Source organism: Nonomuraea sp. NPDC050202 (assembly GCF_040656115.1).
In the GTDB taxonomy this organism is placed as follows: Bacteria; Actinomycetota; Actinomycetes; order Streptosporangiales; family Streptosporangiaceae; genus Nonomuraea.
Genome location: NZ_JBFALF010000016.1, coordinates 54,780 through 109,418, shown reverse-complemented (window position 1 = coordinate 109,418; position 54,639 = coordinate 54,780). Strand labels below are relative to the sequence as shown.

General features: G+C 72.7%; 55 protein-coding genes (2 of these 55 running past the window's edge). 25 read left to right on the top strand and 30 right to left on the bottom strand.

The genetic code is table 11. The features are described from left to right. The 3 genes in view from AB0I79_RS34565 to AB0I79_RS34555 are tightly spaced (each overlapping or abutting the next) and all read right to left on the bottom strand, a layout consistent with a single transcriptional unit that may run on beyond the window. On the bottom strand, positions 1–483 hold the 5' end (the start) of the coding sequence (locus AB0I79_RS34565; RefSeq protein WP_357882241.1) for a bifunctional 3-(3-hydroxy-phenyl)propionate/3-hydroxycinnamic acid hydroxylase. It extends 1,368 nt beyond the left edge of the window; 483 of the gene's 1,851 nt are visible here — the first part of the coding sequence; the start codon lies at positions 481–483; its stop codon lies beyond the left edge, outside the window. Then, positions 480–1,409 carry a fumarylacetoacetate hydrolase family protein gene (locus AB0I79_RS34560; protein ID WP_357882238.1) on the bottom strand — a complete coding sequence of 310 codons (930 nt, stop codon included), beginning with the start codon at positions 1,407–1,409 and terminating at the stop codon, positions 480–482. The genes AB0I79_RS34565 and AB0I79_RS34560 overlap by 4 nt, the downstream gene beginning before the upstream one ends. Continuing rightward, a complete protein-coding gene (locus tag AB0I79_RS34555; protein ID WP_357882235.1) occupies positions 1,406–2,521 on the bottom strand; it encodes a VOC family protein in 1,116 nt (371 codons plus the stop codon). The genes AB0I79_RS34560 and AB0I79_RS34555 overlap by 4 nt, the downstream gene beginning before the upstream one ends. An 87-nt stretch (positions 2,522–2,608) precedes the next feature. Between AB0I79_RS34555 and AB0I79_RS34550 the strand changes: the two genes are divergently transcribed. Both AB0I79_RS34550 and AB0I79_RS34545 read left to right on the top strand, forming a co-directional pair. Further along, entirely contained in the window at positions 2,609–3,256 is a 648-nt protein-coding gene (locus AB0I79_RS34550) for a TetR/AcrR family transcriptional regulator (protein ID WP_357882232.1), read from the top strand. A gap of 67 nt (positions 3,257–3,323) precedes the next feature. Beyond that, on the top strand, positions 3,324–4,001 hold the full coding sequence (locus AB0I79_RS34545; RefSeq protein ID WP_357882229.1) for a hypothetical protein: 678 nt from the start codon (positions 3,324–3,326) through the stop codon (positions 3,999–4,001). Here AB0I79_RS34545 and AB0I79_RS34540 read toward each other — a convergent pair. Together AB0I79_RS34540 and AB0I79_RS34535 are read right to left on the bottom strand one after the other, a co-directional pair. After that, positions 3,981–4,730, bottom strand: a complete 750-nt coding sequence (locus tag AB0I79_RS34540; protein WP_357882226.1) for a hypothetical protein — start codon at positions 4,728–4,730, stop codon at positions 3,981–3,983. The genes AB0I79_RS34545 and AB0I79_RS34540 overlap by 21 nt on opposite strands. A 54-nt stretch (positions 4,731–4,784) precedes the next feature. Next, positions 4,785–5,534 (bottom strand): sulfite exporter TauE/SafE family protein, encoded by a 750-nt coding sequence (locus AB0I79_RS34535; protein WP_357882223.1) that lies wholly within the window; start codon positions 5,532–5,534, stop codon positions 4,785–4,787. A gap of 227 nt (positions 5,535–5,761) precedes the next feature. On the opposite strand from AB0I79_RS34535, the gene AB0I79_RS34530 reads away from it, so the two are divergent. The 3 genes from AB0I79_RS34530 (at position 5,762) to AB0I79_RS34520 (ending at position 10,766) form a co-directional block, all read left to right on the top strand. After that, entirely contained in the window at positions 5,762–8,104 is a 2,343-nt protein-coding gene (locus tag AB0I79_RS34530; RefSeq protein ID WP_357882220.1) for a glycoside hydrolase family 2 TIM barrel-domain containing protein, read from the top strand. A gap of 37 nt (positions 8,105–8,141) precedes the next feature. Further along, on the top strand, positions 8,142–8,270 hold the full coding sequence (locus AB0I79_RS34525; RefSeq protein WP_357882217.1) for a hypothetical protein: 129 nt from the start codon (positions 8,142–8,144) through the stop codon (positions 8,268–8,270). 72 nt (positions 8,271–8,342) lie between these two features. Beyond that, positions 8,343–10,766, top strand: a complete 2,424-nt coding sequence (locus AB0I79_RS34520) for a M20/M25/M40 family metallo-hydrolase (protein ID WP_357882214.1) — start codon at positions 8,343–8,345, stop codon at positions 10,764–10,766. Here the strand turns inward: AB0I79_RS34520 and AB0I79_RS34515 are convergent. Further along, entirely contained in the window at positions 10,744–12,225 is a 1,482-nt protein-coding gene (locus AB0I79_RS34515) for a long-chain fatty acid--CoA ligase (protein ID WP_357882211.1), read from the bottom strand. The two genes, AB0I79_RS34520 and AB0I79_RS34515, sit on opposite strands and share 23 nt — an antisense overlap. Next, positions 12,212–13,555 (bottom strand): helix-turn-helix domain-containing protein, encoded by a 1,344-nt coding sequence (locus tag AB0I79_RS34510; RefSeq protein ID WP_357882208.1) that lies wholly within the window; start codon positions 13,553–13,555, stop codon positions 12,212–12,214. Before AB0I79_RS34510 ends, AB0I79_RS34515 begins: the two co-directional genes overlap by 14 nt. A gap of 178 nt (positions 13,556–13,733) precedes the next feature. On the opposite strand from AB0I79_RS34510, the gene AB0I79_RS34505 reads away from it, so the two are divergent. Genes AB0I79_RS34505 through AB0I79_RS34485 form a run of 5 tightly spaced genes read left to right on the top strand, consistent with a single transcriptional unit; the run spans position 13,734 to position 18,369 of the window. Continuing rightward, complete coding sequence (locus AB0I79_RS34505; protein ID WP_357882205.1) at positions 13,734–14,492, top strand: ABC transporter ATP-binding protein; 759 nt, start codon at positions 13,734–13,736, stop codon at positions 14,490–14,492. Beyond that, positions 14,489–15,205 (top strand): ABC transporter ATP-binding protein, encoded by a 717-nt coding sequence (locus tag AB0I79_RS34500; RefSeq protein ID WP_357882202.1) that lies wholly within the window; start codon positions 14,489–14,491, stop codon positions 15,203–15,205. Before AB0I79_RS34505 ends, AB0I79_RS34500 begins: the two co-directional genes overlap by 4 nt. A gap of 4 nt (positions 15,206–15,209) precedes the next feature. Further along, complete coding sequence (locus tag AB0I79_RS34495; RefSeq protein WP_357882199.1) at positions 15,210–16,091, top strand: branched-chain amino acid ABC transporter permease; 882 nt, start codon at positions 15,210–15,212, stop codon at positions 16,089–16,091. Continuing rightward, positions 16,088–17,083, top strand: a complete 996-nt coding sequence (locus tag AB0I79_RS34490; RefSeq protein WP_357882196.1) for a branched-chain amino acid ABC transporter permease — start codon at positions 16,088–16,090, stop codon at positions 17,081–17,083. The genes AB0I79_RS34495 and AB0I79_RS34490 overlap by 4 nt, the downstream gene beginning before the upstream one ends. 5 nt (positions 17,084–17,088) lie before the next feature. Then, complete coding sequence (locus AB0I79_RS34485; RefSeq protein WP_357882193.1) at positions 17,089–18,369, top strand: ABC transporter substrate-binding protein; 1,281 nt, start codon at positions 17,089–17,091, stop codon at positions 18,367–18,369. 24 nt (positions 18,370–18,393) lie between these two features. Here AB0I79_RS34485 and AB0I79_RS34480 read toward each other — a convergent pair whose 3' ends face one another. From AB0I79_RS34480 to AB0I79_RS34470, 3 genes are all read right to left on the bottom strand, one after another. Beyond that, on the bottom strand, positions 18,394–19,347 hold the full coding sequence (locus AB0I79_RS34480; protein ID WP_357882190.1) for an NAD-dependent epimerase/dehydratase family protein: 954 nt from the start codon (positions 19,345–19,347) through the stop codon (positions 18,394–18,396). Between the two features lie 70 nt (positions 19,348–19,417). Further along, positions 19,418–20,077, bottom strand: a complete 660-nt coding sequence (locus tag AB0I79_RS34475; protein ID WP_357882187.1) for a maleylpyruvate isomerase family mycothiol-dependent enzyme — start codon at positions 20,075–20,077, stop codon at positions 19,418–19,420. Between the two features lie 168 nt (positions 20,078–20,245). Then, positions 20,246–21,760: an FAD-dependent monooxygenase gene (locus AB0I79_RS34470; protein WP_357882184.1), complete on the bottom strand. Its 1,515-nt coding sequence runs from the start codon at positions 21,758–21,760 to the stop codon at positions 20,246–20,248. Between the two features lie 188 nt (positions 21,761–21,948). Here AB0I79_RS34470 and AB0I79_RS34465 point away from each other — a divergent pair, with 188 nt between their 5' ends. From AB0I79_RS34465 to AB0I79_RS34450, 4 genes are all read left to right on the top strand, one after another. After that, positions 21,949–23,145 (top strand): cytochrome P450, encoded by a 1,197-nt coding sequence (locus tag AB0I79_RS34465; protein WP_357882180.1) that lies wholly within the window; start codon positions 21,949–21,951, stop codon positions 23,143–23,145. A gap of 80 nt (positions 23,146–23,225) precedes the next feature. Beyond that, positions 23,226–23,924: a hypothetical protein gene (locus tag AB0I79_RS34460; RefSeq protein ID WP_357882176.1), complete on the top strand. Its 699-nt coding sequence runs from the start codon at positions 23,226–23,228 to the stop codon at positions 23,922–23,924. A gap of 45 nt (positions 23,925–23,969) precedes the next feature. Beyond that, entirely contained in the window at positions 23,970–27,377 is a 3,408-nt protein-coding gene (locus AB0I79_RS34455) for an AAA family ATPase (RefSeq protein WP_357882173.1), read from the top strand. Positions 27,378–27,554: 177 nt separating this feature from the next. Continuing rightward, positions 27,555–27,806, top strand: coding sequence for a hypothetical protein (locus AB0I79_RS34450; RefSeq protein WP_357882170.1), 252 nt, complete (start codon positions 27,555–27,557; stop codon positions 27,804–27,806). Here AB0I79_RS34450 and AB0I79_RS34445 read toward each other — a convergent pair. From AB0I79_RS34445 to AB0I79_RS34425, 5 genes are all read right to left on the bottom strand, one after another. After that, the gene (locus tag AB0I79_RS34445; protein ID WP_357882167.1) at positions 27,779–29,359 is read right to left on the bottom strand and encodes an RICIN domain-containing protein; all 1,581 of its coding nucleotides are present in this window, start codon (positions 29,357–29,359) and stop codon (positions 27,779–27,781) included. The genes AB0I79_RS34450 and AB0I79_RS34445 overlap by 28 nt on opposite strands. 84 nt (positions 29,360–29,443) lie before the next feature. Beyond that, the gene (locus AB0I79_RS34440) at positions 29,444–30,289 is read right to left on the bottom strand and encodes an ABC transporter permease (RefSeq protein WP_357882163.1); all 846 of its coding nucleotides are present in this window, start codon (positions 30,287–30,289) and stop codon (positions 29,444–29,446) included. Positions 30,290–30,332: 43 nt separating this feature from the next. After that, the gene (locus tag AB0I79_RS34435) at positions 30,333–31,310 is read right to left on the bottom strand and encodes an ATP-binding cassette domain-containing protein (protein WP_357882160.1); all 978 of its coding nucleotides are present in this window, start codon (positions 31,308–31,310) and stop codon (positions 30,333–30,335) included. A gap of 11 nt (positions 31,311–31,321) precedes the next feature. Further along, positions 31,322–31,894, bottom strand: a complete 573-nt coding sequence (locus AB0I79_RS34430; RefSeq protein WP_357882157.1) for an NAD(P)H-dependent oxidoreductase — start codon at positions 31,892–31,894, stop codon at positions 31,322–31,324. Between the two features lie 51 nt (positions 31,895–31,945). Further along, complete coding sequence (locus AB0I79_RS34425; RefSeq protein WP_357882154.1) at positions 31,946–32,308, bottom strand: hypothetical protein; 363 nt, start codon at positions 32,306–32,308, stop codon at positions 31,946–31,948. 202 nt (positions 32,309–32,510) lie between these two features. On the opposite strand from AB0I79_RS34425, the gene AB0I79_RS34420 reads away from it, so the two are divergent. After that, positions 32,511–32,834, top strand: coding sequence for a hypothetical protein (locus tag AB0I79_RS34420; protein ID WP_357882151.1), 324 nt, complete (start codon positions 32,511–32,513; stop codon positions 32,832–32,834). Here AB0I79_RS34420 and AB0I79_RS34415 read toward each other — a convergent pair. The 3 genes from AB0I79_RS34415 to AB0I79_RS34405 all read right to left on the bottom strand — a co-directional run bounded on the left by AB0I79_RS34415 (position 32,736) and on the right by AB0I79_RS34405 (position 36,245). Continuing rightward, entirely contained in the window at positions 32,736–34,244 is a 1,509-nt protein-coding gene (locus tag AB0I79_RS34415) for a HAMP domain-containing sensor histidine kinase (RefSeq protein WP_357882148.1), read from the bottom strand. The two genes, AB0I79_RS34420 and AB0I79_RS34415, sit on opposite strands and share 99 nt — an antisense overlap. Further along, entirely contained in the window at positions 34,241–34,981 is a 741-nt protein-coding gene (locus AB0I79_RS34410; protein ID WP_357882145.1) for a response regulator transcription factor, read from the bottom strand. The genes AB0I79_RS34415 and AB0I79_RS34410 overlap by 4 nt, the downstream gene beginning before the upstream one ends. A gap of 148 nt (positions 34,982–35,129) precedes the next feature. Further along, positions 35,130–36,245: a trypsin-like serine protease gene (locus AB0I79_RS34405; RefSeq protein WP_357882142.1), complete on the bottom strand. Its 1,116-nt coding sequence runs from the start codon at positions 36,243–36,245 to the stop codon at positions 35,130–35,132. A gap of 408 nt (positions 36,246–36,653) precedes the next feature. Between AB0I79_RS34405 and AB0I79_RS34400 the strand changes: the two genes are divergently transcribed. Both AB0I79_RS34400 and AB0I79_RS34395 read left to right on the top strand, forming a co-directional pair. Beyond that, entirely contained in the window at positions 36,654–37,151 is a 498-nt protein-coding gene (locus tag AB0I79_RS34400; RefSeq protein ID WP_357882139.1) for a hypothetical protein, read from the top strand. 58 nt (positions 37,152–37,209) lie between these two features. Beyond that, the gene (locus AB0I79_RS34395) at positions 37,210–37,653 is read left to right on the top strand and encodes a GNAT family N-acetyltransferase (protein ID WP_357882136.1); all 444 of its coding nucleotides are present in this window, start codon (positions 37,210–37,212) and stop codon (positions 37,651–37,653) included. A 23-nt stretch (positions 37,654–37,676) separates the two neighbouring features. Here AB0I79_RS34395 and AB0I79_RS34390 read toward each other — a convergent pair whose 3' ends face one another. Together AB0I79_RS34390 and AB0I79_RS34385 are read right to left on the bottom strand one after the other, a co-directional pair. Beyond that, positions 37,677–38,465, bottom strand: coding sequence for an SAM-dependent methyltransferase (locus AB0I79_RS34390; protein WP_357882133.1), 789 nt, complete (start codon positions 38,463–38,465; stop codon positions 37,677–37,679). Positions 38,466–38,670: 205 nt separating this feature from the next. Then, complete coding sequence (locus tag AB0I79_RS34385) at positions 38,671–39,678, bottom strand: LacI family DNA-binding transcriptional regulator (protein ID WP_357882130.1); 1,008 nt, start codon at positions 39,676–39,678, stop codon at positions 38,671–38,673. 253 nt (positions 39,679–39,931) lie between these two features. Between AB0I79_RS34385 and AB0I79_RS34380 the strand changes: the two genes are divergently transcribed. The 3 genes from AB0I79_RS34380 to AB0I79_RS34370 all read left to right on the top strand — a co-directional run bounded on the left by AB0I79_RS34380 (position 39,932) and on the right by AB0I79_RS34370 (position 43,053). After that, complete coding sequence (locus tag AB0I79_RS34380; protein WP_357882127.1) at positions 39,932–40,075, top strand: hypothetical protein; 144 nt, start codon at positions 39,932–39,934, stop codon at positions 40,073–40,075. After that, a complete protein-coding gene (locus AB0I79_RS34375; RefSeq protein WP_357882124.1) occupies positions 40,072–41,490 on the top strand; it encodes a glycoside hydrolase 43 family protein in 1,419 nt (472 codons plus the stop codon). The genes AB0I79_RS34380 and AB0I79_RS34375 overlap by 4 nt, the downstream gene beginning before the upstream one ends. 177 nt (positions 41,491–41,667) lie before the next feature. Beyond that, positions 41,668–43,053, top strand: a complete 1,386-nt coding sequence (locus AB0I79_RS34370; protein ID WP_357882121.1) for a hypothetical protein — start codon at positions 41,668–41,670, stop codon at positions 43,051–43,053. Positions 43,054–43,104: 51 nt separating this feature from the next. Here AB0I79_RS34370 and AB0I79_RS34365 read toward each other — a convergent pair whose 3' ends face one another. Beyond that, positions 43,105–44,439, bottom strand: coding sequence for a hypothetical protein (locus tag AB0I79_RS34365; protein ID WP_357882115.1), 1,335 nt, complete (start codon positions 44,437–44,439; stop codon positions 43,105–43,107). A gap of 198 nt (positions 44,440–44,637) precedes the next feature. Here AB0I79_RS34365 and AB0I79_RS34360 point away from each other — a divergent pair, with 198 nt between their 5' ends. The 3 genes from AB0I79_RS34360 (at position 44,638) to AB0I79_RS34350 (ending at position 45,862) form a co-directional block, all read left to right on the top strand. After that, positions 44,638–45,207: a hypothetical protein gene (locus AB0I79_RS34360; RefSeq protein ID WP_357882112.1), complete on the top strand. Its 570-nt coding sequence runs from the start codon at positions 44,638–44,640 to the stop codon at positions 45,205–45,207. Further along, a complete protein-coding gene (locus AB0I79_RS34355; RefSeq protein WP_357882109.1) occupies positions 45,204–45,542 on the top strand; it encodes a hypothetical protein in 339 nt (112 codons plus the stop codon). Before AB0I79_RS34360 ends, AB0I79_RS34355 begins: the two co-directional genes overlap by 4 nt. Positions 45,543–45,613: 71 nt before the next feature. Continuing rightward, a complete protein-coding gene (locus tag AB0I79_RS34350) occupies positions 45,614–45,862 on the top strand; it encodes a hypothetical protein (RefSeq protein WP_357882106.1) in 249 nt (82 codons plus the stop codon). Between the two features lie 4 nt (positions 45,863–45,866). Here AB0I79_RS34350 and AB0I79_RS34345 read toward each other — a convergent pair whose 3' ends face one another. From AB0I79_RS34345 to AB0I79_RS34335, 3 genes are all read right to left on the bottom strand, one after another. Beyond that, positions 45,867–46,514 carry a response regulator transcription factor gene (locus AB0I79_RS34345; protein ID WP_357882103.1) on the bottom strand — a complete coding sequence of 216 codons (648 nt, stop codon included), beginning with the start codon at positions 46,512–46,514 and terminating at the stop codon, positions 45,867–45,869. Next, on the bottom strand, positions 46,502–47,758 hold the full coding sequence (locus AB0I79_RS34340; RefSeq protein ID WP_357882100.1) for a sensor domain-containing protein: 1,257 nt from the start codon (positions 47,756–47,758) through the stop codon (positions 46,502–46,504). The genes AB0I79_RS34345 and AB0I79_RS34340 overlap by 13 nt, the downstream gene beginning before the upstream one ends. Before the next feature lie 97 nt (positions 47,759–47,855). Next, the gene (locus AB0I79_RS34335; RefSeq protein ID WP_357882097.1) at positions 47,856–48,263 is read right to left on the bottom strand and encodes a hypothetical protein; all 408 of its coding nucleotides are present in this window, start codon (positions 48,261–48,263) and stop codon (positions 47,856–47,858) included. 122 nt (positions 48,264–48,385) lie between these two features. Between AB0I79_RS34335 and AB0I79_RS34330 the strand changes: the two genes are divergently transcribed. Further along, positions 48,386–49,561, top strand: coding sequence for a 4-hydroxybenzoate 3-monooxygenase (locus tag AB0I79_RS34330; protein ID WP_357882094.1), 1,176 nt, complete (start codon positions 48,386–48,388; stop codon positions 49,559–49,561). Positions 49,562–49,640: 79 nt separating this feature from the next. After that, the gene (locus tag AB0I79_RS34325; protein ID WP_357882091.1) at positions 49,641–49,982 is read left to right on the top strand and encodes a chorismate mutase; all 342 of its coding nucleotides are present in this window, start codon (positions 49,641–49,643) and stop codon (positions 49,980–49,982) included. Positions 49,983–49,998: 16 nt separating this feature from the next. On the opposite strand, the gene AB0I79_RS34320 is transcribed toward AB0I79_RS34325, so the two are convergent. From AB0I79_RS34320 to AB0I79_RS34295, 6 genes are all read right to left on the bottom strand, one after another. Next, the gene (locus tag AB0I79_RS34320) at positions 49,999–50,748 is read right to left on the bottom strand and encodes a MauE/DoxX family redox-associated membrane protein (RefSeq protein WP_357882088.1); all 750 of its coding nucleotides are present in this window, start codon (positions 50,746–50,748) and stop codon (positions 49,999–50,001) included. Between the two features lie 14 nt (positions 50,749–50,762). After that, on the bottom strand, positions 50,763–51,353 hold the full coding sequence (locus tag AB0I79_RS34315; protein ID WP_357882085.1) for a cell wall protein: 591 nt from the start codon (positions 51,351–51,353) through the stop codon (positions 50,763–50,765). An 11-nt stretch (positions 51,354–51,364) separates the two neighbouring features. Further along, a complete protein-coding gene (locus AB0I79_RS34310; protein WP_357882082.1) occupies positions 51,365–51,814 on the bottom strand; it encodes a hypothetical protein in 450 nt (149 codons plus the stop codon). 123 nt (positions 51,815–51,937) lie between these two features. After that, entirely contained in the window at positions 51,938–52,825 is an 888-nt protein-coding gene (locus tag AB0I79_RS34305; RefSeq protein WP_357882079.1) for a methyltransferase domain-containing protein, read from the bottom strand. A 41-nt stretch (positions 52,826–52,866) separates the two neighbouring features. After that, complete coding sequence (locus AB0I79_RS34300) at positions 52,867–54,006, bottom strand: ArgE/DapE family deacylase (protein ID WP_357882076.1); 1,140 nt, start codon at positions 54,004–54,006, stop codon at positions 52,867–52,869. A gap of 53 nt (positions 54,007–54,059) precedes the next feature. Next, positions 54,060–54,639, bottom strand: partial view of a peptidase gene (locus AB0I79_RS34295; protein ID WP_357882073.1) — the 3' portion only. It continues 479 nt past the right edge of the window; only the last 580 of its 1,059 coding nucleotides appear in the window; its start codon lies beyond the right edge, outside the window; the stop codon is at positions 54,060–54,062.

Sequence of the window (54,639 nt, the reverse complement as noted above, 5' to 3'; positions counted from 1 at the left end):
ACGCACCCGAGCGGGCCCCGGCACCTCCTGCTCGACCCGTACGACCTCGGTCGACGGCAGCAACTCCACCTCCGGGCGGCGGGAGAGGTTCGCCCGCAGCAGGGACTCCAGGTCCGGCTGGTCGAACATGTTCGCCTGCGGCCACCCGTGCCGGCCGGCCCCGCGATCCCGCCGGAACTCGGCGATCGTGCGCAGCCCGGCGTCGACCAGCCGCATGCCCGCCGCGGGCGTGCTGACCGCCGTGAACTCCTCGGCCACGCCCATCCGCTGCAGGATGCGGTGCACCTCGTCGTCGAGATGCACCGCCCGCGGCAGCGGGTACACGCCGGGATGCGGATCGACGACGAGGCTGCGCACCCCGTACCCGGCCAGCAGCGTGGCGGCCGCCACCCCGGTCGGCCCGGCCCCGGCGACGAGAACAGGCACGGTCTCGACGCCCGCCTCCGGCACGGTTCCGATGCGTGCCTGCGGCACGACGTTCACGCGTACTCCACGGGTGTGCGCTGGCAGCCGAGGTCGATGGCGCCGTCGCCGGTGGAGATGCGCGCGCTGACCACGTCGCCCGCCCGGAGGTAGGCGGGCACCCGGGCCTGCCGGTCGAAGAAGATCTTCCACTTCAGCTCGGGCGGCAGCAGCGCCCCGATGCGTTCGACCACCGCGGGCGGAGCCTTGAGCGCCGTGCCGCCGGGCGTGCCGGTCAGCAGCACGTCGCCGGGGCTGAGCGCCTGGAACCTGGCCAGCTCGGTCAGCGCCGCCGCCGGCCGGGCGATCATGTCCGCCACGGTACGGTCCTGCCGCGGCACCTGGTTGACCGACAGCCGCAGCCGCAGGTCCACCAGCCGGCCGAACTCCTCCCGGTCCAGCAGCACCAGCCGCGGCCCCAGCGGCGTGAACGTCGGGTACGACTTGCTCTCGTAGAACTGCCCCTTGGCGAGCTGCACGTCCCTGGCCGACACGTCGTTGGCGACCACCAGCCCGGCCACGTAGCCGGGCAGCGAGGCCTCCGTCACGCTCGTCCCCACCGGCAGCTCGGCCCCCATGACCAGGCCCAGCTCGATCTCGTAGTCGAGCAGCCGCACGTGCCGCGGCTTGACGATCGGGTCGTACGGGCCCGCCACCGACCCGGACGCCTTGCGGAAGAACGTGATCGGCACCCGCCCCGGATCGAACCCGGAGTCCTGGGCGTGCGAGCGGTAGTTCACCATCTGGGCCACCACCCGGCAGGGCGTCGTCACCGGGGAGCGCAGCTCCAGCTCCTCGACCGGCACGCCCTCCTCGGCGGGGGTCAGGACGGCGGCCCGGTCGGCGAGCAGCTCGGCCGTGGTCCGCGCGGCCGTGTCCACCGCGTGGGCCAGCCCGTCGCGCTCGACCCACCAGCCCTGCTCGGTACGCAGTACGTTGACGCTCACGCTCTCATCGCTTTCATCAGGCCCAGCAGGCGGGCGGCGTCGATCTCGTTGTCCTCGCGCAGCGCCGTGAAGACCGTGCGCAGCAGCTCGGGAGAGGGGTTCGTGCCGAGGAAGTCGCGGGTGACCGGCGGCCCCCACTGGGCCAGGCCGCCGGCGGACATCGGCGCCCACCCCGGCTCCACCGTGCAGTCGAACAGGTCCCCGTCGGCGAAGTGCTCCACCATCAGCCGGTCGGGGTCGCGCCAGTAGTCGAAGATCTGGCTCCCCTGGATGTGCCGCCCGATGCCCCACACCCGCCGGTAGCCGCGCCCGGCCAGGTACTCGCCGCCCGCGGCCACCGCGTCCAGGTCCGCCACCTGGTACGCCGAGTGCACGTACCCGACGCCGGGCCCGAGGTGCATCGCGAGGGTGTGGTGGTCGGCCGGCACGCCGCCCCGGTCGCAGCGCACGAACGCCATGGTGGGGCCCCGGTCGCGCTGCCCGTCCAGGAAGAGGAAGTCGCTGACGATCATGCCGAGCGTGTCCAGGTACCAGCCGAGCGCCCGCTCGAACCACCTGGTCTCCAGCACGACGTGACCCAGCCGCTGCACCCGCGCCGGCTCGCGTGCCGGGCGCTGCGTGGCGTTGATCCGGGGCCGGGCGTCGCCGACGTTCATCGGCAGCGGCCGCTGGCCGGACATCGGCGGCAGCTCGGCCACGCCGTGCACGACGCGTACCGGGAAGCCGCTGGGATCGCGCAGCTCCACCACCCGCCCGCCGCCGGGGTCGCTCAGCTCCCGCACGTCGGAGCCGGTGGCGCGGGCGAGCCTGGACAGGTCGCCGGGCGTCGCGGCCAGGAACGCGGGGCCCACGAAGCGCGATCTCGGCCCCTTCCTGATCACCAGGCAGTGGGTGCCCGGCAGGGTGCCGCGCAGGTACAGCGCGTCCCGCGTCCGGCGGGCCACCGCGAAGCCGAAGTCGAGGGCGAACGTCTCGGCCCGGTCGAGGTCGGTCTTCTCGAACTCCAGCCAGGCCAGGTCCACCACCTTGATCACCGGATCCCGTGACCGGCCGGGATGCTCGCCCCGCAGCGGCCCGCGCTCGCTGTGCAGGTTCTCGTGTGCGCTTCCCATCGCCACCCCCATGTTGATTGGACGCTCATTAGTGATGAAATAATCAGAAATGAGGGAAGCCTCTGTCAAGCCGGTATGCTGAAGAACGTGAAACCGGATCAGCGGCCCGCGTCACGGCTGGAGCGGCGCAAGACGCGCACCAGGCAGGCGCTCATCGACGCGGCCAGGGAGTTCCTCGCGCGGCAGGGTGTGGCGGAGGTGAGCATCCAGGAGCTCACCGAGGCGGCCGACGTCGGGTTCGGCTCCTTCTACAACCATTTCGGCAGCAAGGACGAGCTGTTCCAGGCCGCCATCACCGACGTGCTGGAGGAGCACGGGCAGTTCCTCGACCGGCTCACCGCCGGCCTCGACGACCCGGCCGAGGTCTTCGCCGCCTCCGTACGGCTGACCGGCCGCATGGTCAACACCCACCCGCAGATGGCCCGCATCCTGAGCCGTACCGGGCTGCAGTACCTCGACTCCGACGTGGGCCTGGCCCCGCGCGCGCTGCGCGACATCCGCAAGGGCATCGAGGCGGGCCGCTTCCACGTCGCCAACCCGATCGTCGCCCTGGCCGGCGCCGGCGGCTCGCTGCTCGGCTTCCTGCAGCTCCGGCTGTCGCAGCCCGGCCTGGTGGACGAGGACGCCTGCGACGAGCTGGCCGAGCAGGTGCTGCGCATGTTCGGCATGGACCGCGAGGCCGCCCGCGCCGTGGCGCACCGGCCGCTGCCCGGTGGTGGTGCGGGCACTACCTGAGGCTCTCGCCGTAGCGCCCGTGTGCGGGCGTCCGGCCGTCGATTGGATGATCGGTATGAACCAAGAGATGCCAGGACGCTGGGTCGAGGGCGCCGGTGCGGTGCTGGGGCCCCTGCTGCTCGCCGCCGGGGTGCTCGCCCGCGTGGGCGACGACGACTTCTTCCCGGGCCAGCTCGCCGCGTTCGCCGCCGACCCGGGGCGGCTGGCCTGGTCCTACGGCCTGTACGCGGCCGGGGTCGTGCTGCTGTGGCCCGCCGTGACCGCGCTGGGCCGGCGCATCGGGCCGTCCGCGTGGGCGCGGTGGGGCGTCACGCTGGTCGTGATCGGGCTGTTCGGGCGGGTGTTCCACGCCGGGGTCAGCCACCTGGCGTTCCAGCTCGTGGACGTGCTCGGGCTGGAGGCCGCGCAGCGGGCGGTCGAGGGCACGTACGGTGCCTTCCACGTGTTCAAGGCGACCAACGTCTGCATCATGGGCGGCTGGATCGTGCTGGCCGTCGGCGCCTACCGGGCCAAGGCGCTGGGCCTGGTCAGGAGCGTGGCGCTGGCGCTGGCGGCGGCGCTGCCGCTGGGCGTGCTCAAGGGCAGCACAGACCCGGTCGCGCTGGTGGCGCTGGCCGGGCTCGTCGTCGCGCTGGTGCCGCTCGGCGTCACGGTGCTCAGGGACGGGCCCGCGCCGCGGTGGTGGGCGGCGGGGCTGGCGGTCGCGTTCGTGCCGGTCGCGTTCCTACTGGGTCTGGCGGGTTAGGCGAACGTGGGAGAGCAGCGCCAGCACTCCCGCGACGAGGTACGGCCAGTCGAACAGCTCCAGGGCGCTGGAGCAGTTGTGCGGCGCGTCCGACAGCAGCCAGGCGGCGGGCTGGAACAGCGCGGGCACCAGCAGCGCCAGGCCGCACAGCGAGGCGGCTCGGTGCTGGGAGAGCACGGCGCCGATCGCGGCCAGCGAGACCCAGTAGTAGAGGCCGTGGGCGGTGTCGAGGTGGTAGAAGGCGAGCGCCCACGTTCCCTTCATGTCCGCCCAGCAGCCCGGGTCGCTGGAGGGGGTGTTCCTGGCGAGCGTCCGCACGAGCGCGAGCAGCACGACCGCGCTCCAGATGACCGCCCGCGGCCACGGCACCCGCCGCTCCGGGCGGGCCCGCAGGAGGGCGGCGACGGCGATCGCCTCACAGGCCAGGGCGATGCCCATCTGCGGGCCGAAGGAGCCGGTGCCGACGACCACGACGTTCACCACGGTGGCGAGCAGCGTTCCCGCCGCCGCGATCGTGCCGGCCGTCGCGAACCAGCGCGGCGCCCAGAGCGCGAGGAACGCCAGCACGACCGGCAGGTATGCGGTGGCGTAGGCGTGGGCCATCGCCACCGCGGACTCCAGCGCGTCCGGCTGGGGCGGCTCGTAGGCGAACCAGCCGAAGCTCTGGAGCATGAAGATGGATAAGAAGTTCGGCGCGGTGGCCGCCAGGATGGCCACAAGACGGAACATCGGCAGCCTCTCGCCAGGGAACGTGATCTCGTCGCAGAATCATGGCGCAATCCCTCAGTCGGTGAGGAGCTTCACCATCGCTACCACGCCGATGCACACGATCACGCCGCGCAGGATCGGGGCCGGCAGCCTGCGGCCCAGCCGCGCGCCGAGGAACCCGCCCGCCATCGAGCCCGTCGCCACCAGCAGCACCGCCGTCCAGTCCACGTCGGCGACGAGCGCGTACAGGATGGCGGCCGTGCCGTTGACCAGCACGACGAGCACGTTCTTGGCCGCGTTGACGCGCTGCAGCTCCTCGTCGATGAGGATGCCCATCAGGCCGATGAGCAGGATGCCCTGCCCGGCGCCGAAGTAGCCGCCGTACGCGCCGGCCGCCAGCGCGCCCAGCCAGAGCCAGGGGCCGCCGTGCGCGCGCCGGGGCCGGTCGACCAGCGCGCGGCTGAGCCGGGGCTGGATCACGACCAGCGCGCTGGAGATCGCGATGAGCACGACCACGACCGCGGTGAACGTGCTCTCCGGCAGGTTGAGCAGCAGCAACCCGCCCGTCAGCGCGCCGGCCACGGACGCGGGCGCCAGCCGGAGCAGCCGGTCGCGCTGGCCCTTCAGCTCCTCGCGGTAACCCGCGACACCGGTCAGCCCGCCGGGGACCAGCCCGATGTTGTTGGAGACGTTGGCCGTGATCGGCGGCAGGCCCACCGCGAGCAGCGTGGGGAACGTGATCAGCGATCCGGACCCGACGACGGTGTTGATGGCCCCGCCCGCGACGCCGGCCGCGAGCACCGCGACCATCTCCCAAGGTGTCATGCTGTGCGACTCTAGGGCATGTCTTATCTCGTAAGACGAATCGTATCGCTATGTGAGAACAGGGCCGGTGCTCTCCCCGGCCGCGAGCCGGGCCGTCGCGTCCTGGAACGAGGCGTAGGGTGGCTTTCCCTCTTAACCGTTACATAAGGACAGGAAGGGATGTTGACCTGCTGTGTGACCCAGCCTTACAGTCTGGCTGGCTTACCCGGTTTAGTTGGGAGTATTACGTGTACCGTGCGTTGCACGACGGCTGGACCCTGCGAGCAGACGGTGAGACCCCGCACGGGCCCGCCGCGATCCCGGCCGCCGTGCCGGGCAGCGTGCACACCGACCTGCTCGCCGCGGGTCTGATCGAGGACCCCTACCGCGACGACAACGAGACCCGGCTCGGCTGGATCGGCCGCACGGACTGGATCTACGAGACCGCCTTCGACTGGCACGACGACGGCCACGAGCGCACCGACCTCGTCTGCGAGGGCCTCGACACCGTCGCGACCGTCCGGCTGAACGGGCACGAGCTGGGCGGCACCGCCAACATGCACCGCACCTACCGGTTCCCGGTGCGCGAGCTGCTGCGCGAGGGCGGCAACCGGCTGGAGGTGCGCTTCCGCGCGCCCTACGGCTACGCCGAGGAGCAGCAGGCCCTGCACGGGGAGCGGCCGGGGCCGTACGACGAGCCGTACGCGTTCATCCGCAAGATGGCCTGCAACTTCGGCTGGGACTGGGGGCCGACGCTGGTGACCAGCGGCATCTGGCGGCCCATCGGCCTGAGCTCCTGGTCCGGCGCCCGCCTGGCCGAGGTGCGCCCGCTGGTGCGCGGCGACGGCGTGGACGTGCACGTACGCGTCGAGCGCACCGGGGACGCGCCGGTCACCGTCACCGCCGACGTGGCGGGCGTCAGCGTCGAGACCAAGCTGGAGCAGGGCCGGAGCGAGGCTGTGCTGCGCCTGGACGTGCCGCACGCCGAGCGGTGGTGGCCGCGCGGGCACGGCGCGCAGCCGCTCTACGCGCTCACCGTGCGCGCCGGCTCGGACGAGTGGCGGCGCGAGATCGGCTTCCGCACGGTCGAGCTGGACACCGACGCCTTCCGCCTGATCGTCAACGGCAAGCCGGTGTTCGTGCGCGGCTTCAACTGGATCCCCGACGACTGCTTCCCCGCCAGGGTCACCCCCGCCCGCCTGGCCGAGCGCTTCGAGCAGGCCGTCGGCACCGGCGCCAACGCGCTGCGCGTGTGGGGCGGCGGCGTGTACGAGTCGGAGGAGTTCTACGGCCTGGCCGACCGCCTGGGCCTGATGGTCTGGCAGGACTTCCCGTTCGCCTGCTCGGCCTACCCCGAGGAGGAGCCGTTCCGCTCGGAGGTGGCGGCCGAGGCACGCGACAACGTGGCCCGCCTGTCCGCCCACCCCAGCCTGGTGCTGTGGTGCGGCAACAACGAGAACATCGAGGGGCACCAGCACTGGGACTGGCGCGAGCCGCTGGGCGGCAGGAGCTGGGGCGCCGGGTTCTACTACGACCTGCTGCCGTCGGTCGTCGCCGAGCTGGACCCCACGCGGCCGTACTGGCCCGGGAGCCCGTACTCGGGCGCGCCCGACCGCGACGTGCGCGACCCCTCGACCGGGACCGTGCACATCTGGACCGTGTGGGGCGGCGACCTCGGCTACCAGCACTACGCCGACTACACGCCGCGTTTCGTGGCCGAGTTCGGCTACCAGGGGCCGCCGGCGTACGCCACGCTGCGCGCCGCCTCCTCCGACGAGCCGCTCACGCCGGACTCCTCGCACCAGAAGGCCCCCAGGGGGCAGGCCAAGCTGCTGAAGGGGCTGCGCGGGCACCTGCCGGAGCCGGGGACGTTCGACGACTGGCACTACTGGACGCAGCTCAACCAGGCCCGCGCGATGGCGTTCGGGGTGCAGCGGTTCAGGGCGCTGATGCCGTACTGCATGGGCACGGTCGTCTGGCAGCTCAACGACTGCTGGCCGGTCACGTCCTGGGCCGCCGTGGACGGCGCGGGCCGCAGGAAGCCCCTCTGGTACGCGCTGCGCCGCTCGTTCGCCGACCGGCTGATCACCCGGCTCGGCACCGAGGTCGTGCTGGTCAACGACACGGACGAGGAGTGGGCCGGCACGCTGGAGCTGGCCGCGCTCGACCTGTCGGGCCAGGCCCTGGCCGGGCGCGAGGAGCCGGTCACCGTGCCCGCCCGCGCGACCGTGCGCGTCAGCCCGCCCGAGGACCCGGGCGCCCGGCTGCTGACGGCCGGGCTGGGAGGCGAGCGGGTGGTGTTCGCGCTCGCTGAGGACCCGGACATGGGGTATCCGCGGGCCCGGGCCGCCGCCTTCACGGAACGGGAGCCGGGCGGGTACGCCGTCACCGTCACCGCCGGGACCGTCCTGCGCGACCTGGCGATCTTCCCCGACCGGCTCGACCCGGACGCCGGCGTGGACGACCAGCTCGTCACGCTGCTGCCGGGGGAGAGCGTGACCTTCCACGTCACGACGGACAAGGAGCTGGACCTGGCGGCGCTCACCTCGTACCCGGTGCTGCGCTGCGTCAACGACCGCCTGTTCCTGTAGCGGTCTCGCCGTCTCGGCGGCCTCGGCCAGGGCGTCCTTGGCCGAGGCCTGGCCGACCAGCACCGCCTGCACCACCGGCGTGGTCCTGCCTGTGGACGGAGGGCTGTCGATCGCCTCCCCGGTCGCCTGGCTCCGCCCCGATCTGCGCGCCCGCTTCCTGACCTGAGGAAAACCGCAGCCCGATCCGGGCACGCTCATCATTCCGGCGGCCTGGCCAGGAAACCTAGCGTTCCCTGTCATGAAGGGAAAGTTGTTCGACGTCCCCCGCCGCACGCTGGCAGGGGTTTCGGCCTTGCTGGCGCTGGCCGCCGTGATCGTGCTGACCGCCATGTCCAACAGCACCATGCAGCCGCTGCCCGTCTCGGCTCCGGCCACGGAGTTCAGCGCCGAGCGGGCCTTGCGACACCTGGAGGCGTTCGCCACCCGGCCCCGCCCCATCGGCAGCCAGGCCGGCGCGCAGGCCAGGGACTACCTGGTCGGGCAGTTGCGCGCGGCGGGGCTGGACGTGCGGGTGCAGCGGGCCGTGGGGGCGAACTCCTCGACGGGGCTGGCGGCGTTCGGGCAGGTGCACAACGTCGTGGCCACCCGCCGCGGCACCGATCCGACCGGGACGGTGGTGATCGCCGCGCACTACGACTCCGCCGCGATGGGCCCCGGCGCGTCGGACGACGCCGCGGCTGTGGCGGCGATGCTGGAGAGCGTACGGGCGCTGGGCGACACGAAGCTCCGCAACGATCTGGTGTTCCTGATGACGGACGGCGAGGAGGACGGCGTGCTCGGCGCCGAGGCGTTCGTCAGGGAGCATCCGCTCGGCGGCAAGGGCGGCGTGCTGCTGAACTGGGAGGCGCGCGGGGTCAGCGGGCCGTCGCTGATGTTCGAGACGTCGCGGGACAACGCCGGGCTGGTCGGGACGTTCGCCGGCGCCGTGCCGTACCCGCGGGGCGACTCCATGATGGTCGAGCTCTACCGGCTGCTGCCGAACAACACCGACTTCACGCCGATGACCGCGGCCGGGTTCATCGGCATGAACTTCGCCTACATCCAGGAGTCCTCGCGCTACCACACGGCCGACGACTCGCTCGCCCACCTGAACAGGGGCAGCCTCCAGCACCACGGGACGAACATGCTGGCCCTGGCCCGCACGCTCGGCGGCGCCGACCTGCCCGCGCTGGCAGCCGACCACGACGTCACCTACTTCCGGCTCTTCGGAGTCATGATCACCTACCCGAACGCGCTGGTGTGGCCGCTGGCCGGGCTCGCCGTGGCCGCGGTGGCCGGGCTGGGGCTGGTGGCGTGGCGGCGGCGGGTGGCCGGGCCGGTGCGGATGGTGGCCGGCGCGCTCTCGGCGGCCGTGCCGGTCGCGCTGGCGGTGGTGCTGGCGCAGGGGTTGTGGGAGGTGCTGGTGGCCATGCGGCCCGACTACTACGGGATGGGCGGGCTGCTGCACCGGCCCGACGCCTTCCGCGCGGCCGTCGCGGTGCTGGCCGGGCTGGCGGTGCTGGGCTGGTACCTGGTGCTGCGGCGCTGGGCCGGGCCCGCCGCGCCGGCCATCGGGGCGCTGGCCTGGCCGGCGCTGCTGGGCGTGGTGTGCGCGCAGGTCGCGCCGGGCGCCTCGTTCATGTTCGCGCTGCCCGCGCTGTGCGCCGCGCTCGGCGGCCTGGCCGCGCTGCTCCTTCGTCGTACGGTCTGGCGCGTGGTGGCGCTGACGGCCGGGCTCTTGGTGGGGGCGGCGTTGCTGCCCGGGCTGGCGCTGACGGCCTTTGACGGGATGGGGCTGGCGCTCGGCGGGGTGAGCGCGGCGGCGCTGGCGCTGTTCGCGCTGACCGCGCTGCCGGCCGTCGAGCTGTGGCTGCCGGAGCCGCGGCGGCCGGTCGGGCGGCCGGTGGCGTTCGGCGTGCCGCTGGCCGCCGCCGCCCTCGCGGTGGCGCTGGTGCCCGCCGGGCTGGCGCTGGACGGCTTCGACGCGGCCAACCCGAGGCGCACGCACCTGGCGTACGTGATGGACGCCGACACCAGGACGGCCGGTTGGGTCAGCGCCGACCTCGACCCGTCCGACTGGACGAAGAGGTACGTCTCGGGCCGCGACACCGCGTTCCTGCCGCCCGGCTACGCCCGCGGCGACCTGTGGACCGGCCGCGCGCCGGCGGTGGACGTGGACGGGCCGCGGGTCCGCGTGCTGCGCAAGGACGGCGACACCTACCGGCTGCGGGTCACCGCGGGCCGGGGCGCGCGCTCGCTCACGCTCCGCGTCGAGCGGCCGATCGCCGAGGCGACCGCGAAGGCCGAGGGCATGCGGGCCGTGACCGTGCCCGTCACCGGTACCCGCGCGAACACCTGGCCGGGCGAGGTGCGCTTCCGCGGGATCCCGGCGGGCGGCGCGGAGATCACCATACGGGTGGCGGGCGAGGCGAGGACGGCGGGCGAAGCAAGGACGGCGGGCGAAGCAAGGACGGCGGGCGAGGCCGGTGCGACGGGTACCGGCGAGGCCGGTGCGACTGGCGAGGCCGGCGCGACGGGCGCGGGCGAGCTCAGGGTGACGGCGATCGGCGAGCGGGACGGGTTCGCGGCCGTACCGGGGTTCACGCCGATGCCGCCGGGGCTGGTGGCCGCCACCCGCGAGGACGGCGGCCTGGTCGCGATCACCCGTACGTACCGGCTCTGAGCCGGGGCAGGGCCCGCTTGAGGATCTTGCCGGTGGGGCTCATCGGCAGCTCGTCCACGAACGACAGGTGACGGGGATACTTGTACGCCGCCACCCGCTCCCGTACGAAGTCGCGCAGCTCCTCGCCGGTCACCGGCGCGCGCAGGGCCACCACGGCCTCGATCTCCTCGCCCAGCCCGGGGTGCGGCACGCCGAACACGGCCGCCTGCCGCACCGCCGGGTGCTCGTAGAGCACCTCCTCGACCTCGCGCGGGTAGACGGTGTAGCCGCCGCGGATGATCACGTCGCGGCGGCGGTCCACCAGGAAGAAGTAGCCGTCGCCGTCCACCCGCCCGAGGTCGCCGGTGTGGAACCAGCCGTCGCGGATCACCTCGGCCGTGGCCGCGGGGTCGTTCCAGTACCCCTTCATCACGTTGGGGCCGCGCACCACGATCTCGCCGATCTCGCCGGTGGGCAGCTCGCGGCCGTCGTCGTCGACGACCTTCATCTCGACGCCCCTGATGGGCCAGCCGATCGAGCCCGGCCTGCGGTGCGAGCCGCCCCGGTTGGTCGCGGCGACGGGGGAGGTCTCGCTGAGCCCGTACCCCTCGACGATCTCGCAGCCGAACCTGGCCTCGTACGCCCGCAGCACGTCCAGCGGCAGCGCGGCCCCGCCGGAGGCGCAGACCCGCAGCATCGACATGTCGGAGGCGCCGGGATGGTCGAGCAGCGCGATGAACATGGTCGGCACGCCCTGGAAGACCGTCACCCCGTCCCGCCGGATGACCTCCAGGGCCCGTCCCGCGTCGAAGCGGCCCAGCAGGGTCAGCCGGGCGCCCGCGTGCACGGTCGCGTTGAGCGAGCAGGTCTGGCCGAAGGTGTGGTAGAGCGGCAGCGCGCCGAGCACCACGTCGTCCACGCCGAGCGCGTGCATGCGGGCCACGGTGGCGGCGTTGCCGCCCAGGTTGGCGTGGGTGAGCTCGATGCCCTTGGGGCGGCCGGTGGTGCCGGAGGTGTAGTGGACGACCGCGGTGTCGTCGGCCTCCATGTCGGCGATCTCGCGCTCGGCCGCGATGCCCCTCAGCAGGCGCCTGAACTCCCCCGGCACGACGAAGAAGCAGTCGGTGCCCGCCGAGCCCGCCTCCGCCGTCTCGGCGAAGGCGTGCCAGGCGATCAGCAGCCGCGCCCCGCAGTCCCCCAGGTAGGCGGCGATCTCGCGCCGCTTCAGCAGCGGGTCCAGCGGGACCACCACGGCCCCGACCCGCAGTACCCCGTAGTAGACGACGCCGAACTCCGGCACGTTCGGCAACATGATCGCGACCCGGTCGCCCGGGCCGATCCCGCGGCACCGCAGCAGGCCCGCCAGGCGGGCGCTCAGCTCGTCGAGGGTGCCGTAGGTGAGCTGCGCCTCGTCCAGCGTGAGAACCGCTCTGCCGCCGAGCCGGGCAGCGGCGGTGTGGAGCCGGTCAGCGAGGTTCATGGAATGACCGTACGTCCGAGATCCCACGGCTCTCATTGGTCGCGGCGGCCAGTCTTTCCCGCCCGGCATTGGTGGGCAGGGCATCATGCAGCGCGATGGCGACGAGCAACTCCACCAGATCGTTGATGGAGCGCAGGCTGCGTCCGGTGCGCTCCTGGATCCGGCGCATGCGGTACTGCGCGGTGTTCGGGTGGATCTGGAGGCGCTCCGCGGCGGTCCGCAGGTTCAGGTCCGCGGCGGCGAACGCCCTGATCGTGGCCGTCAGCACGCCGCCGCGCGCCCGGTCCTCCGACAGCAGGGACGTGATGCGCGGATCGACCAGGTTGCGGGCGGTCTCGTCGGCCTTGAGCGCCAGGTACTGGAAGGGCGTGATCCTGGGCAGCGCCGCCACGCCGCCCTCCTCGGGCACGAAGTCCAGCACGGCCCTGGCCTCCTGGTAGGCCTGCGGGATCTGCGCGGCTCCCGCCGCGACGGTGCTGACGCCCATGGCCAGCCTGACCCCCTCGACGGCCAGGCTCTCCACCACGCCCTGCAGCCGGTCGCACAGCTCCTCGGGCCCCGTGCCGGGGCCGAGCACGGGGATGGCGACGATCTCCGACCGGCGCACGACCGACAGCGTACGGGTGCCGTTCCCGGCGATCCTGGCGATGGCCGCGCACGCCGAATGCCTGGCGTCCTCGGGATCGGCCGCCGGCCCGGCCAGCACCGCGGTCACCACAAGCACCGGCGTGCGCACGTCCGGGCCCAGGCCGTGCGCCTGCGCCGCGGCCACCTCCCTGCCCCGCGTCGGCGCGCACCCGGCCAGCAGCGTCTCCAGCAGGTCGCGGGTCTCGCGCACCGCCTCCGCCGCCGCGTACTGCTGGAACTCCATGTACGCGTTCGCCGCGTGCGTGCTGGCGAAGTCGCAGTACCGCATCAGCGGGGTCGCCAGCGACAGCGCCGCCTCGCGCCCGGCGTAGGTGTGCCCGGCCCGCTCGACCACGGCCTCCCAGAACACCTGCTGCCCGACCCGGAAGGCGTTGATGTAGTCGGCCAGCGCCACGCCCGCCCTGGCCCGGCGCATGGCGGCGCGCCGGGTGAACGAGATGTCCTCGAACGTCACGGTCCGGTCCTCGAGGAGCACGCCCAGCTTGGCCCGGTAGTGCTTGACCACCTGGTCCCGTACGTCGGCGTGGAAGGCCGGGCCCTGGGCGTCGTAGGCGGGGATCTCCTCCCGCATCGTCGTGACCGCGACGTCGGCCAGCTCCTGGAGGTCGCCGAGCAACCCGGACAGGATGCGTGTGCGTTCCGCGCGTACGGCGGCTTCCACGGTGCTCGAACCAGTGGACATGCCGGGATGATCCATGGCCATCGCCGCACGGTCAACGGGTTGTAACCGGTATGAGACCCAGCCTGTGCTCAGAGGACAACTCGCCAGAAACATCTTGGGTCACCGTGCCCAATGCGGCCCTTGACGAGCGGCTCCTACGCTGAGCCCAACTTCAGAACATTGTTCTCCAGGAGGCCGGATGCTGGAGGTACACGATCTTACCGTTCGCTTCGGCGGCATCACCGCGCTGGACGGCGTGGGGTTCGGGGTGGCGGGCGGCGAGATGGTGGGGCTCATCGGGCCGAACGGCGCCGGCAAGACCACCCTGTTCAACTGCCTGACCCGCCGCTACACCCCACAGTCCGGGACGATCACGTACGAGGGCGAGGACCTGATCGCCGTGGCGCCGCACGCCATCGTCGGGCTCGGCATCGCCAGAACCTTCCAGAACCTGGGCCTGTTCCCCCGCCTGTCCGTACGTGACAACGTGCTGGTCGGCGCGCACCACAGGGGCCGCGCCGGCTTCTTCTCCGCCGGGCTGCGGCTGCCGGGGGTCAGCCGCGAGGAACGCGCGCTGCGCGCCGAGGCCGACGCCGTCCTGGAACGGCTGGGGCTGACCCAGGTGGCCGCGCACCCGGCGACCGGGCTGCCGTTCGGCACCCTCAAACGGGTCGAGCTCGCCCGCGCCCTCATCGCCCGCCCCCGGCTGCTGCTCCTCGACGAGCCGGTGAACGGGCTGAACGCGGCGGAGGTGGAGGAGTTCGCGGGCACGCTGGAGTCGATCCGCGCCGAGTACGGCCTGACGGTCATCGTGGTCGAGCACCACATGGGGTTCGTCATGGGCATCTGCGAGCGCATCGTCTGCCTCGACTTCGGCCGCAAGATCGCCGAAGGCCCGCCCGAAGAGGTCCAGCGCGACCCGGCCGTGATCGAGGCCTACCTGGGGACGGCGGCATGAGTGCGGACCTGGTGGTGGAGAACCTGGTGGCCGGCTACGGCGACGCGCAGGTGCTGCACGGGGTGGGCTTCACCGTCCGCGAGGGCGAGGTCTGCGCGATCCTGGGCCCCAACGGCGCCGGCAAGACCACGCTGCTGCGCGCCCTGTCCGGCATGGTCAGGACGCGCGGCACGGTCACGCTCGGCGGCGTCGCCCTGACCGGCCGCTCGCCCGACGCCGTCACCCGGCTCGGCGTCGCCCACGTGCCCGAGGGGCGCGGCACGTTCATGCCGCTGACCGTCGAGGAGAACCTCCGGCTCGGCGCGTACGTGCGGCGCGGCCCGGCCGTGAACGAGGACCTCGAACGCATCTACCAGTACTTCCCGGTCCTGAAGAAGCGGCTCAAGCAGGCCGCGGGCAGCCTCAGCGGCGGCGAGCAGCAGATGCTGGCCCTCGGCCGGGCCCTCATGCTGCGCCCCCGGGTGCTGCTGCTCGACGAGCCGTCGCTGGGCCTGGCCCCGCTCGTCACCCGGGAGCTGTTCCGCATCGTCCAGACCATCAACGAAGAGGAGCAGACCACCGTGGTCGTCGTCGAGCAGAACGCCCATCTCGCCCTGGGCGTCGCCCAGCAGGCGCACGTCCTGGAGACCGGGCGGATCGTGCTGTCGGGCACGGCCGAGGAGATCCGGGCCGACGAGCAGGTCGCCCAGTCCTACCTCGGGTACCGGGTGTAGCGCGATGGCCGGATTCCTGCAGCAGGTCGTCGAGGGGCTCGGCGCGGGCGCCATCTACGCCAGCCTGGCGCTGGCCCTGGTGCTGATCTACCAGTTCACCGGGATCGTCAACTTCGCCCAGGGCGAGCTGGCCATGTTCTCCACCTACATCGCCTGGCAGTGCGTGGCCGCCGGCATGCCGTTCTGGCTGGCGCTGGTGGTGACGCTGGTGGTGTCGTTCGCCGGCGGGATGCTCATCGAACGGGTCATCATCAGGCCGGTCGAGGGCGCGCCCGAGCTGACCATCGTGATCGTCACCGTCGGGCTGTTCATCTTCGTCAACGCCGCCGCCGGATGGATCTGGACGTTCCTCATCAAGGACTTCCCGAACCCGTTCCCCGGCGGCGCGCTGGAGGCGGTGGGGATCAGTGTGAGCTTCTCCACGCTGGGCGTGCTCGGCGTGGTGGCGCTGGTCATGGGGCTGCTGTACCTGCTCTTCCAGTACACCAAGATCGGGCTCGGCATGCGCGCCGTGGCCACGAACCCCGCCTCCGCCCGGCTGGTCGGCATCCGCGTGGGCCGCACGCTCGCGCTCGGCTGGGGCCTGGCCGCCACCGTGGGCGCCGTGTCCGGGGTGCTCGTGGCGCCGCTGCTGTTCCTGGAGCCCAACATGATGGGCGGCGTCCTCATCTACGCCTTCGCCGCCGCCACGCTCGGCGGCTTCGACAGCCCGCTCGGCGCGGTCGCCGGAGGGCTGATCGTGGGCGTCGCCGAGACGCTCGCCGGGGCCTACGTCGGCTTCATCGGGTCCGACCTCAAGGTGGGGGTGCCGCTGGTGATCATCCTCGGCGTGCTGCTGCTGCGGCCCCAGGGGCTCTTCGGACGGGCGGCGGTGGAGCGGGCATGAGCACGACGAAAGTGCAGGTCAAGCCGGTGCCCGTACGGGAGCGGCGCAAGCTCGACCGGCGGTGGGCGGGGCTCGGCCTGCTCCTGGCCGCCGCGATCTACGCGCCCTTCCAGCTCGTCCCCTTCCACGTCTTCCAGCTCACGATGGTGCTGGTGTACGCGGTGGCGCTGCTCGGGCTCAACCTCCTCGTCGGCCACGCGGGGCAGATCTCCCTCGGTCACGGCGCCTTCTTCGCCGTGGGCGCGTACGCCGCCGCCATCCTCATGGACCGGTGGGCGCTGCCGTACCCGCTGACCCTGCCCCTCGCGGCGGCGGTGGCGTTCGTGCTCGGCCTCGCGCTCGGCGTGCCGGCCATGCGGCTGCGCGGCCTGTACCTGGCGCTCGTGACGCTCGCCATCGCGATCTTCCTCGTCCCGCTGCTGAAGCGGTTCGAGGAGCTGACCGGCGGCTCCATGGGCCTGACGCTGGTCAAGCCCGCGCCGCCCGCGTGGAGCGGGCTGGCCGAGGACCAGTGGCTGTACTTCCTCACGCTGGCCGTCACCGTCGTGGCGTTCCTGCTGGCCGCCTCGCTGCTGCGCTCGCGGGTGGGCCGGGCGCTGCACGCCGTCAGGGACAACGAGACCGCGGCCGAGGTCATGGGGGTGCGGCTGTCGTTCTACAAGACGCTCGCGTTCGCCTGGAGCGCCATGTTCGCCGGCGCGGCGGGGTGTGTCTACACGTGGGTGATCGGGTTCGTCTCACCGGACTCCTTCACCGTGAACCTGTCGATCACCCTGCTGGCCGGCCTGGTCGTCGGCGGGCTCGGCTCGCTGTCCGGACCCGTGCTCGGCGGGTTGTTCGTCATGTTCGTGCCGAGCATCTCTCAGGACGTCAACGACGCGGCGCCCGGCGTCATCTTCGGCCTGCTGATCATCGCGGTGATGTACGTGGCCCCCACGGGGCTGGCCGGCCTGGCCGGGCGCTTGATCAAGAAGATTCCCCGGAAGGAGTAAGAGGGATGCGAGTTTCTGCGATCGGCTGCACGGCGCTGTTACTGCTCGCCGTCGCCGCCTGCGGAGGGCGCGACGCGGCCACCGGCGGCAACACGGGAGGCACGGCGGCAGCGGGCGGCCAGTGCGCGGGGCAACAGACCACCGGCATCACCGGCACGAGCATCAAGCTGGGCGGCATCTACCCGCTGTCCGGCCCCGCCTCCGCCTACGGGGACATCCCCAAGGGCATCAAGGCCTACTTCGACTACGTCAACGCCGAGAAGGGCGGCATCGGCGGGCGCAAGGTCGAGTTCGTCGTCCGCGACGACGGCTACCAGCCGCCCAAGGCCGTCGAGGAGGCCCGCAGGCTGGTGGAGCAGGAGCAGGTCTTCGCCCTGTTCCAGACGCTCGGCACCCCCTCCACCGCCGCCACCTGGGACTACACCAACCAGCGCAAGGTCCCGCAGGTCTTCGTGGCCACCGGCGCCTCCATCTGGGGCACCGACACCGCCCACCCGTGGACGATCGGCTGGCAGCCCAACTACATCTCCGAGGCCCGCGTCTACGCCGCCTACCTGAAGAGGGAGAAGCCCGAGGCCAAGGTCGCCGTCCTCTACCAGAACGACGACTTCGGCAAGGACCTGCTCGGCGGGTTCAAGCGAGCCCTGGAAGGCACCCAGGTCCAGGTGGTGGCCGAGCAGAGCTACGAGGTCTCCGACCCCAGCGTGGACCCGCAGATGCGCAACCTCGCCGAGTCGAAGGCCGACGTCTTCCTCAACATCACCACTCCGAAGTTCGGCTCGCAGGCGCTGGCCGCCGACGCCAAGAACACGAAGTGGAACCCGCTGCACATCGTCAACAACGTCGCCGCCTCGATCACGGTGCTCAAGCCGGTCGGGTTCGAGAACGTGCAGGGCGTCGTGTCGGCCACGTACTACAAGGACCCGAACGACCCGACGTGGGCGAACGACGCCGAGATGCAGCTCTACAAGCAGAAGATGCAGCAGTACGCGCCGGGGGCCGACGTCAACGTGCCGTACCACACCTTCGGGTGGGCGGCGGCCAGCAGCTTCCACAAGGCCATGGAGGCGGCCACGTGCCCGACCCGCGAGGGCCTGCGGGACTCCGTGCGCAACCTCAAGGGCGTGAAGGTGGACATGCTGCTGCCCGGGGTGACGCTGGACACCGGGCAGGGCGACGGGTTCCCGATCGAGTCGATGCAGCTCATGACGTTCAAGGGGGAGCGGTGGGAGCTGTTCGGCGACGTGATCGACACCCGCAAGGAGTTCGGCCCGCTGGGCGGCTGAGGGGCGGGAACGGGGACCTCGGGCTCAGGGCTTGATGGTCCCCGCCCGCACCAGCCAGTCGACCGCCTCGGAGACGGCCTCCAGCGAGGTGTACCGGGGCCGGTGCCCCAGCAGCCGCCCGGCCTTCTCCATGCTGCAGTGCGGGCTGTGCAGGATGTGGTCGTAGGTGACCTGCGCGTCGAACTCCGGCACCGTGCCCTTCCACTCCTCCCACGGCAGGAACGCCAGCCGGGCCTGCCTGCCGAACCATCCCGCCACCGCCTCGGCGAACCCGCGCAACGTCAGGGCGGTGGTGGCGACGGAGTGGAAGCTCTCCCCGACGGCCGCGGACGGGCTGGCCATGGCGTCCATGAACAGCCGCGCGACGTCGTCGGCATGCACGTGCTGCACGGTCTCCATGCCCAGGTTGGGCAGCGCGACCTCGCTGCCCTCGGCGAGCTTCTGGAACACCTCGGGGTTGACGTTCCCCGCCGGGTTCACCGGCACCCACCCCGGCCCGGTGATGTGCCCCGGATGGATGATCGTGACGGGGAACCCTTCGCGGTGGGCCCGATCGAGCAGGTGGGCCTCGATGGCCGCCTTCTGGATGCCGTACTCGCCGAACGGCGCCCGCTCGGCCGCCTCGGTCGTCGGGACCTGCGCGCTCGGCCCGTGCACCCAGATCGTCCCGCAGTGCAGGAAGTGCCGCACCCGCCCGGCCAGCGCGTCGGCGATCGCCCGGGCGCTGGTCTCGGTGAAGCAGATGAGGTCGATCACCACGTCGCCGCCGAGCTCGGCGATCCGCCGCCCGAAGGTGCCGTCCGCCTCCTCCGCCTCCCGGTCGGCGACCACGGTGGTGACGCGCTGCCAGGCACCGTGAGGTGTGTACGGCTCCCGCTTGCCCCGGCTCACGTTGACGACCTCATGCCCGGCCGCGACGAGGCGAGGGATGAGATACGTCCCGATGTGCCCGCTACCGCCAATCACCACAATCCGCATACGCCCAGCGTAGCCTCATCACCCGCGCCCGCCCTCGGACCTCACGGGGGGCAACCCCTGACCCCGGCTCTCAGGCCGGCCCGCACCGCCCGCGCAGGATCGGGACACCGTCCCCTTCCAGCTCGTCGCAGTGAGCCTCGCGTCCGGTCATCGCCATGACCAGCGCGATGGTGCGCCCGGAGACGACCGCTCCCGAGCCGGCCTCGAACGGCCCGTCGGTGGCGACGAGCCGCAGCCCGCCGATCCGCCCCTTGGCCTGGACGACCAGGTCCGACCCTCGGTAGTACTCGGCCAGCCGCGTGACGGTCCCGATCGGGTAGTCCCGGTGGATGCCCAGGGGGCGGCGGATGTCCTCCCCGTGCACGATCGTCTCCCCGAGCATCGCCACCGCGGGGAGAGGCGGTGAGGTCGTACTGGTGACGACGCGCTCGAAGCGTTCCAGGGTCTCGGCCCCGTCGGCGCCCAGGTGCTCGGCCAGCCGCATGGCCACCTGCTTGTCGAAGTCGAACCGGCAGCGGATCACGCCCGCCAGCCACCGCAGCGGGGTGAGGCTGGCGCCGGCGGTCAGGTGGGCGAGCACCTCGCGGACCGTCAGCCCGGCGCACAACGACGGCGCCGCCCACCGCTCCTCCGCCAGGCCGGCCAGGTCGGCGGCGAGGGCGGCGCGCTCGGCGTGGATCGGTGCCCAGTCCTTCGTGGTGCGGCCTGCTCGGGGTGCTGCTTCTGTCATGACCGGATGTCTCCCCCTGATGTGATGGAACGAGAAGGGTACAGCGCTCATCAGGGAAGACTTCCGGCGCGGCGGAAACTCATCGCGCGGGCAGGCAGTCGAGGGCGCGGGGGAGCGCACCACGGTGGCGGACGCCGTGATGCACGTGTTCGAACGGCAAGCCGGCCCCTACCGGCCGTGGGCGAGCGCCGTCCGCAGCGCACCGGAAGGGTCGCCGCCGCGCCAGGCGACATGCTGGTCGGGCCGGACCAGCGAGAGCGGCTCGCCGGGCAGATCGACGACCCTCAGCGGCACCCCCAGCTCCGCCGCCTCCGCGACCAGCACGGCGGCCCCGGGCGAGCGCTGGTCCCCGACGAGGCTGAACGCCGGCCCCAGCCGGTCGTACAGGGACTCCCCGGGAGCCAGCCACCGGTGCGGCAGCCGCTCCCCGGCCCCGGAGGAGACGATGGCGGAACCGGCATAGGTGTAGCCGAGCACCAGGTCCAGGCTGTGGAACTCGCTGTCCTTGGTCCGCAGCACCGCCTCCGCGACAGCCGGGCGCACCTTCTCGAACTCGGCCTCGTCCCCCAGCAGCGCCGGATCCGCGAGCTCGGGGGCGAGGGTGGCCATGTTCCTGGCGGCGGCCTCGATGGTGTCGGCGGCGATGGGACGGCGCTCGCTCTCGTACGTGGCCAGCAGGCCCGGGGGCGCCCACCCCAGCAGCACGGCTGCCAGCTTCCAGCCGATGTTGACCGCGTCGCCGATGCCGGTGTTGAACCCGTGACCCCCGTAGGGCGGGTTCTGGTGCGCCGCGTCGCCGGCCAGGAAGACCCGGTCGCTGGCGTACCGGTCCGCCAGCAGCATCCGCGCCGTCCACGGGTCGGTGGACAGGATCTCCACCTCGATGTCGTCACCGGCGAGGTTGCGCACCAGTTGTACGGGGTCGGCGTCCTCCGCCCGCACCCCCTGGGCGATGCACCACCAGGTGTCCTTCAGGTCGAGGCGGCCGAGCATGCCGGGCTGGGCCGGGTTCAGCACCCAGTAGTGCACGGCGGGTCCGTGCGGCATGCGCTCGGCCAGCCCCGGGGCGCGGAAGACGATGTTGAAGTTGGGGCGGGCGTCCTGGCGGCCCTCGTACCGGGAGCCGATGGCGGCCCTGGTCACGCTGCGCGGGCCGTCGCAGCCGACGACGTACTGGGCGCGCACCTCGCGCTCCTGGTCGCCTGACGTGATCCGCACGGTGACGCCGTCGGCGTCCTCCCGCAGGCCGGCCACCTGCCAGCCGGTCAGCAGCGCGTCGCCGACCGCCTCCCGCAGCACCTCCTCCACCAGCGGCTGCGGCACCTGCTGGCCCGGTTCGGCCGCCAGGTCGGAGCCGACCAGGTCGAGGCCGAAGCAGCCGCTGATGCGGGTGATCTCGCGCCCGAGCAGGCCGGTGACGAACACCGCCTCGTCCGACCACGACACCGCCAGCGGAGCCCGCGACCGTAACGTCTCCGCCAGCCCCCACCTGCGCAGCAGCTCCATCGAGCGGGCCGAGGTGGTCTTCGCGCGCGGGCGCAGCCACGACACGGTCTCCCGCGGCTCGACCACCAGGCAGCGCACGCCGTGATGGGCCAGCTCCACGGCGGTCGCCAGGCCGACGGGCCCGCCTCCGGCGATCAGCACGGGCACGGAGTCGGGAACTTGCCTTACCAGATCCATGGAAGTCCTCTTCGTCAGGTAAACGCAGGTATAGTCCTGGCGCCGTTCAGCCAGCGTCAAGAAGGACCTGTGGCCGCCGTGGTCGAGGTCATGGTACGAGCTCGCAACAATTGATGATCGCAACTAGTGGACGGCCGCCCGGCTCAGTACGGTGCTACGAAAAAGTGACGATCACCCAGGGGTTGCATATGAGCGAGACCTCGACGATGCCGTTGCACATGCGGCGGGTGGAGTTCCATCCGGCACCGGAACTGGCGGCCGCGCGGGACGAGGATCGGGTCAAGCGGATCACGACGGCGTTCGGCACCGAAGCCTGGCTCGTGACGCGCTACGCCGACGTGCGGGAGGTGCTGGGCGACGCCGAGCGCTTCAGGATCGCCCCCACGAACATCGCGCGGCTGCCCGGAGCGCCGCCCATGACGGAGGAGCAGCTCGCCAAGGTACGCGCGGGCAACCTGCTGGGCGTGGACCCGCCCGAGCACACGCGGCTGCGCAAGATGCTCACACCGGAGTTCACCATCCGCCGGATCGACAGGCTGGAGCCCAGGATCCGGCGCATCGTCGAGGAGCACCTGGACGCGCTCGAGGCCGCGGGCGCGCCCGCCGACCTGGTGCCGTCGTTCGCGCTGCCGATCCCGTCGCTGGTGATCTGCGAGCTGCTCGGGGTGCCGTACGAGGACCGCGAGGGCTTCCAGCAGCGCACCGCCAGGATGCTCGACATGAGCCTGCCGGGCGAGCAGCGCATGATGCTCCAGTTCGAGCAGCGCGCGTACATGGAGGGCCTGATCGCCCGCATCCAGGCCGACCCCGGCGAGGAGCTGCTCGGCATGCTCGTGCGCGAGCACGGCGACGACCTGTCCACCGACGAGCTGGTCGGGATCGGCGGGCTGCTGCTGTTCGCGGGGCACGAGACCACCTCCAACATGCTCTCCCTCGGCACGCTCGCCCTGCTGCGCCACCCCGAGCAGCTCGACCTGCTCAGGAAGGAGCCGGAGCGGATCGACGCCACGGTGGAGGAGCTGCTGCGCTGGCTCAGCATCGTCAACTCGGGCACCACCAAGGTCGCGACCCGCGACACCGAGATCGGCGGCCAGCGGATCCAGGAGGGCGAACAGGTGCTCGTCACCCTGCCCGCCGCGAACCGCGACCCGTCGTTCCTCCCGGACGCGGACAGCTTCGACCTCAGCCGCGGCGCGCCCGGCCACCTCGCCTTCGGCCACGGCGTGCACCACTGCCTGGGCGCCCCGCTGGCCCGCATGGAGCTGCGGATCGCCTTCCCCGCCCTGCTCGAGCGCTTCCCGAACCTGCGCGTGGCGGACGCGGAGCCGCGGTTCCGCGCGTCCTCCGTGGTGCACGGGCTCAGCTCCCTGGAGGTGACCTGGTAAGGCCGGTCCGCGAAGTGCCGGCCGTCTCCCGCCGGTCAGGGGCACACTGGAGCAAGGAACGGTCAGCAGTGGAGACGGCGATGGCGGGCGAAAACGTTCACAAGGACGAGCAGCCGGACAAGCGGGAGAGCGACCAGCCGGAACCGCAGGAGGCCACCGCACGCGAGCGTGTCGCGGAGCGGAGAGACGTCGCGGGCAGGGCGCGGGACCGGGCCGCCGAGGAGCGTGACCGGAACGCGCAGCGCCGCGACGACCTGGCCGACGCCCGCGACCAGGCGGCGCTCCTGCGCCGGCGGCACCTGGAGCAGGCGCGGGAGGCCGAGGACGCCCGCGATCGCCGCCTGCACGACCTGCTGTGGGCGGCGGAGTGCAGGGACAGGGCCGCCGAGGAGCGCGACGAGGCCGCCGCCCGCCGCCAGGCCGCGCTGGGCGACCAATCGCCCGCCGTACGCGCGGAATGGCGGCTGCTGGCCGAGGCCAGGGCGCTGGCGGCCGCCGACAGGGAGCGGAACCGCATGGACCGTGCCGCCCTCCGCGCGGAGCTGGCCGCGCTGCGCTCCGACCGGTTGACGGCGGAGCACGAACAGGGGCAGGACCGGCGCGTCGCCGCCGCCGATCGGCAGGCCGGCGGGCAGGACCGGGAGGCCGCCGCCCGCGACAGGGAGGCCAGCGCGGGCGACCGGCGGCACGCCGCCCAGGGCCGGCTGGAGGCCAGGGTGGACCGGCAGTACGCCGCCGAGCAGGTCACGAAGTGGAGGCTGCGCCGCAGGCAGCCCTGATCGCGCTGGGAAAATGTCGGGCAGGGCGGATAACGTGCAAGCGTCATGCCTATCGACGTCGCGGCGCACGAGCTGATCGGCAGGGAGCACCCCGCCGCGCTGCTGCGCGCCGAGATCGCCAGGCTCATCGGCAGCCACGGCGGCCTGGTGCTGGTCACCGGCGAGGCGGGCATCGGCAAGACCACGCTCGTCACCGATGCGGCCGGCGAGGCCAGGCGGCGCGGCGCGCTGGTGGTGGGCGGCGCGTGCTGGGATGCCGGCGGCGCCCCGGGCTACTGGCCATGGGTGCAGGTCATCAGGGCGCTGCGGCGCGCCGCCGCGCCGGAGGAGTGGGCGGCGGCCGAGGAGGCGGCGGGCGGCAGCCTCACGACCCTGCTGGGCGAGCCGCGGGCGGCCGGCGAGCGCCCCGCGGACGGCTTCCAGCGCTCCGACACGGCGGGCGAGCGGCCTGCTGACGCCCTCCACCGCTTCAACGCGGCAGGTGAGCGGCCTTCCGACGCCTTCCAGCTCCACGATGCGGTCACCTCCGCCCTGGTCGCGATCTCCCAGCGGCGCCCGCTCCTCGTCGTCATCGACGACCTGCACGCAGCCGACCCGGCCTCGCTGCGGCTGCTGGAGTTCGCGGCGCGGCAGACGTGGTTCGAGCGGCTGCTGCTGATCGGCACCTACCGCGACGCCGAGGTGGAGCCGGTCGACCACCCGCTGCGCGACCTGCTGTCGCCGCTCGTGGCCAAGGCGACCACGATCACCCTCACCGGGCTCGACCGGGCGGGCGTCGCCGCGCTCATGGCCCGCACCGCCGGCCACGACCCGCCGCCCGAGCTGGTGGCGGAGGTCCACCTGCGCACGGGCGGCAACCCGTTCTTCGTCGAGCAGACCTCCCGGCTGTGGCGCAGCGGCGGCTCGGCCAGCGCCGTCGCGCCCGGCGTGCGCGACGCGCTGCTGCGGCGGCTGTCCCTGCTGCCGCGCCAGGTGGCCGAGCTGCTGCCCGCCGCGGCGGTGCTGGGGCGGGAGTTCCACCGCCAGGTGCTCGCCGCCGCCATCGCGGCCCCGGTCGCGCACGTCGATCGGCTGCTGGAGCTGGCCGTGGTGGCCAAGCTGGTGGTGACCAAGGGCGGCGGCGTGTTCGCGTTCGCCCACGACCTGGTGCGCGAGACGCTGTACGACTCGCTCGACGACCCGCGCGACCGCCACGCCGCCGTGGTCTCCGCCGTGGAGAGCTCGCCCGCCCTGGCCGGCCGGTTGCCGCCCAGCGACCTGGCCAGGCACGCCTACCTCGCGGGAGACAGGCTCGACCCCGAGCACGCCATCGGCCTGCTGCTCGACGGCGCCCGCGAGGCCAGGGGGCGGTTCGCCGGGGAGGAGCAGATCGCGCACCTGCGCAGAGCGTACGAGCTGAGCGCCGCCGCGAGCCCGCACCGGCGCGGGGTGATCGCGCTCGACCTGGGCAGGGAGCTGCACCACGACGGCGCCCGCGAGGAGGCCAGGCGATTGTTCGAGGAGGCCGCGGCCATCGCCCGCGACACCGACGACCCCGAGCTGCCCGCCCGCGTCGCGCTGGTCCACCACAGCCACTACGGCCGCGACGCCTCGCTCGACCTGCTCACAGACGCCTACCGCAGGCTGGTCGGCGGCCCCCCGGTGCCCGCCGACGGGCTCGCCGTCGCCCTGGTGCTGCACCTGGCCTCGCGGGCCAGGCAGGGCGGCGACGACGACGCGCTCGCGTTCAGCCTGTGGGCGCACCACGACATCATCTGGGGGCCGGGCACGGCGGCGGAGCGGGTGGCGCTGACGGGCGAGCTGGTCGACGTGGCCCGCCGCACCTCCGATCCCGACCTCGAACACTTCGCCAGCGCCCTGCGCTGGGTGGCCATGATCGAGCAGGGCGACCCCCGCTACCTCGACGAGTTCCACGCCTACGCCGCCAGGGGCCGGCGCAGCGAGCGCCCGCACCTCCAGATGTCCGTCGACGTCGACGCGAGCATCATCGCCGGCCTCGAAGGCCGCTTCGCCGAGGCCGAGTCGCTGCTGGAGTCCGTCCACCCGGACGCCAGGCATGATCACTTCGCCTTCATGCTCAAGCACCACCAGTGGGCGCTGATGGCGTTGCGGGGCAGGATCGACGGGCAGGAGCGGCTGCTGCGCGAGCTCAGAGGCTCGGGCCACCCCTGCGTGCCGCTGCTGGAGGCCCTGACCGCGCTGCAGACGGGCGACCTCGACACCGCGCTGCGCCGGCTCGACGACGAGGAGCCCGGCGACCGCATGATCCAGCCGATCTGGCTGCGCGTCCAGGCCGAGCTGGCCGCGGTCACGCAGGACCCGGAGCTGTGTGCCCGGGCGCGGGCCCGGCTGGAGCCGCACCGCGGGCAGTGGGCGGTGTCGCTGTTCGGCTGGGAGATCAGCGGGCCCTACGATCTGTGGCTCGGCCGCGTGGACGCCGCGCTGGAGCGCTGGGCGGAGGCCGTCGAGGAGCTCACCGCCGCCTACCGCGCGGCCGACGCGATGCGGGCGCGGCCGTGGTCCGTGCTCGCCCGCGCCCACCTGGCCGAGACGCTGCTCGCCCGCGCCGCGCCCGGCGACGCGGAGGCGGCGCGGGCCCTGGTCGAGGGGGTGCGCCGGGAGGCGGAGGAGCTGGGGATGCGGCAGGTGCTGGAGTACGTACGCCCGGCGCCGCCGTACGGGCCCGCCGTACGACCCGGCGGGAAGGCCCAGCCAGGCCCCGCCCCGCAAGGCGTGCTGGGACTGCTGGGGAACGCCTGGACAGGAGGCGGCACCGCACCGCGGCCCGGCAGCGCCTCCGGCGGGCGGGAGGCGACCCGCGGCGCCGCCTCCGCCCGTGAGGCCCCGGGCGAGGGCCCGTCGGGCGGCCCCGACGGGGAGTTCAGGCGGGACGGGGAGTTCAGGCGGGACGGAGAGTTCAGGCGGGACGGCGCGGTCTGGTCGCTGGCCTTCGCCGGCCGCCTCGTGCACATGCCCGATACCAAAGGTCTACGTGACCTCCACATCCTGCTGAGCCGCCCTGGCGCCGACGTCCCGTCCGTGGTCCTGCTCGACCCCGAGGGCGGCGAGGCCGTGGTCGCGGCCCGGAGCATGGGCGGCGACGAGGTACTCGACGACGAGGCCAGGGCCCGGTACCGCCGCCGCCTGGGGCAGCTCGACGAGGAGATCGACCGCGCCGCCGAGCTGGGCGACGACGACCGGGCGGCGGAGCTCGACGGGGAGCGGGCCGCGCTGCTGGCCGAGCTGCGCGCCGCCGCGGGCCTGGGCGGGCGCACGCGGCGGCTGGGCGACGAGGCGGAGCGCGCCCGCAAGACCGTCACGGCCCGCATCCGCGACACGCTCCGCAAGCTCGACCACGCCCACCCCGAGCTGGCCGCCCACCTGCGCGCGTCCGTCTCGACCGGCTCCACCTGCCGCTACCAGCCCCGGGAAGAGCTCACCTGGCGCCTCTGAGCACCCTTGACACGGGGTGCGATCCCGCCCCGGGATGAACCTTTCACCGCCTTCCCCGCGTCCGCGCTGGTCGCCAGGGCCTCGACAAGGTCGATCTTGCAGCGGGGTTGACCCCCGTCGTCCAATGCACGGTGATCGCATCCCAACGCCGTCCGGCCCTTCATGAGGGGAGAACTGGTGCGTCACAGAATCACCGCTCTAGCCCTGCTCGCGGTCACCGCCCTGGCACCCGCCCTGGCCACGAGCACCCCGGCGCACGCCGCGCCCACGCTCCAGATGGTCTACAGCAACCTGCCCTATGACGTCTGCATCTCCTTCGGCCAGTCGGGCGTGCAGAACGGACGCTGGCAGACCTGGTGGTGCAGCACCCACTACCCGCAGACCTACCCGGGGTACTACACCTACGACCTGTGGGCGTACGTGAACTGACGCCCGTCGTCGGCGCGGGTGCCGCGGTGGGCGGCACCCGCGCCGACGCTGCCGGGGGCGGGGGGATGGTGGGGGGTGTCCGGCGGTAGCAGCCATGCGGGGGTGCGCCACTGCTGTACGTTCGAGCGGACGCAGGAGCCCATGGACAACGTGCGCAGGTCGGGCTCCAGTTGCAGGCACAGGTCGCTGGCGACGTGCCTGACCTCCCAGTGGAGCCAGTCGTTGTGCGGCGAGCGGAAGGCGAAGCGCCAGAGCTGGCCGGGGCCGCCGGAGCAGGCCTGGCGTACGGGCCGGCGCCGCTCCCGCGAGGCGGACACGCCCAGGCACGTGCCCGAGATCCTCATCTCGTAGTCGCCCCGGGCGTTGCGCCGGTAGGTGAAGGCCTGGTTGTCCCGGCCGTGGCACTCCCAGGTGACCAGGTCCGACATGCCGGCCGCCGCGTCCAGGCAGATGCCGTTCTGCGAGCTGGCCACCGAGCTGCCGAGACCCCAGGGCATGCGGCCGGTGACCAGCCAGCGCTGCGCGAGCTTGCCGGCGACGCAGGTGCGCAGGACCAGCGGGGCGCCCGCGTCGGTCGAGCCCTGGTTGGGCTCGACGCACATCCCGCCCTGCGAGATGCCGCCGTCGCCGGTCAGCCGCCAGAGCTGCTCCGCGGACCCGTCGCAGGCGGCCTCGGTGATGTAGCCGCCCTCGGTGAGCTCGCGCGCCTCGGGGGTCAGGCAGAGCCGGGTCTTGCGGTTGCGGATCTGGTAGTGGTACGAGCCGTCGTGCTTGTCCGGCGAGAAGTCCCACCGGTAGAGCGCCGCGGGGCTCCTGCTGATGATGGAGGGGCCGAGCCTGGCACGCGGGGGAGCGGTTTCTGAGCCGGTCACGGCCAGGTACCGGCCGGGCAAGTACTGGGAGAGCACGGCCACGTCCGGGCGGTACAGCCGATCCCGGGTGCGGCTCTCGGCGTACGCCACGTAGCCCAGGGACGCCACGGTCGCGCACACGACCGGCACCGCCACCAGGACGGCCGGCTTGACGCGGCGCGTGCGCTCCGGCCGCGGCGGGGGAGCGACCAGCTCGCGGTAGGCGTTCAGCCAGGTTCCGGCGGCGGTGTCCGGCACGTGGTGCACGGCGAGGAAGGCGCGGATGATCGGCTCGGCGCGCTCGGCGTCGTCGAGCCAGCGCAACGCCTGCTTGGTCACCTTCTCCAGGTCGGCCCGCCCGACGTCGAGCCCGCGCTCGGCGGCGCGCCTGTCCAGCTCGGCGAACGGCGGCGTGCCCTTCTCCTGGCGCAGCCTCTTCAGCAGCCGCTTGTAGCCGGCCAGGTCCTTAACCGTGTACGGGTCGGTCGTGGTCTCCGAGCGGGCGGCCCAGCGCGCCCGCACCATGGGCACCGCGGAGGCCAGGCAGGAGAAGAGCACGGCGGGCGGGACGTGAGCCGGGTTGAGCTCGGGCTCGCCGTCGGTGGAGAAGTTGACGAAGACGCCGGCCGCCACGGAGAGGAGGGCACTGAGCCCGCCGGTCACGCCGATCTCCACGGCGAGCCGGCGTACGTGACCGCGCATCCACCCTCCGCCCGCCACTGTTGGTCAATGGATGGTAACGGAGGGTGTGCGGTCAGAGCCAGGCTCCGGGCGACGGGGTGCCGCTCACTTCCGGTTGTAGAGCCGCATCGTCAGCGTCCCGAAGACCACCACGAGCACCGCCGACGACACCAGCACCCAGGTGATCTCCCCCATGTCCGGCGTGCCGCCCATCAGCGAGCGCACCGAGGTGACCAGGTGGGAGATCGGGCTGGCGTTGACGAAGACCTGGAGCCAGCCCGGCATGGTGGCGGGGTCCACGTAGACGTTGCTGAGGAAGGTCAGCGGCATCATCACCAGCATGCTGACCCCCATCACCGACTTCTCGTTCCGCATCAGCAGCCCGAACATCGTCCACAGCCACGAGAACGCGAACGAGAACACCAGCAGCAGCGCGATCCCGCCCAGCACCCCGGTGATCCCGCCCGAGGGGCGGAAGCCCAGCAGCAGCCCGATCAGCAGGATGACGGTCGAGGCCATGAAGTAGCGCAGGACGTCGCCGAGCAGGTAGCCGACCATGGTGGACGGCCGCCAGATGGGCAGGGTGCGGAACCGGTCGAAGACGCCCTTCTCGATGTCCTTGTTGACCTCCACGCCGGTGTACATGGTGATCATCACGACGCTCGTCACCATGATGCCCGGCAGCAGGAACTGCAGGTATTCGGTGGGGGAGCCGGCCAGCGCGCCACCGAACAGGTACGTGAACATCAGCGTCATCATGATCGGGAACGCCGTCACGTCGAAGAGCTGCTCGGGCACGTGCTTGATCTTCAACATGGACCGCCACCCGAACGTCATCGACGCCGACCAGGCGCTGGGACGCGGGGGTCTGGCCGTGGGGGCGAGGACCGAGGCCAGGGTCTCGGCGGCGGGCGCGTACGGGGTCGCGGTCTCGGTGGTCGTGGTGCTCATGCTGCTATCTCCTCGGTGGTGGCGGGCTCGGCGGTGGTGGCGCTCATGCCGCTGCCTCATCCGCGGCGGTGGTGGCGGGGTGGTCGGTGAGGGCGAGGAAGACCTCGTCCAGGCTGGGCTGGCCGAGGGAGAAGTCGTCGACGACGATGCCGGCCGAGGCCAGGCGGCCCAGCGCGCGGGCGGCCTGGGCGGCCTCGTCGCCGGGGCCGTTGATGCGGGCGGTGAGCGCCACCGGGTCCGCCTCCAGGTAGACGGGCGTGTCGAGGGCTTCGGTGAGCAGCCGCTCGGCCTCGGGGCGCTCGGCGGCGTCGCGCAGCCGGACGTGGATCGAGCCGGAGCCGACCGACGACTTCAGCTCGCCCGGGGTGCCCTCGGCGATGACCCTGCCGTGGTCGATGACCGCGATCCGTTGCGCCAGCCGGTCCGCCTCCTCCAGGTACTGCGTGGTCAGCAGCACCGTGGTGCCGTGGGCGACGACGATGCGCACGATGTCCCAGACCTGGTTGCGGCTGCGCGGGTCGAGGCCGGTCGTGGGCTCGTCGAGGAAGAGCAGGTCGGGGGTGTTGAGGATGCTGGCCGCGATGTCGATGCGCCGCCGCATGCCCCCGGAGTACGTCTTGACCTGCCGCCCCGCCGCCTCCGTCAGGCCGAACGCCTCCAGCAGCTCCGCCGCCCGCTCCCGCGCGGCCGGCTTGCGGTGGCCGAGGAGGCGGGCCAGCAGGATCAGGTTCTCCGAGCCGGTCATCTCCTCGTCCACGGAGGCGTACTGGCCGGTCAGGCTGACCCGGGAGCGGACGGCGTCGGCCTCGCGCACCACGTCGTGCCCGAACACGGTCGCCTCACCGCCGTCGGGCCGCAGCAGCGTGGCCAGCATCCGTACGGCGGTCGTCTTGCCGGCGCCGTTGGGCCCGAGCACGCCGTACACGGCGCCGGCCGGCACGGACAGGTCGAGGCCGTCCACGGCGCGCGTGTCGCCGAAGACCTTGACCAGGCCGGAGGTCTGGATGGCCGGTTCTGGCATGAGTGATCCCTTCACGAGACGTAAGGCTGGTCGCGACGTCCCGAGCGCAGCGCGCGGCCCCACCAGGTGAGCTGGTCGAGCATGGCCGCGATGGCGCGCAGGCGGTCGTCGGTGTCGAGGGGGCGGCAGCTCTCGTCGATGCTCGCGGCGAGCAGGTCGAGCCCCACCCAGTCGCGCATGGTGACGGCGTGCAGGGCGGTGAAGACCGTACGGAGCTGCTCGACGGCGTAGTGGCCGCGGGAGCCCGAGCCGTAGGCGACGATGCCGACCGGCTTGGCCTGCCACTCGTCATAGGCGTAGTCGATCGCCTGCTTGAGCGAGGCGGGGAAGCTGCGGTTGTACTCGGGGGTCACCACGACGAAGGCGTCCGCGCCGGAGACGGTGCCGGTGAAGCGCCGCATGGACGGCGTGGCCTCCTCCGGGTAGCAGGCCGGGAAGGCGTACGCGGCCAGGTCGAGCACCTCGACGGCGAGGTCGTCGCGCAGGCGTGCCCGCTCGGCGAACCACGCGCCGACCGTGTCGCAGACGCGGCCCGCCCGGGTGCTGCCGATGATCACTGTGACGTTCAACGGCTGGTCCGTCATGGTGCCCACCCCCTTCATCCAGGAGGCGCTAGACGGGCCGCTAGATCCGATCTAGCAAAAGCCCGCCAGGGCCTGGCGGCAAGCGCGGGAGGTGAGGGCGAGCGTCTCCCCGTCGGGCCTGCCCTCGTTCATCGAGACGGCCGCCGTCCCGCTGACGGCGCCGATCGCGGCCCCCACCATCGCGTACGCGGTCATCCGCGAGATCCCGCAGGCGCTGACGAGCGCGGCGGCCAGCCGCTCCATCCGGGTGTTCGAGCGGTCGATCGAGGCCCGGGGCGAGAAGACGGGCAGCTCGACCGTCTGCCCGACCAGCCCCGCCGTGAGCCCCATCGTCCAGCTCTCGGCCAGCATCTCGTCGAAGGCCCTGGCCAGCAGCTCGGCCGGGCTCTCGCCTGGCCGGGCGGAGCGGATCATTGCGACGCCGGCGTCCAGGCGCTCGTCGCTGTTGGTGTGGAGCAGTGGTGGCCTACCTGCCCGCGGGGTGGCCGCGGGTCGCGCGGGCCTACGGGGACGAGCGGTGGTGGGTGCTCCTGATCCCCCTCGCGGCCGCGGTCGTGCTCATCCTCGTCGCCCGCCACCATGCTGCTGGCCGTCGGCACCGGCACGGGCACGGGCCATGCGCTCGGCACCGGCACGGGCGTGGGTCATGCGCTGGGGGGTGGCGCGGGCGTGGGTCAGGCGCTGGGCGTGGGCCATGCGCTGGGCGCGGGCGTGGGTGACGCGCTCCGTGGCCTGGGCCGTGGTGGTGGCCTCGGCACTCTGCGTCGCCCTGTGGGAGGCCGGGACGATCGGCTCGGCGGCGTTCCTGCTCACCCCCTTCGGGTACGGCCACCCCTCGCTCTCACCCGGTCTCGTGGCCCCCGCCGCGTTCGCCCTGGTGGCCGCCGGGCTCGTGGTCGCCGGCGGCGCCGGATTCGCCAGGCGCGACCTGCTCGCCTGAGGCGGGCAGGTGCAGCGTGAACACCGTGTTCCCCGGCACGCTGGTCACCTCCACCCGCCCGCCGTGGGCCGCCGCCACCGCCGACACGATGGCCAGGCCGAGCCCGCTGCCCCCGGCGAGCCGCGAGCGCGACCCGTCGCCGCGGGCGAACCTGCCGAACACGTGCGGCAGCACGTGCGCGGGGATGCCGGGCCCGTCGTCGGCCACCCGCACGCTCACCTGGCCGGGGGTCACCAGCACGGTCGTCGTCACGGTGGTGCCCGGCGTGGTGTGGGTGCGGGCGTTGGCCAGCAGGTTCGTCACGACCTGGTGCAGCCGGTCGGCGTCCCCGACGACCGGGGCCGGCTGGTCGGGCAGGCTGACCAGCCAGCGGTGGGAGGGCGCGGCCGCGTACGCGTCGCTGATCGCGTTCACCACGACCGGCGACAGGTCCAGCTCCAGCCGGTCGAGCGGGCGGCCCGCGTCCAGCCTGGCCAGCAGCAGCAGGTCCTCGACCAGCGTGGTCATCCGGCCCGCCTCGGAGCTGATGCGGCTCAGGGCGTGCGCCGTCTGCGGGCCGTGCGGCTCGCCGCTGCGCTCGGTGAGCTGCGCGTAGCCGACGATCGAGGCGAGCGGGGTGCGCAGCTCGTGGCTGGCGTCCGCGATGAACTGCCGCAGCCGCGTCTCGCTCTCGCGCCGCACCGCGAAGGCCGTCTCCACGTGCCCGAGCATCCGGTTCAGCGCGCCGCCGACCTGCCCGACCTCGGTCCGCGGGTCGGTGTCCACCTCGGGCACGCGGGCCAGCCGGACGGCGTCGCCGGTGGCCAGCGGCAGCTCCGACACCCGGGCGGCGGTGGCGGCGAGCCGGCCGAGCGGGCGTACGGCGCGGCGGACGAGCAGGGTGCACGCGATGGCCATCAGCGCCACGCCGGCCAGCGTCACCGCGGCCTCCACCACGACGAGCCTGGTCAGCGTGGTCCGCATGCCGGTGAGCGGCAGCCCGACGACCAGCAGGTCGCCGTCACGGGTGAGCGCGCCGACCATCCGGTAGTCGCCCAGGGGCCCGAGGCTGACGGTCACGGGCTCGCCTGTCACGCCGGCCACGGCGGGCGGCGCGGGCACGTCCCGCACGGTTCCCGGATCCGTGAGCACGGCGGCCCGGCGGATCACGCCCTGCCGCACCCGCGCGCCGAACGTCTCCACCGCCTGCCCCGGCGTCAGCAGGAACGCCACCTCCCTGGCCTCGGGAGGCGGGTTGTCCGGTCCGGCCGTACGCGTGGAGCGGTGGGCCGCGGAGTGCACCTGGAGGTCGAGCCGGTCGGTGAGGAAGGCGTTGAGGAACAGCGTCGTCGCGGTGGCGATGACGGCCGAGACGACGGCCAGCAGCGCGATCGAGGAGACCACCAGCTTGGTCTCGAGCGACCTCGTCATCCGGCTGGTCGGAGCGTGTATCCCACCCCACGCACGGTGTGGATCATCGGCTTGCGCTGGGCGTCGATCTTGCGCCGCAGATAGGAGATGTACAGCTCGACCACGTTGCTCTGGCCGCCGAAGTCGTAGGCCCACACCCGGTCGAGGATCTGCGCCTTGCTGAGCACCCGCCCCGGGTTGTGCATGAGGAAGCGCAGCAGCTCGAACTCGGTCGGCGTGAGCCGGATCTCCTTGCCCGCCCGCCGTACCTCGTGGGTCTCCTGATCCAGCGTGAGGTCGCCGACCACCAGCCCGGCGTCGGGCCGCGTCCCCGCCGCGCCCGTGCGGCGCAGCAGGCCGCGCAGCCTGATGACGACCTCCTCCAGGCTGAACGGCTTGGTGACGTAGTCGTCGGCGCCCGCGCGCAGGCCGATCAGCCGGTCCTGCACCGAGTCCTTCGCGGTCAGGAAGAGGACCGGTACGCCCGGCAGCACGGCGCGCAGCCGGGGCAGGAGCGCGATCCCGTCCATGTCGGGCAGCATGACGTCCAGGACGATCGCGTCGGGCCGGAACCCGCGGGCCGCTCTGATGGCCTCGCCGCCGTTGTGCGCGCAGCGGACGTCCCAGGACTCCTGGCGCATGACCATGGACAGGAGCTCGGTCAGTGACGGCTCGTCATCCACGACGAGGATGTTGATCGAGCTGCCGTCGGGCCGGCGCACGGGCTCGGACCTGAAGTTCGCGCTGGTCGTGTGCATGGTCGTGACGATGGCCTGCCTGGATGAGTGTTTGATGAAGGGCGGCCTGTGAAATGTCTGTGAGCTGCGGAAGGACCCGGCACGTGCCGGGTCCTTCCTATCCCTTCAAGGCGCGGTGAGAGCTACCCGGAGCCCACCCCCCTTCCCGTCAGACGAGCTTCCCGGACCAGACCGCGGCGGCGGCGGTGTAGACGCTGTAGGTCTCACCGTCGAAGTACGGCGAGCTGATGTAGTCCACCCGGTCGTTCTCGTCCTGGTCGTAGAAGCTGCTGGTCACACCGTTGAGGTAGCCGACCCGCTTGGAACCGCTGTACTTCAGCAGCCACGGGCCGCCGTCCGCGCCGGCGGTCATGGAGCACTTCAGGCCGACGTGCTCCTCGATCTTCTTGGCGGCCGAGCCCACGGTCTTGGCCGTGGTCGTGCCGTAGCACCACTTCGGCGTGACACCCGTGAACGGCTTGTTGCCGTCGGGGTGCGCGGCCTGCGGGTAGCCGAAGACGTAGTGCGCCTTCTTGAGCGGCTGGTTCCAGGCGATGCCCTGGCCGCCGACGTTGTCGCCCAGGCGACCGGCGTCCTCGACCTCGATCGAGCCGCGGTGCCTGCTGGTGCCGGTCGACTTCGAGATCGTCACGCCGTTGTAGACGGAGACGAACGCGTAGTCGCGGTCGTAGTCCTCGTAGACGCTGTAGTCGTAGTGGACGAACGCCTGCTTGCCGACGTAGATGCCCCACGGGGCCTTGCCCTGGTAGTAACCGGGCACGAAGACCCAGCTGTCCATGAGCTGCTCGTCGTTGGCGGTGTCGTACACGCAGTGGCCGGCCGTGGCCACCATGTTGGCGTACTTGCCCTGGATCGACGAGGCCGAGCACCAGTGCTTCTCGCCGTCCTGGTCGACGAAGAAGACCTTGCCGATGGTCTTCGGCAGGTTCACGTTCTTCGACTTGGAGGTGGAGGTGGAGGTGGTGGTGCCGGTCGGCGCCACCGAGCCCGCCTTCGTGTCGGCGGTGGCGGTGGCGGTGCCGGTGGAGGTGAGCTTGTCGACCTCGGTGGTGTCCTCCTCGACGTAGGTGGCGGCCTCCAGCGCGGCGCCGTTGTTGTCGAACCAGAACTGGGCGATCGCCTTGGCGTCGGCGGCGCCGACGCTCTCGGACGACTTCCAGTGCGGATCGGCCTGCGCCTGCGCGGAACCGGCGAGGGAGGCGCCGAGCAGGGCGGCGGCGGCCAGCCCGCCACCGAGGGGAACGAGGGTGTGCTTGATCTTCAAGGGAATGCTCCTTGTTCGTCGCGGGAACGCGTCGAGCGTTCGGTGCGTCTATGGGGCAGGAACGTATCCCTCTTGACCGTGCCTTTATGTCCTCTTTGTCCGTATTTATCGGGCACACAGGTCGCCGTGATCTTCCCGTGATCGTTGTGAGATCATCTCCGTCCGCGCGTTCCGCAAGGCCCGTGCGGATCCTGAGTGCGAATCCGATGAAAAGCTGAGAATCGCATAAGAGAATGTATGTGTTGCACTTCACTCTCCCCAGGTCGAGGCCCCTGCCTGCGCTTATCCAACTCATAAGCTCATGACAGGCCTTTCTCAGATTCGCTCGGCAGAGTGCTGGACGTGGATGACCTTCGGGGCTGAATTCATCAGGTTCGGCCAGGTCCGTCCAGGATTGGATCATTACCCGTGCGCTTCGCCAAGCCCTTCACCGTGACCATCGCCGGCGCGGCCCTCATCGCCCTGCCCTTCGCCGGCTCCGCCGCCGCGGACGGCGCCCGGCCGCAGCCCGCCCCCACCGCCAAGGCCTCCCACTCGGCCCCGGCCAAGCAGGTGCGCAAGGACGACAAGCACAAGGACGCAAGGCGCCAGGCGATCTCGCTCAAGGTGGCCGTCAACCCGAGCCGGGTCCGCGCCGGCTCCTCCTACGACGTGACGATCCTCGCCAAGGGCATCTCCTCCGGCACCGCCGTCGTCACCAGCCCTGAGGGCAGGAGCTACCGCGTCTCCCTCTCGGGCGGACGCGCCACCAAGGAGCTGACCGTGCCGTCGAAGGCGCGGGCGGGCAGCGAGACCGTCAGCGTCAAGGTCGGCGACAGGACCGCCACGGCCTCGTTCACCGTCGTCGCCCCCAGGACGTCCGAGAAGCAGGAGCGCGACGACCGCCGCCACGACGGCCGCGAGTAGCCAGCGGGGAGGGTGGGCCGGCGGCGCCGCCCCGGCCCACCTCCTACGCTTGCTCCTCGTGGACATCCGCACCAGAACCCCGGACGACCTGGCCGCCTGCGTCGAAGCCCTGGCCGAGGTCCAGGCCGCCGACCGCTACCCCGTGCACTGGCCGGACGACCCGGGCGCCTGGCTGACCCCCGGCGGCATGACCACGGCCTGGATCGCGGTCGAGGCGGGCGCGGTGCTCGGCCACGTGGCACTCACCCGTGACCTGGAGCTCAGCCGCCTGTTCGTCACCCCCGCCGCCCGGGGACGCGGCGTGGCCGCCCGGCTGCTCGACACGGCCCGCGCCGCCACCCCGCTGCCGCTCAAGCTGGAGGTCTCGTCGGAAGGGCGGGCCGCCATCAGGTTCTACGAGCGCTCGGGCTGGCGCAGGGTCGGCAGCACCCACGCCACCTGGCTGAACGCGGCCGGCGAGCCGGCTCTGCTGTACCACTACGTGAGCCCGCCCGGGCGCTGAGGGCACACGGCGAACGGGGCCGGTCAGGGCTTGCGGCCGACGCCCGCGTAGTAGACGGCCTCCCGGTCGGTGTAGAGGGTCTCGGGCGCGGGCCGCCAGCGCGGCAGCGGCACCACGCCCGGCTCCAGCAGCTCCAGCCCGTCGAAGAAGGAGGTGACCTCCTCCAGCGTGCGCAGCGTCATCGGGCTGCCGCCGCTCTCGTTCCAGTGCCGTACCCCCTCTTCGAGCTGCTTGCCCGCGAGCCCGTGGGAGAGGACGAGATGGCTGCCGGGGGCCATGGCGGACATCAGGTCCCGGATGATCGTGCGGGCGGCGCCCGTGTCGGGGACGAAGTCGACGACGCCGAGCAGGGTCAGGCCGATCGGGCGGTCGAAGTCGAGCAACTCGGCGGCGGAGGCGAGGATCTTGCCGGGGTCGCGGAGGTCGCCCTCCACGAAGACGGTCGTGCCCGCCGGCGCCGCGCGCAGCAGCTCGCGGGCGTGGGCCAGAACCGTCGGGTCGTTGTCGACGTACACCACCCGGCTGTCCGGGGCCACCGACTGGGCCACCTGGTGGGTGTTGTCCGCGGTCGGGATGCCGGTGCCGACATCGAGGAACTGGCGGACGCCCGCCTCGCCGGCCAGGTGGCGCACGGCGCGGCCGAGGAACTCCCTGTTGGCCCGCGCCAGCACCGGCAGGTCGGGGACGGCGGCGAGGATCTGCTCGCTGACGACGCGGTCGATCTCGTAGTGGTCGTGGCCGCCGAGCCACAGGTCGTAGATGCGGGCGGGGCTGGGGACGCTGGTGTCGAGGTCGAGCGGGCGGTCGGTCATCGGTTCGCGCCTTCCCGGGGAGCGGAGGGGGATGCGAGCAGCGTACGCCGGAAGATCGTCCCGGGCGGGGTGTCCGGGCGGCGCACCCGGTGCCCAGTGCCCAGTGCTCAGTGCCCGATGTTCAGTGCCCGATGTTCAGTGCCCGATGTTCAGTGCCCGATGTTCATTCGCAGGCGCGGAGAACCCGTGGTGCGGCGTGAAACTCTCATCGCGGCGCGGTGCTGGAGCGCACCACGAGCGTGGTGGGCAGCTCGACCCGCTGCGGCGCCGCGCCGGACAGCAGCGCGTCCAGGGCGGCGGAGCCCAGGTCGGGCCAGGGCTGGCGGACCGTCGTGAGCGCCGGCGTGACGTGCGCGGCGGCCCACGAGTCGTCGAAGCCCACCACGCTCACGTCGTCAGGCACCCGCAGGCCGTGCTCGCCCAGTGCCTGGTAGACCCCGACCGCCATCGCGTCCGAGCAGGTGAAGATGGCCGTGGGAAGCTCGGCGGAGAGCAGCTCGCGGGTGGCGGCCAGGCCGCCCTCGCGCTGGAAGCAGCCGCACACCTCCCAGCGCGGGTCGATCCTCAGCCCGGCCGCGGCCATGGCCTCCCGGTAGCCGGCCAGCCGATCGATCGCGCACGGCACGCCGGGGCGGCCCGTCACGATCGCGATGCGCTCGTGACCGAGTCCGATCAGGTGCTCGGTGGCCTCGCGGGCGCCGTCGCGGTTGGCCGCGGCCACGACCGAGAGCCCGGCCGGCGGCTTGCGCCGCGGGTCGACGATCACCGCGGGGATGCCGTGGTCGGCCAGCCAGGCCCGCTGCGTGGCGGTCGGCGACGTGCGCACCAGCAGCACGCCCGCGCTGTCCCGCGCGCCGATCCGGTCCAGCCAGGCCGGTGGCGGCTGGCCGTTCTTGGTCCGGCCGACCACGGCGGAGACGATCAGGTCCACGCCGAGCCGCCAGGCCGCGTCCTCCACGCCGCCGAGGATGGCCAGCGCGTACGGAGAGTCGAGCCCCTGCAGCATGACGTCCACCATGCTGCCCCGCGTGGGCCGGACCCGCTGGCGCGGGTAGCCGCGCCGCTCCAGCACCTCCGCGACCAGGCGTCTGGTGTGCTGCGAGACGCCGGATCGGCCGTTCAACGCCTTGGAAACGGTTGCAACCGAAACTCCGGCCTCGCGCGCGATCACCGCCAGCTTCGGCAGAGGGGCGGGAGTGTCCGGAGCCGTCATGCCCCCCACTCTGCTCCGAAGGGCGGGCATAAGGCCAGGCCAAGCCACCGAAAATTTCGAAATTTCGGCGTTTGCCCTGATAGTGGCTCCTGTCGGGTTCACGCGCCATTGACGTCGCGTTCGTGCTCACGCAACGTTTCCTGCAACCGATTGCAGGCCCGCGCTGGTCGCGGTCGGCTCGTTCGCCTTCATCCACAGCTGGAACAACTGCCTTTTCGCCCTCACGTTCATCAACGACCAGGAGAGATTCACCGTGCCCGTGGGCCTGGCCTACAACCTCGGCGAGAACAGCGTCGACCTCGGCGCCCTCCCCGCCGCACTGCCCGTCGTCATCGTCTTCGCCTTCATCCAGCGTTACCTCGTCCAGAGGATGTCCGCCGGGGCGGTGAAGGGATGACCTCTCAGACCTACCGCAACCCGGTGCTCGACGCCGACTGGTCCGACCCCGACGTCATCCGCGTCGGCGACGACTTCTACCTGACCGCCTCCACCTTCACCAAGGTGCCGGGCCTTCCGATCCTGCACTCGCGCGACCTGGTCAACTGGACGATCATCGGCCACGCCTACACCCGCGGCTACGACGACGTGCGGCCCGGCTGCGGCGTGTGGGCGCCCTCGCTGCGCCACCACGACGGCCGGTTCTGGATCTTCTTCGGCGACCCCGACGTGGGCATCTGCTGGGTGAGCGCGGAGGACCCGCGCGGCCCGTGGACCGCGCCGCACGTGGTCAAGCCGGGGCTCGGGCTGATCGACCCGTGCCCGCTGTGGGACGAGGACGGGCAGGCGTACCTGGTGCACGCCTGGGCCAGGAGCCGCGCGGGCGTCAACAACCGGCTCACCCTGCACCGCATGGCGCCCGACGGCAGCGCGGTGCTGGACGAGGGCACGCTGGTCATCGACGGTGACCTGCTGCCCGGATACCGGACCCTGGAAGGGCCCAAGCTCTACCGGCACGACGGCGCGTACTGGATCTTCGCTCCCGCCGGGGGCGTCGAGCAGGGCTGGCAGTCGGTGTTCCGCGCGGAGTCGATCTTCGGCCCGTACGAGGACCGCATCGTGCTGGAGCAGGGCCGCACCGACGTCAACGGGCCGCACCAGGGCGGCTGGGTGGACACCCCGTCCGGCGAGCACTGGTTCATGCACTTCCAGGACCGCGGCCCCTACGGCCGGGTCGTGCACCTGCAGCCCATGACGTGGGGCGAGGACGGCTGGCCGGCCATGGGCGACGGCGGCGAGCCCGTGGCCGGGTTCCGGGTGCCGGTGCCCGGCGGCGAGCCGGCCGCGCCCGCGACGTCCGACGACTTCGCCGGACCGGAGCTGGGGCTGCAGTGGAGCTGGCAGGCCAACCCCGACCCCTCCTGGTGGGAGCTGCGGGACGGCACGCTCCGGCTGGCCTGCGTGCAGGGGCCCAACGACCTGCGCGAGCGGCCGTCGGTGCTGGGGCAGCGGCTGCCCGGCGTGCCCTGCACGGTCACCGTCACGCTCACGCTGGCGGGCCAGGGCCGGGCGGGGCTGGCCGTGGTGGGGGACACCGCCGCGTCCGTCGGCCTGGAGCGCACCGCGGACGGCAAGCTGGTGCTGGTCTGCGGCGACGCGGAGCCGGTTCTGGTCGAGGAGGACGGCGCCGTCACGATCGGCGCCCGGATCGGCGCGGGCGCGCTGGTCACGTTCCTGGCCGACGGCAGGGAGATCGGCGCGCCCTTCCAGGCCACGCAGGGCCGATGGGTGGGGGCCGTGCTCGGCCTCTTCGCCGCGGGGGACGGCACCGGCGAAGCGATCTTCGAGGCGTTCACCGTGGACATCGAAAGGTAGCGGGCACAGCGGCCGCGAGGCTCCTCCTGGTCCCCGTCCATGAGGTGCCGGCCCGGGCTGGGGGAGCCCGGGCTGAGGGTGGTCTTTACCCGGAGCAATACAGCCGTAGAGTAGTCGTATCAGTACGCCTGGTTACGATGGCGAAGTTCGCGCATCCATCACGCCAGGGGGCTGAAAATGACCGATGAGACGCAGGCCGCGAGGATAAGGGTCAACGGGGCGGAAGAGAACGTACTCGATACCGAGGCCGCGCTGCTGCACGCCCAGGACGACCCGGTGGCCTCGGCCGCCGTTGACGTGGCCGTCGAGACCGAGCTGCTGGAGGACTCCGGGGCGCTGGACGCCCGCAGGGAGAGCGAGCGCCAGATCGCCGAGCTCTCCTCCAAGGAGCAGGAGCGCGTCCGCGGCATCCAGCGGGAGCTGCGCACCATGGGTGCCGACGTCTGGCCGGTCGCCAGGTGGTGGGGTTACGAGATCCACCTCAACGAGTCGGCCGCGCTGCTGGCGGCCGAGATCCCGCAGCTCGTCGGGGAGATCGCGGGCGCGGTGCTGGGCTCCTGGCTGGTCCCGGTCATCGAGCGCTCGGTGCGCGCCAAGGCCGAGTGGATCGCCTCGATCGCCCGGCCGTACGGGGTCAGGCTGGCCTCGCCGTGGACCGCCCCCGGCATGCTCGTCCCGGCCCGCCAGAGCGGCGGCGACACCAGCCTGTACTGGGCGGTCCACGAGCCGGGCGACGGCTGGAGCCCGGACCAGCGGTTCGTCGACCACTTCAGCGTGTCGGGCCCGGCCCTGGCCGAGTTCCAGGACCGGCTCTTCCTCGCCCACCGCGGCGCCGGCGGCGACTCCAGTCTGTGGTGGACGTGCTACGACGCCGAGGAGGGCTGGAGCGACGACCAGATGCTCCCCCGGCACTTCAGCGAGTCGGCCCCGGCGCTGGCCGCCTACGACGGCCGGCTCTACTGCGTGCACCGGGGCAGCCGCGGCGACACGGCGCTGTGGTGGGCACGCTGGGACGGCTCGTACTGGAGCTCCGACCAGCGCTTCCCGCAGCACTTCAGCGAGACGGCCCCGGCGCTGGCCGCCTACGACGGGCAGCTCTTCTGCGTGCACCGCGGCGCGGGCAGCGACCAGGCGCTGTGGTGGACCCGCTGGGACGGCTCCACCTGGAGCCCCGACGAGCGGCTGCCGCAGCACTTCAGCGCCGCCGACCCGGCGCTGGCCGTCTACCGCGGCCACCTCTACTGCGTGCACCGCGGCGCGGGCGGCGACTCGGCGCTGTGGTGGACCCGCTGGGACGGCTCCACCTGGAGCCCGGACCAGAAGCTGCCCGCCCACCACACCACCGAAGGCCCGGCCCTGACCGTCTACAAGGACCGGCTGTACTGCGTGCACCGCGGCTCCGCCGACCAGAGCCTGTGGTGGAGCAGCTTCAACGGCTCCGGCTGGACCGCCGACCAGCGGCTGCCCCACCACTACAGCGCCGAGGCCCCGGCGATCATCGCCTACCGCGACAAGAACGCCACCCACGACCAGCTCCTGTGCGTGCACCGGGGCATCCGCTAGAAGCGGCGAATGCCGGCTCGCGATCCGCGAGCCGGCATTCTCATGCGTGGATCACCAACCGGCGAGCTGCTCCAGGAACCACTCGATCAGCGGGCGCGACACCGAGGCGTGCTCGGTGTTGGTCGCGTCGCAGCAGAACGCGTCCAGGAACGTCTCGTCCTTCGGCAGGTCACCGAGGTCCAGGTACAGGTCCGACTGCCACTGGAACGGGTCCCTGGCCAGCGCGATCGCGCTGACCGCCGGTACGAACGCGCTGGCCCTGAAGCGGTCCTGGATCGGCAGCCCGGCCGCGTCGGCGAGCCGGCCCCACGAGTCCAGCGTGCCGCCGGGCGCCCCGTCGAACGCGCGCACGTGCGAGGTGGCGCTCGTCCACACCGGGGCGCCGAAGCGTACGGTGCCGACGTTCTGCAGCTCCCCGCCGTCCGGCTGGATCCGGGCCGTGAGCTGCAGCGCCTCGTGCTGCAGGTCGAAGACCGGCGTGCCGGGCGGCAGGTCGGGCCCCGTGCCGTTGCCCGTGCCGTTGGCCAGGCCCAGCTTGTACGGGCGCATCGGGAACCAGCCCACCCTGCGCAGGTCCTCCAGGAACTCCTGGCGCAGCGCGCTGGAGGTGGTCACGGGGCCGGAGTAGTCGGCGCTGTCCACCCAGCCCCACAGGAGCTGCTGCGCGGCCGGGCTGCGGATCAGCTCGGCCTGCCCCGGCCCGCCCGAGCGCGGCGCCAGCGACTCGTGCAGGTATGCGAGCTGCTGGAGCACCAGCGGGATCCAGGCGCCGAGGTGCGGCGAGTCGAAGGAGAAGTACTTGTCGGTCTGGTGGTCGACGCGATCGTTCTCCATGCGCGCCAGCGCGTAGCGGGTGACGATGCCGCCCATGCTGGCCCCGCCCACGACCAGCGGGTCGTCGCCCCGCCGCTCCTCGATGGCGCGCAGCACGGCGGTGACCGCCACGGCGGCGTTGGCCTGGATCGCGATGTGCCGCTGGTCGAAGCCCAGCAGCACGACGTCGATGCCCATCGACCTGAGCTGGTCGAGGAAGCCGGGCGCCCCCTTCTGGTACGGCTTGTTGAAGTGACGCCACAGCGCGTCCAGGTCGCTCGGCCCGTAGTTGAAGCCGTCGGCCAGGATCAGCGGCCTGGTCAGGTCGTCGTGCCCCTCGGCCAGGTGCACGGCCGCCCGGCCGGTGGCCGTCTGGCCCTGGTGCGGGCGGTCGCCGACCAGGTCCCAGATCTGGTCGGCGGGGCGGGTCTCGCCCTCGCGCTCCGGCGGGGTGGCGAACCAGACCCCTTGCTGCCCGAGCGCGTCGGCGATCCGCTCGATCTGCTCGGAGGTCAGGCTGCTCTCGACGCCCGAGGCCCTGGTCTCGACGTCGATTCTCGGTTCCTGCGCCATGCTCGATCCTCTCGCTTGCTGAGGGGCCACTGGGGCCACTGAGCACACCATACGATTACTCTCCGTAATAATCCGCGAACTCGACGTGGTGGCGTGCGTCGGTGTTTCCGCAGGTCAGAGCGGAAGACGTGACACCCTGCGGCCACGGGGCAGAGGGGCAGCGGACGACGGCATTCGAGCGAGGTTCGGGGGAAGGCCATGCCCGGCACCGGGACGCAGGCGTTCTGGATCGACGCCACGCGCGTCGGCACGCAGGAGCACTACGGCGAGCACTTGCGCACCTGGCGGCACGCGTTCGCCGCCGGGGCGGGCGAGCCGGCCGCGGAGGGTGTCACGCTGGATCCCCTGCACTTCGCGCTGGGCGCCTGGGAGGTGGCCAACCGGCCGGTGGCCGACCCTCCGTACGTGCGCCGCCACCCCCGCGTGCTGGACGCCACCTGTCACCGGCCGGAGGAGGCGCCGGGCATGCTGGCCGTGGTGGAGCTGGCCGCTCCCGCGCCGGTCCGGCTGCCTGACGGGTGGGCGCAGTGGCAGCGGCAGGGCGGGGACGAGGGCACGTACGCGGCGCCGCCGTACGAGCGGCCGACCGCGCTGACCACGCTGGAGCTGCGCGTGCCGCTGCCGGTCGACCGGCTGCCGACCCCCACCAGGGCGCGCGCGTCCGGGCTGCCCAACCTCGACGACGCCCAGGCCGCGCTCGAAGCGCTGGTGGACGAGCTGAACGCCGTGGTCACCCCGTTCCTGAGAGAGCTGGAGGCGAGCCGATGAAAGACCGTGACGACGACGAGTTCTTCGCCCCCGTGCTGCGGGAGCCGCCTCCCGCCGACGGCGAGGTGAGCGACACCGGCGTGCCGGGCGTGCACGGCGCGGGCCACGGGCAGTGGGCGCAGGAGCCGCCGCCACCGAACCGGCTGGGCCTGCGCCTGCTGGGGGCCGGTCTGGCGCTGCTCGCCGGGGTGGTGCTGGCCGTGCTGGCGCTGCTCGCCGGCCGGCCGGCGCTGGCCGTCCCGGCTGCCGTGGTGGCGCTGGCCGCCGCCGTCTACCTGGTCGCGTTCGGCGTGCGGCGGTTCCGCTCGAACGGCGGCCCGCCGACCTTCGGCTGAGGTTTCACCCCTTCCACGAGGGTAAACGGCCTGCTGGGGAAGCATGAGAGCGAGGAGCTCCGATGTCCGCGATGTCGTTGATAGACAGGGAATGTGTCCGCCAGTTGCTGGGCTCCCAGCACCCGGACGCCACGCTGGTCTTCGTCCGGGGAGACTGCGTCGTCCTGCCCGCCGCCGAGGTGGACGACGCCCACAAGGGCCTGGTGATCGCCCGGCGTGACGAGGTGATGGCCCAGCTCCCGGACGACGCGCCGACGGACCAGATGCTCGACGACCTGGCCGTCCGGCTGGACAACATCGTCCGCGACCTGGGCGCGTGACGGGTCAGGCGCGTTCGAGGTAGCGCAGCACGGCCGCGACCCGCCGGTCGGTACCGTCGGCGGGTTGCAGGTCGAGCTTGGCGAAGATGCTCCTGATGTGCTTGTGGACGGCCCCGTCGGTGACGAAGAGCCGCTCGGCGATGGCCGAGTTGCCCAGGCCCTCGGCCATCAGAGCCAGCACGTCGCGCTCGCGCGGGCTGAGCCGGTCGAGGCGGTTGTCGGGGCGGCTCCTGGTCAGGAGCTGCGCGACCACCTCCGGGTCGATGGCCGTGCCGCCGCCGGCCACCCGGTGCAGCGCGGCCAGGAACTCCTGGACCCGCCCGACCCGCTCCTTGAGCAGGTAACCCAGGCGGGCGCTGCCGTGGGCGAGCAGGTCGGTGGCGAACGCCTGCTCGACGTACGCCGACAGCACCAGCACGGCCAGCTCCGGCAGCCGCCGCCTGGCCTCGACGGCCGCCCGGATGCCCTCGTCGGTGTGGCCGGGCGGCATGCGGACGTCCACGATCGCGACGTCCGGCCGGTACGCGTCCACGGCGTCGAGGAAACCGGCGGCGTCGGAGGCGGTGGCCACCACGTCCAGCCCCTCCGCGCGCAGCAGCAGCGCGAGGCCCTCGCGCAGCAGCGGGTCGTCCTCGGCGATCACAATCCGCATGGCAGGCTCACCATCAGGGTCGTCGGCCCGCCCGGCGGGCTGACCAGCTCGAACGTGCCGTCATGCGCTTCGGCCCTGCGCCGGATGCCGCCCAGCCCGGTGCCGCCGTCCTCGGCCGCGCCGCCGCGGCCGTCGTCGGTGACCTGGATGCGCAGCCGGTCGCCGGTCCCCCGGACGGTCACGACGGCCCGGCTCGCCCGGCTGTGCCTGGCGACGTTGGTGAGCGCCTCGGCCACCACGTAGTAGGCGGTGGCCTCGACGGACGCCGGGAACCTGCCCGGCACCTCGGCGTCGATCCGGCAGGGCACCGGGCAGGCGGCGGCCAGCCCGCTCAGCGCGCCCGCCAGGCTGCGCTCGGCCAGCACCGGGGGCAGGATGCCGCGCACCACCGCGCGCAGCTCGGCCAGCGCCTGCTCGGCGGCGTTCTGGGCGCGTTCGAGCAGCTCGTCGGCGGTGGCCGGGTCGCGGGTGACGGCGCGGCGAGCCGCGCCCAGCAGGACGTTGACGGCCACGAGCCGGTTCTGGGCGCCGTCGTGCAGCGAGCGCTCGATCCTGCGCAGCTCGATGGCGTGCGCGTCCAGGGCCGCCGCCCGGGTGGCGGTGAGCTGGGCGACACGCAGGGCCAGGTCGGTGCCGGGGCCGGCGGACAGGAACCGGCGCCCCGGCCAGGCCTGCATCTGGGCCAGGCCCGGGATGAAGAGCAGGGCGAGGGCGAGCCAGGCCAGGCTCAGCGGGCTGACGGCGATCGCGCCCGGCCAGGTGTCGGTGCGCCACCCCAGGCCCATGTCGGCCGTTTCGACGGCAGGCAGCAGCCACCAGTACAGCGGGTAGAGCAGGTCGCGCACGGCGGCGAACGGCAGCGTCAGGCCGAGCAGCCCGTACAGCAGGCCGAGCGTGGCGTGCAGCGACATCCAGGCCAGCTCGCGGCGGGCGGCGGGTTGCCCGATGGCGGCCCGCCACTCGCCGGGCACCGGATCGGGCTCGACGAGCTGCGGGCCCCAGCGGGACAGCCGCGCCCGCTCCCTGCCGGCGACCACCCGCAGGCAGCGCAGGGCGAAGGGCAGCAGGCGCAGGCCCACCCCGGACAGGCAGGCGACCGCGACGCCGAGCATCCCGGCCAGGACGATCAGTGCCAGCGCGGCGGTGCCCATGCCGCCGACGAGGTGTTCGAGGCCGTCGAGGGTGGCGCGGGCACGGGCGGCCAGCCGCCGCGTGCGGGCGGGCGTCGCGTCGTGCGTGGGCATCCGCGCCACCTCCTCGGTCTCAGACCCTAGGACAGGAGCGGATTTGTCGTGTGATCGGCGGCGAAAGAGTACAGCCTGCTGTACCCCGGCAGGCGCGTCACGGGCGGTGCGGCGCCTCCGAGGTCACCCACCACAGGGTGCCGAACGGGTCGACCCAGCCGCCCATCTCCGTCCCCTCCTCCTGCTCGGACACCTCCATGACCGGGGTGGCGCCCTTGGCGATGGCGGCGGCGAACGCCCTGGCCGGGTCGGGCAGCGTGACGTACATCTGCGTGCGGGAGGGATCTTCCCCCTCGCGGTACGGCGGCAGGCACTGCGCGCCGTCGGTCCTGGCGTCGGCGAAGTAGATCGTGCTGCTGCCGATGCGCATCTCGCCGTGCACGACCCGCTCCGGGTCACCGTCGAGCGGGATGAGGGTCTTCGCCTGCGCGCCGAAGACGTGCGCGGCGTAGTCGGTGAACTGCTTGGCGCTGTGCACCATGAGGTACGGCGTCACGGTCGTCATCGTTCTCCCTGCTCTTCAAATTTGACTAGTCCACGGCCACGGTAGCCGTGCCTGCCCGCTCTAGTCAAACTTGATCAGTCCGGCGGGGGAAGGGGTTGCGCATTTATCGATCTTGGTGTCGGATGCCGAGCATGCGGGAGAGCGTCGAGGTCGTCATCATCGGATCGGGGCCTGCCGGCCTGACCCTGGCCAACCTGCTCCAGCGGGCCGGGGTCGGCTGCGTGGTGCTGGAGCGGCAGAGCCGCTCGTACGTGGAGCAGCGGCAGCGCGCCGGAGTGCTGGAGCACCACGGCGCCCACGTCTTCGAGGCATGGGGGCTGGCTGACAGCGTGCTGGCCGGCACGTCGAGCGACAGCACGCTGGAGATCCGCCTCGACGGCCGGCCCCGCTTCCTCGACGTCGCCGCCCTGGCCGGCGGCAGGGCCGGGCGGATCGTGCCGCAGCAGGTCCTCGTCGCCCGCCTGATCAGGGCCTTCCTGGAGGGCGGGGGAGATCTGCGCTTCGACGCCGCCGAGGTGACCCCGTACGGCATCGACGGCGCCACGCCGTCCGTCACGTACCGGGACGCGGACGGCGTCGTGCACGAGATCGAGTGCGCGTACGTCGCGGGCTGTGACGGCTTCCACGGCGTCAGCCGCGCCGGCGTGCCGGAGGGCGCGCTGACCACCTACACCTACGACCACGGCGTCGGCTGGCTCACCGTGCTGGCCGACGCGCTCCCGCCGCGCCACCCGCTCTTCGGCATCCATCCGGCCGGCTTCGCGGCCCAGTTCGCGAGGGGGCCCAAGGCCAGCCGCTTCTACCTGGAGTGCGCGCCGGGCGACACCCTCGACGCGTGGGGCGACGAGCGGATCTGGGAGCAGTTACGGCTGCGCCTCGGCGACGCCGCCCTGCCCACGGGGCCGATCACGGAGAAGCTGTTCGTCGAGATGCGCTGCTTCGTCGCCGACCCCATGCGCTACGGCAGGCTCTTCCTCGTCGGCGACGCCGCGCACATCATCACCCCGATGGGCGGCAAGGGCATGAACCTGGCGATCGCCGATGCGGACGTGCTGGCCCGCGGCCTGCGCGCGGCGCTGCGCGAGGGCGACGAGGGGCCGCTCGCCGCCTACTCCGAGACGTGCCTGAAGCGGGTGTGGGACCACCAGGAGTTCTCCCGGTGGATGCACGAGATGATGCACGAGGCCGGGAACGCCGCACAGGCCGGGCCGTTCCGGCGGCAGCTCGCCAGGGCGCGGCTGGAGCGGCTGTTCGCCTCCGACGCCGCCGCCCGCGCGTTCGCCGATCTCATGGCGTGAAACCAGCAGGCGTCGAATGTCCATTTTCTGCTAATATTTCCCCTTCTAGGGCGATGTTGAGCCGAAGGGGCGTATTTTTATGGAAAAAACCTCTGAAGATCAGCCTGATGTGGAAATGTTTGTCCGTAACGAGCTGCAGCGGCTCCGGGACAGCATCGACAATCTTGACGCCGCCCTCGTCCACCTGCTCGCCGAGCGTTTCAAATGCACCCAGGAAGTCGGCCGGTTGAAGGCCGAATACCGGCTTCCGCCGGCGGATCCCGCGCGCGAGGCGGCCCAAATTCGCCGCCTGCGCGCGCTGGCCGAGGAGTCGAAACTCGACCCCGTCTTCGCCGAACGATTCCTGAATTTCATCATCGCCGAGGTCGTCCGGCACCACGAGCTGATCGCCAGCAACCACGCGGCCGCCCGGCGCGGCTGAGGGCCGTTCCCCGGACCTAGACGAGCGCGACCCGCACGCCTGCCGGGTCGTCCCCGGCGAGCGGGACGGCGAAGACCGCCGTGCGACCCCGCGCCCCGTACACCACGAAGCGGGTGCCGTCCTCGTCCCACGACTCCAGCACGTCCGAGGTGAGCTGGGCCGAGGCCGAGCAGTACGCGAGGCTGCGGCGGAGCAGGTGCAGGGAGGCCTCCAGCGGGACGTCCGCCGGCGGCGGGATCGCCAGCGGGCGGCGCACGCGCACCAGCAGGCGGCGCAGCGGGGCGAGCCAGTAGCGGTCCAGCTCGGCCGAGAGCGCCAGCAGGACCGCGGCCTCCAGCGCGATCACGGCGGGGAGGGCAGGGCCTCCCGGCGCCGTCGCCGCGAGGGAGGCGGCGGCCAGCAGCAGGCCCGCGCGGGCGAAGGCACGCGGGTCCACGGGGCGGGAATGCGTGCCCAGGCAGCCGCACGACGAGGTGGGCGCGGCCACGCGGGCATAGGTCAGGTAGGCCAGGAAACCGGCGGACAGCGACGCGGCGGCCACCCCGTCCGCGGGGTGGAGCGGGGGCACCAGCAGCGCGGCGGCCACGGCCAGCTCGGCCAGGCCGACGAGCCGCAGCGCGGGGACCGCGCGCGCCGGGCCGGTCAGGCGGGCCAGGGCGGTCCGCCCGGCCTGTGCCCTCATCCGCCTGCCGAACAGCTTCACCAGGCCGGCCCAGAGCAGGAAGGCGGCTATCACGTACGGCTGCGACGCGGCGATCCCCTGCATGGCACTGCCTCCTTCTAGTGCGGGGAGAAGACCGTGGCGATGTCGACCTCGTTGGTGTCCGGCCGCCAGGCGCCCAGGATCTGCACGTGCTGGCTGACCTTCAGCATCGACAGGTCCGCCGTGGGCGGCGACTCGGAGTGGATGGCCACCGACTTGCCGGCGACGACGTGACACAGCACGTCGTGGCCGTTGTGGTCGAGGCGGATGGTCTGGCCGGTGATGTTCTTGATGTGGCCCTTGATGTTGACGATGTTCAGCCACACCGCCTCGGCGGCCAGCATGCCGTCGGGCATGCGCACGCCTCTGGCGTACAGGCCGTCACCGGGCTTGGCCTGGTCGAACGGGACCGGCCCGAGCTTCCACAGGCTCGTGCCGTCCACGACCCTGATGGTGTGGAAGACCAGGTTCGAGCCCAGGACGAGCAGGGTGTTGTCCTTGATCGAGCGGATCCGGCCCTCGGCGAAGTCCGGGTCGGGGGCGCCCGGCTCCACCTTCTGGGCGGCGAAGGCCGCCTCGGGGCCGAGCGAGCCCAGCGCGGTCGCGGCGACGACGCCGGCGCCCCCGCCGAGCACGGCGGACTTGAGCACGTCCCTTCTGCTGCGCATCGTTCGCCCTCCTAGGCCGTCGAGATCTCCACCGGCCGCAGGCCGGACGAGAGGCTGGCGAGCCGGCTGTAAGCGGCGGGGGTCAGGTCGATCAGGCGGTTGCTCGCGCAGGTCGCGCCGCAGCAGCTCCGCTCGCCGCAGAACAGGTCGGTCTGCGGGCCGCAGTCGGCGATGGCGGTGACGACGCTGGTGCCGGTGCACAGCGCCGTGATGCGGTGGCGGTACCCGCAGGTCCTGCGGGACAGGCTGACGCCGCAGCTGTCGGGGCGGGTGATCGCCCAGCAGGCGTCGGAGGTGTTGGGCCAGGCGTGCTGGAGGTTGCCGGAGTTGCAGGTGCCGCAGGCTCCCTTTCCGGTGCTGCTGCAGGGGCCCCATGCAGTGCCGCAGCAGAACCAGGAGACCTCTCCCTGGACGGGGCCGAGTAAGTCGGCGGGCGGGTCGGTGGCCGTGCTTCGCGCCATGCGCGTCCTCCTTGGGTGGACTCTGGACGATCTCGGCAAGGGGGTTGAAGCTTTCCGACTTGATCTATGAGTACCATGTAAGGATTTTTCGTCAATGGGCGATTTTTCGTGACCTGCACCTCGCTACGGCGCGAGCTGGAAGTGCCAGACGACGATCGCGGGCACGCCTTCGACGGCCGCCCTGGCCGCCTCGGGCGCCAGCTCCACCAGGACCCACGGCCACAGCTCCCACGGCCCCAAGGCGGCCGGCCCGGCCGGCGCGGCGGGCGGGGCCGGCGCCTGCATCGCGGGCTCCTCGCAGCGGCGCACCCGCAGGCCCGCCCTCAGCGCGGCCCGGACGTAGTCGCCGATCGGGTGGTGGTACGTGGCCACGCGCCCGGGCCGGCCGTCCGGCAGGCGCAGGTTCGGGACGATGCCCCGGGCCACCCCCGCCGGATGGATGTCCGCGATCACCACGTGCCCGCCGGGCCGCAGCACCCGGGCGAACTGCGCGAACACCGGGTCCAGCGCGGGCGCGTGGGTCAGCGCCAGCGAGCAGACGACCAGGTCGGCGGTGTCGTCGGCCACCGGGAGGCAGCACAGGTCGCCGAGGCGGAAGTCGCCCTGCGGCACCCGCTCGCGGGCCCGGGCCAGCATCTCGGGCGAGCTGTCCACGCCGAGCACGTGGTGACCGCGCTCGGCCAGCGCCGCGGCGAAGCGGCCCGTGCCGCAGGCCGCGTCCAGGGCGACGCCCTCCGGCAGCCCGTCGATGATCGCGTGCACGAGGGGCTCGTCGTAGTCGAACGCCGAGTTCGGCCCGTCGTACGTCTGCGACCAGATGCGATAGCCCTCCACCGGGTCCACGCGGGCGACCTCGACGCCCGCCTCCGCCAGCGACTCGTCGTCGAGCAGCCGGCGGATCTCGGCGATGCGCTCCTCGACGAACTCGCGGTCGTGCTCTCCGGTGAACGCCCTCATCAGGGCCATGCCTTCGAGGCCCAGCACGTAGGCCAGCGGGTGCTCGTACGTCACCGGCGCACGCTAGCCAAGCACGCCCCGCCGAGGCGAGCGAATTAACCGCAGAACGCGGCCACCGTGGCGGCCAGCACGTCGGCCACCTTGTGCACCGAGGCGATGTCGGCCCACTCGGTGTCGGCGTGGGCGCCGCCGCCGTCGGCGCCGAAGAGCAGGCACGGGATGCCGGCGCGGGCCAGCAGGGCGCAGTCCGTCCAGAAGGGCTCGGCGCGGACGACCGGCGGACGGCCGAGCGCCCGCTCCGCCTCGCGCAGCAGGACGCGCGTGATCGCCGCGTCGGGGTCGGCCTCGAAGGGCTCGCGGTGCAGGCCGGGGCGCAGGCGGTAGCCGAAGCCGGGGACGGTGGCGGCGAGGTGATCGAGGACCCCGATCAGCTCGTCCCGGACGCTCTGCTCGGTCTCGCCGGGGACCGTGCGCCGCTCGATCGTGATCCGGCAGCGGGCCGGATAGGTGGAAGGGCCCTCGCCGCCCTCGATGAGCGAGGCGTGCACGGTGCCGGGCCCCAGCAGCCGGTGCCCGCCGGAGCCGGCCAGCCGCCGGCCGAGCGCCTCCAGCGCCACCAGGAAGTGACCGGCCTTGGCGATCGCGTCCACGCCCAGGTCGGGACGGGAGCCGTGGGCGGCGCGGCCCAGCACCTCCACCTCGAACCAGGCGAAACCCTTGTGCGCCAGCGTCACCTCCAGCAGGCTCGGCTCGGTCACGACGGCGCCGTCGGCGGTGAAGCGCTCCAGCACCTCCTCGGTGCCGAAGCTGGCGTGCTCCTCGTCGGCCACGCAGGCCACGATGACGTCGCCGCGCAGCGGGCCGCCCGCGGTGGCACGGGCGGCGGCGGCCATCATCGCGGCCACGCCGCTCTTCATGTCGAAGGCGCCCCGGCCGTAGATCTTCCCGTCCTCGACGCGCGGGACGAGCGGGTCGCCGTCGTACGTGCCGCAGGCGACGGTGTCGAGGTGACCGTTGAGCATGATCGAGCGCCCGCCGCCGGTGCCGCGGGCCACGGCCACCACGGAGGGGCGGCCGGGCCGCCGCTCCAGGCGGTGGACCTCGAACCCCCGCTCGCCCAGCCACTGCGCGCAGAACGCGGCGGCGGCCGACTCGCCCGCGCCGCCGGGGGAGAGGCCGGGGTTGACGGAGTCGACGGCGATGAGGCGTTCGAGCAGCGGCAGCGGGTCCGGCATGGCGAGCCTCCCGGGGTGAGGGGTCATCCGCCATCATGCCCCCGCAGCCCGCCTCAGAGGGCGTCCGTGTTCTGCGCCGCCTGGTAGACGGCCATGGCCTCGTCGCCGAAGAAGGGGCCGAACATGAAGTTCGGGGCGAAGTTGTAGGTGAAGCTGTTGACGGAGTTCAGCCAGCCGAGGCCGGTGGACTCGTCGAAGCCCTGGAACCAGGGCCCGCCGCTCGACCCGCCGGTCATGTTGCAGCGCAGCCCCTGATCGCGGGTCATGACCGTGTCGTTGAACGCGCGCCCGCTGCAGTAGATCAGTTCGGACCCGTCGAACGGGTCGGCCGCCGGATACCCGAAGGCGAACATCTGCCGCTGCCTGGCCTGGTTGAAGGCGACCCCCTGCCCGCCCACGACGTCGGTCAGCGTCCGCCCGTTCAGCGGCGCCACCACGACGGCGGCCACGTCGAAGTTGATGTCCTCCCTGGCGTTCCACTGCTGGGTGGTGAGCATCGCGCTGGCCACCCAGGTGCCGAACGGGCGCCGCCCGTCGTCGAAGGCCGGGACGAACACCCAGTTCCTGTGCGCGGCCCCGTTCAGCTTCACGCAGTGCCCAGCGGTGATCACGACGCTCTCGTTCGCGCTGGTC

Bases quoted from the DNA above. Each gene is read 5' to 3' on its own strand.
- AB0I79_RS34555 (WP_357882235.1), bottom strand. From the start codon at position 2,521: ATGGGAAGCGCACACGAGAACCTGCACAGCGAGCGCGGGCCGCTGCGG.
- AB0I79_RS34545 (WP_357882229.1), top strand. From the start codon at position 3,324: ATGCCAGGACGCTGGGTCGAGGGCGCCGGTGCGGTGCTGGGGCCCCTG.
- AB0I79_RS34540 (WP_357882226.1), bottom strand. From the start codon at position 4,730: ATGTTCCGTCTTGTGGCCATCCTGGCGGCCACCGCGCCGAACTTCTTA.
- AB0I79_RS34535 (WP_357882223.1), bottom strand. From the start codon at position 5,534: ATGACACCTTGGGAGATGGTCGCGGTGCTCGCGGCCGGCGTCGCGGGC.
- AB0I79_RS34520 (WP_357882214.1), top strand. From the start codon at position 8,343: ATGAAGGGAAAGTTGTTCGACGTCCCCCGCCGCACGCTGGCAGGGGTT.
- AB0I79_RS34515 (WP_357882211.1), bottom strand. From the start codon at position 12,225: ATGAACCTCGCTGACCGGCTCCACACCGCCGCTGCCCGGCTCGGCGGC.
- AB0I79_RS34510 (WP_357882208.1), bottom strand. From the start codon at position 13,555: ATGTCCACTGGTTCGAGCACCGTGGAAGCCGCCGTACGCGCGGAACGC.
- AB0I79_RS34505 (WP_357882205.1), top strand. From the start codon at position 13,734: ATGCTGGAGGTACACGATCTTACCGTTCGCTTCGGCGGCATCACCGCG.
- AB0I79_RS34500 (WP_357882202.1), top strand. From the start codon at position 14,489: ATGAGTGCGGACCTGGTGGTGGAGAACCTGGTGGCCGGCTACGGCGAC.
- AB0I79_RS34495 (WP_357882199.1), top strand. From the start codon at position 15,210: ATGGCCGGATTCCTGCAGCAGGTCGTCGAGGGGCTCGGCGCGGGCGCC.
- AB0I79_RS34490 (WP_357882196.1), top strand. From the start codon at position 16,088: ATGAGCACGACGAAAGTGCAGGTCAAGCCGGTGCCCGTACGGGAGCGG.
- AB0I79_RS34485 (WP_357882193.1), top strand. From the start codon at position 17,089: ATGCGAGTTTCTGCGATCGGCTGCACGGCGCTGTTACTGCTCGCCGTC.
- AB0I79_RS34480 (WP_357882190.1), bottom strand. From the start codon at position 19,347: ATGCGGATTGTGGTGATTGGCGGTAGCGGGCACATCGGGACGTATCTC.
- AB0I79_RS34475 (WP_357882187.1), bottom strand. From the start codon at position 20,077: ATGACAGAAGCAGCACCCCGAGCAGGCCGCACCACGAAGGACTGGGCA.
- AB0I79_RS34470 (WP_357882184.1), bottom strand. From the start codon at position 21,760: ATGGATCTGGTAAGGCAAGTTCCCGACTCCGTGCCCGTGCTGATCGCC.
- AB0I79_RS34465 (WP_357882180.1), top strand. From the start codon at position 21,949: ATGAGCGAGACCTCGACGATGCCGTTGCACATGCGGCGGGTGGAGTTC.
- AB0I79_RS34460 (WP_357882176.1), top strand. From the start codon at position 23,226: ATGGCGGGCGAAAACGTTCACAAGGACGAGCAGCCGGACAAGCGGGAG.
- AB0I79_RS34455 (WP_357882173.1), top strand. From the start codon at position 23,970: ATGCCTATCGACGTCGCGGCGCACGAGCTGATCGGCAGGGAGCACCCC.
- AB0I79_RS34445 (WP_357882167.1), bottom strand. From the start codon at position 29,359: ATGCGCGGTCACGTACGCCGGCTCGCCGTGGAGATCGGCGTGACCGGC.
- AB0I79_RS34440 (WP_357882163.1), bottom strand. From the start codon at position 30,289: ATGAGCACCACGACCACCGAGACCGCGACCCCGTACGCGCCCGCCGCC.
- AB0I79_RS34435 (WP_357882160.1), bottom strand. From the start codon at position 31,310: ATGCCAGAACCGGCCATCCAGACCTCCGGCCTGGTCAAGGTCTTCGGC.
- AB0I79_RS34430 (WP_357882157.1), bottom strand. From the start codon at position 31,894: ATGACGGACCAGCCGTTGAACGTCACAGTGATCATCGGCAGCACCCGG.
- AB0I79_RS34425 (WP_357882154.1), bottom strand. From the start codon at position 32,308: ATGATCCGCTCCGCCCGGCCAGGCGAGAGCCCGGCCGAGCTGCTGGCC.
- AB0I79_RS34420 (WP_357882151.1), top strand. From the start codon at position 32,511: ATGCGCTCGGCACCGGCACGGGCGTGGGTCATGCGCTGGGGGGTGGCG.
- AB0I79_RS34415 (WP_357882148.1), bottom strand. From the start codon at position 34,244: ATGACGAGGTCGCTCGAGACCAAGCTGGTGGTCTCCTCGATCGCGCTG.
- AB0I79_RS34410 (WP_357882145.1), bottom strand. From the start codon at position 34,981: ATGCACACGACCAGCGCGAACTTCAGGTCCGAGCCCGTGCGCCGGCCC.
- AB0I79_RS34390 (WP_357882133.1), bottom strand. From the start codon at position 38,465: ATGACCGACCGCCCGCTCGACCTCGACACCAGCGTCCCCAGCCCCGCC.
- AB0I79_RS34385 (WP_357882130.1), bottom strand. From the start codon at position 39,678: ATGACGGCTCCGGACACTCCCGCCCCTCTGCCGAAGCTGGCGGTGATC.
- AB0I79_RS34375 (WP_357882124.1), top strand. From the start codon at position 40,072: ATGACCTCTCAGACCTACCGCAACCCGGTGCTCGACGCCGACTGGTCC.
- AB0I79_RS34370 (WP_357882121.1), top strand. From the start codon at position 41,668: ATGACCGATGAGACGCAGGCCGCGAGGATAAGGGTCAACGGGGCGGAA.
- AB0I79_RS34365 (WP_357882115.1), bottom strand. From the start codon at position 44,439: ATGGCGCAGGAACCGAGAATCGACGTCGAGACCAGGGCCTCGGGCGTC.
- AB0I79_RS34360 (WP_357882112.1), top strand. From the start codon at position 44,638: ATGCCCGGCACCGGGACGCAGGCGTTCTGGATCGACGCCACGCGCGTC.
- AB0I79_RS34355 (WP_357882109.1), top strand. From the start codon at position 45,204: ATGAAAGACCGTGACGACGACGAGTTCTTCGCCCCCGTGCTGCGGGAG.
- AB0I79_RS34350 (WP_357882106.1), top strand. From the start codon at position 45,614: ATGTCGTTGATAGACAGGGAATGTGTCCGCCAGTTGCTGGGCTCCCAG.
- AB0I79_RS34345 (WP_357882103.1), bottom strand. From the start codon at position 46,514: ATGCGGATTGTGATCGCCGAGGACGACCCGCTGCTGCGCGAGGGCCTC.
- AB0I79_RS34340 (WP_357882100.1), bottom strand. From the start codon at position 47,758: ATGCCCACGCACGACGCGACGCCCGCCCGCACGCGGCGGCTGGCCGCC.
- AB0I79_RS34335 (WP_357882097.1), bottom strand. From the start codon at position 48,263: ATGACGACCGTGACGCCGTACCTCATGGTGCACAGCGCCAAGCAGTTC.
- AB0I79_RS34330 (WP_357882094.1), top strand. From the start codon at position 48,386: ATGCCGAGCATGCGGGAGAGCGTCGAGGTCGTCATCATCGGATCGGGG.
- AB0I79_RS34325 (WP_357882091.1), top strand. From the start codon at position 49,641: ATGGAAAAAACCTCTGAAGATCAGCCTGATGTGGAAATGTTTGTCCGT.
- AB0I79_RS34320 (WP_357882088.1), bottom strand. From the start codon at position 50,748: ATGCAGGGGATCGCCGCGTCGCAGCCGTACGTGATAGCCGCCTTCCTG.
- AB0I79_RS34315 (WP_357882085.1), bottom strand. From the start codon at position 51,353: ATGCGCAGCAGAAGGGACGTGCTCAAGTCCGCCGTGCTCGGCGGGGGC.
- AB0I79_RS34310 (WP_357882082.1), bottom strand. From the start codon at position 51,814: ATGGCGCGAAGCACGGCCACCGACCCGCCCGCCGACTTACTCGGCCCC.
- AB0I79_RS34300 (WP_357882076.1), bottom strand. From the start codon at position 54,006: ATGCCGGACCCGCTGCCGCTGCTCGAACGCCTCATCGCCGTCGACTCC.